The following is a 56,917-nucleotide window of genomic DNA, read 5'->3' on the forward strand; positions in this document are numbered from 1 at the left end:
GGACACTCAGGCGCGTGCCCTCGGGGTCCAGGCCCATCATGAGCCGACTCTGCGCGATGGTCACGTCGTCGAAGCCGGCGTCGTGCACGGCACGGAAGATCCGGTCCGCAGCCGCGCGCGCGGCGATGAACATCAGCAGGCTGCTCGGTAGCTCACGGCTCATCTGACCCCTTGCATAGTCCCATCAACGAACTATAGTAGTTCGATAACGGGACTATCTTAGTGAGCGGGGGACAGCTCATGACCACGACACCCGATGCGAGCGTCGTCGACTTCTGGTTCGACCCGGTGTGCCCCTACTCGTGGACGGCGTCGCGATGGTTGCTGGAGGTCGCCGAGCGTCGCCCGCTGCACGTCCGCCACCACGTGATGAGCCTCTACCTGCTCAACGAGCACCGCAGCGACGTGCCGGCCGACTATCGCGAGCACGTCGAGCGGACCCGCGGGCCGTCCCGGGTCGCGACCGCGGCGGCGACGCAGTTCGGAGAGCAGGTCCTGGGCGGCTTCTACACGGCCTTCGGCGAGATCGTCTTCGACCGGTGGCGGCGCCCCAGCACCGAGGAGTACCACGGGGCGGTGCGCTCCGCGCTGGCCGCGGTCGGTCTCCCGCCCGACCTGGAGGACGCCATGGAGTCGCCGGAGCACGATGACGCCATGCGTCGCAGTCATGACGAGGGCGTCGCGCCGGTCGGAGGCGGGGTCGGCACGCCGATCACCCACATCGATGGCGTGGCGTTCTTCGGGCCGGTCCTCAACGCCATCCCGCGCGGCGAGGACGCGGTCCGCGTCTTCGACGGCGCCCTGCTCCTCGCCGGCTACCCGCAGTTCTTCGAGCTCAAGCGAACCCGCACCCGCCCACCGGTCTTCACCTGAGGAGGACGAGATGACCACGAAGACCATCGCCCGGGCCGATGACGTCTGGGACGCGATCGACGACCAGCGAGCCCGTACTGCCGACCTGCTCGAGCAGCTCACGGCCGACCAGTGGGACCATCCATCACTGTGTGAGGGATGGGCCGTCCGGCACGTCGCCGCCCACCTCACCCTCCAGCAGCAACGCCTGGGAGACTTCGCGACGTTCATCGCGCGCCACCCGCGAATGCTGCGCAGCCTCACCCTGAACGCGACGATCCACGACTCAGCCGTGATCCAGGCGCGCGTGCTCTCGAGCGCGGAGATCGTCGCCCGGATCAGGTCGATGATCGATTCGCGCAAGCACAACGTCGGGGTGACCCCGCTGGAGACGCTCACCGACATCCTCGTGCACAGCCAGGACATGGCCATCCCACTCGGGCTCGACCTCGCGATGCGCCCGGCCTCGGCCACGCTCGCGGCCACCCGCCGCTGGGACACGCGCGACTCGTGGCTCAACAAGGTCTTCCGCCGAATACCGCTCGACGGCTATCGCCTGGCCGCCACCGACACCGACTGGACGCGTGGCGCGGGCCTCGAGGTCGCCGGGCCCATCGCCGCGATCCTGCTGCTGCTCACGGGGCGCAGCGTGGCCCTCGACCGGCTGACCGGCGCGGGCGTCGACGCCCTGCGCCCCGTGGTCTCGAGCTCCTCCTGAACGCGTGCGCCCACGGGAGCCGACCTGACGAGAACGCGGTGGATCGCCGGCAGCTGGTGCCGGCGATCCACCGCGTTCGTGCGCCACGCGGGCGTGACGTCAGTCAGCGATCTGCAGGGCCTTGACCTCGTCACGAGCCGCCACGATCGCGGCGTGCTGGCGGGCGACGACCTCACGGAAGCCGACGCTGAGGTCGGCCTTCTCGGCCTTCTCGTACTCCGAGACCGCGTGGTCCTCACCCGTGACGGCGGCGCCGAGGACGCTGCCCGCGTCGTCACCGGTCAAGGCGTCCTTGAGCGAGATCCAGCCGCGGTGCAAGGCGGCGGCAGCCGACCCGCTCTCGTCGACGTCGTCGCCGTACTCGTGGCCCATCTCGACGATCTCGCGGCGGAAGCCGGCGCGCTGCTCAGCGAGGCGCTGCAGGGTGGTGGCCCACTCGGCGCGGTCGCTGTCACGCAGCTTCTCGGCCGCTGAGGCGAAGCCGTTCTCGCCGTCCTTGAGGGTCTCCACGAGGTCCTTGGCGACCTTGGCGTCGTCCGACATGTGCGCTCCTTCGTTCGGGGTGCTGTACCTCCGGGTCCTACCCGCCGGAGCAGCAGCCCAATCGCCACGTCGCACCCGGCAGGGACGCCGAACGAGTCGCACGAGGGCGCCCGGGCCGGCCGTCGTCAGTCGTCCATCGCCTCGATGCCGAGCTCGGCCAGCTCACCCATCCGCTCGCGGATGTGGCGGACCATCTCTGCCGGAGGGGGCTCCCACCCGATGATCTCCTCGACGACCCGGAGCGGCTCCCTCGTCCGGTAGGAGCGGGTCGGGTTGCCGGGGAAGCGCTTGTCGGTGACGTTGGGGTCGTCCTCGATCGTGCCGAGCGGCTCGACCCGGTAGACGCGTGGGGGACCGTCGCCGCGCGCGAGCTCCGCGGCCAGGGGCGCCCCTTCTCGGGTGGCCGTCACGTAGATGTGCTTGGACTGACGCCCCGAGCCGTAGTTCGACCGCCATCCCGGGGTGAGCAGGTCGCCGGGGCGCACGTCCGCCCTGGTCCCGTGGAAGAACGGGCCCGGGTCGTCGACCACGCGCGGCGTCGGGGCGGGGTCGCGGAGCAGGCTGTCGAGCCGTGTCATGAGCGCAGCAGTTCGACTGCGGCCGTGGGGTGCTCGCGGGTAGCGGCTGAGCACGTCGAGGACGACCGGGTCGGCGCGCTGGGCGGCAGCGGTGACCACGTACTCCGCGACGACGGGGTCATCTCCTCGGGCCAGCTCGGCCGCCCGGGCGGCCTGCGCAGCCGCTCCCAGGATGTGGCGCACCTGCGTCGGCTTCGCCAACGGGTGGAGGTATGCCGCAGCGGCCGCATCACCGGCCGCGGTGGCCGCGTGCCGGGCTGGCTCGGTCGACGCCTCCCTGGCGGCCCGGTGGGCATCGGTTGCCGCGGTCCGCTGGAGGCGGGACCGGGGCGCCCCCTCGACGAAGACCCGGGCAGCGTCGAGCGCTGCTGCCGGGCGGGGGTCCTCGGGGTGCGCCCGCTGGAAGATCACGAGGGCAGGCGCGGCGCACGCGACGGCATACGCGGCGACGGCCCGCAGCTCGTCGATGGTCAACGCGAAGTCACCCGAGCGTGTCTGCATCGCGTCGAGTCTGGCACAACGGCTGGGCCCCGTCCGGGCTCGGCGCGGTCGTCGTCGATGCGACGCGTATCACCGTGGAGCCCGCGCGCCTCTGCTCTGCATGACCCTCTCCACAGTCGGCTCCACCACGCACTACAAGCTCAGCTACGACACCTCTCTGTCGAGCGCTGACGGCCTCCAGCGGGCGCAGGCCCTGATGAACGTGTGCGAGGCGGACTACCGGATCATGTCCGATTGGTTCGGCGGCATCGCGCTGCCGTACTCACTCCCCATCGAGGTCAACATCGTGCCGGGAGGCTACGCCGGCGCCTCATGGGGACCACCCATCTCGCTGCGACCCGGCAACGGGTCGGGGCTCGACGTCGTGCGCTACCTCCTGGTCGCCGAGGTCGTCGAGATGCTCATGCTCGCCCAGAACCGGGGCTGGTTCGCGAGCGACGGCAGCAACGAGGGGTCGGCGGGCGAAGGGCTCTCACGGGTCCTCTCGGCCGAGTTCCTCCGACGGACAAGCCTGGGGTTCAACGAGCCCGGCTTCGACACGGCACGCTTCTGGATCAACAGCGACCGGCTCGACTTCGTCAACACCATCGACGAGCACGACCACGCCCCGGACGAGAAGAGCGGGTGCGCGACGCTCTTCATCAACTACCTGTCGTACCAGCTCGGCTACGACATCAAGCGGGTCATCGCCGCTGCTGCGCCCACGCTCGCGGGCGTCTACCGGAACCTCACCGGTCGCAGCGACGACCCCTTCCCGGCCTTCAAGGCGCAGCTCGACGCGCACTTCCCGCGTACCAATCCTGATGGCTCCGTGCACAGCTGGACCATTCCCGGGCCCAACCCCGACAACCCCTACCCCCTGGACTTCTACGAAGGAGCAGTGCCGATGTCCATTCGCATCTACTGGAGGATGAACCCCGGCCGCAACGTGGTGAACCTCAACTGGGGCGCACTGAGTGCCGACTCCGTTGTCGCCGTGGCCGCGAGCGAGTACGTCACCGGTGGTCAGAAGCTCGCCGACAACAGCGCCCAGCGCTTCGTCGGCGCCGCCTCCATCACGGTCGACAACGTGACGCCGCACGGCCCGCCGTTCGACCCGAACCACGGCGTGACCTTCGTGGTGACCGTCGGGTGGGGCTCGCCGCTCAACATCTGCACCGACGTGTCACTCATCCAGAACCAGCCGCAGCAGGTCATCTACATCGGGTCCCAGACGGAGTCCGGTTCCGAGGCCACGCGCGACCAGGCTCTGCAGGGCGTGTCGTCGGACGGGACGAGCGGCGACCCACGCACCTCGTCGTCGGGACCGGTCACCTGGCACAGCGCCACGGTGTCGACCGACGGCGAGCTGACCAGCCAGTCCTCGACCCGGGCGCCGGCCGTGAGCACCGAGGTCGAAGCGGTCTGATCCCCGCTCCGCCGGACGCCTTCCGTCCGGGATCGGTGCCACCATGCCGGGATGACCACCTCCACAGCGGCCACCACCACCTGGCCGCAGGCACTGGCCTGGCGGATCGAGCGACAGCTGCTCGATCCGACCAGGCCCGTGTCCGCGGCCGACGTCGTGCGCCGGCTCGGAGCCGTGCTGTCGATGGACGAGTCACTCGCCGACCTTGCCGTCAGCACCCGAAGCGCGACCGCGCGCCCGGGTGACCTCGCAGCGGCGCTGGCGGACGGCGCGGTGATCAAGGCGTTCGCGTTCCGCGGGTCGATGCACTACCTCGCACCCGAGGACGGTGGCATCTACCTCGCGCTCCGGGCCGCCGGCCGACAGTGGGAGCTGCGCAGCTGGGTGGAGTACTACCGGCTCACACCGGAGGACTGGCCGGACTTCCGCGCGGCGGTTCGCGACGCGCTGGGTGACGGGCCGTTAACGATCGCGGAGCTCAGCGAGACGCTGACGAGGCACACGGCATACGCGCACCTCAGAGGGGTCTTCGACGACGGCGCGGGAACGCTCGTCAAGCCGCTGACGTGGCAGGGGGACATGAGCTTCGGTCCGCCCCGCGACGGCCAGCACACCTTCCAGCGACTCGACGGCAACCCGCGGTGGGCGGGCATCCCCGACCTCGACGAGGCCGGCCCCCGGGCCATCACCGCCTACCTCCGCAGCTACGGACCCGTGACCCTCGACCACGTCCACTACTGGCTCGGCAGCGGACTGAGCGCCGGCCGCCGGCGCCTCGACCGGTGGATCGCAGACCTCGGCGACCGGCTCGTCGCCGTCGACGTCGCGGGCACGACCGCCTACGTCGTGCGCGAGGACGTCGACTCCCTCACGGCCGCGCAGCCCTCGGAGGCCGTGCGCTTGCTGCCCGGGCACGACCAGTGGGTGATGGGTCCGGGCACCAAGGACGTCCACGTCACCCCTCCGGCGCTTCGGGACGCCATGACCCGCAAGGCCAACCCCGTGGTCGTCGGTGGCGTGGTCAGCGGCACGTGGACGAGGCGGGGCGACGAGCTCACGGTCGCCTGGCGGCACGGGTCACGACGACCCGACCGGGCCATCGAGCTGGAGGTCTCCCGCCTCGCCGACATCCTCGGGGCGGACCTGCACGTCAGTCCGCGGTCCTGACCGGCTTGAGGGTCCCGCGCTCGACCGACGAGACGTGACGGCGGTCCAGCTCGACGGCGAGCACCACGAGCACTCCCCACGCGGTTGCCACCGCTCCGCCCGTCCTTCCGAGGCTCGCGCCCAGGTCGGGATAGACGATCGACTCCACTCCCAGCCACGATGCCGTCAACGCGGCCGTCCACGCCGGCAGGCGGCCGGCTGTCACCGCGGCGAGCGCGACCAGAGCCACCACCGCCAGGGCCAGCGACGCCTGCATCGGGTGGTGCGAGACCTCGTTGGTGATGTCCTCCACCTCGGTCGTGTTGGCCACCAACGGCGCGCCGTAGGCCACCGCGGCCGGCAGCCCGAGCAGCGCGAGCGCCGACAGCGCCGGGTCAGGGCGGCGCCACTGCGGCAGACGGCCGCCCCCGAGCCAGGCGACCGACGTCACCGTCAGTGCCAGACCGACGGCGTTCCACGTCTGCGGCCACGAGCCGCGCCACAGCGCGCCGACGAGCACCGCCGAGGTGACCACTCCGAGCTGCGCCAGCGCCACCGGCTCGCCGGGATGAACTGCCAGCCACACCAAGGGGACTGCGACGAGGACGAGGTAGAGCAGGCCCCACCCGGACTCGAACAGGTAGTCCTCATGGAACCGCCCGTCCTGCAGCACCACGACGAGCAGGTCGGTGATCCCGAACCACAGCACAGCCCAGAACACGGCCGCGACCGCAGCGACCACGCGTGCCGCGATGCGTCGTTCACGAGGCACGGTCTCCGTCGTCGTCATCTCGGGCCCCTCTCCACCAGGCATCGGTGCACCCGGCTGTCACGACCGCAGGGCGCGGTCGAGCGTGCTCTTGATCGCCACGGGCCAGGCGTCTTGCGCCGGCACGTTCACGATCTCGGACGGCGACGACATGGCGAGCACCCGGCGCTGCAGGGCGCGCCACGCTCCATCGACCTTCTTCGCATCGACCGCGGCCGGCCACGAGGGCGGCTGGACGTCGACGAGGTCATAGAGCCGCGTCGACATGGCCGGAAGTCGCGAGTAGGCGGTCCACGACCGTGGGTCGAGACTCTCCCTGTTCGTGGCCGGGTCATTGAAACGATCGAGGCCAGCCCACAGGCCGGACAGTTCCGGGTCGCCGACGTCCTTGGGCGGCAACAGCTTCTCCAGGGCCCCGTCCGGGCCGCGGAAGCCGGGCGGGTCGGGGTTCATCACCACGACGGCGCGCGCGTCGGTCTCGTGCCGGCTCGCCCAAGACAGTGCGATGGGGCCGCCCATGCCGAAACCCATCACGACGACGGGACGCGTCAGCCCGAGCGCCGAGATCACCCCGTCGAGGTCGTCGGCGAGGCTCGCGAACGTCTGTCGTTGCGGGACCTGGTCGCTGCGCCCGATCCCGAGACGGTCGTAGACGCAGACCCGGCTGCTGGCCGCGAGGGTCTGCGGGACCGTGCCCCACGCGTCGTCCATCGTCTGGCCGTAGTCGGCCACCAGGATGACCGAGGGACCGCTGCCCGCGCACCTCGCTTTGAAGTGCCGGCCCGCGACGGTGACGTCACGCTCCGGCTCGAGTGACGTGGTCGCCACCACGCCGGGGGTCGACGTGGTCGTATGCCGCGTGCTGGCCGTCGTCGACGCGGTGCCGACCCCGGACGTGCAGCCCGACACACCGAGCGCGAGCGCGACCATGAGACCGGCGGTTCTTCTGCCCAGGTGTGTGGTCGATGTCTGCATGTCGATCTCCCCAGCGAAGTTGGAGGCGTTGCTGTCTCCACTCCGAGGATGACCGTTCACGGCAGGGATGTCTGTGCTTGCAGCGACACAGCCGGCCCGCACCGGTTCGCTCACGTGTCGACGCCGGATCAGCGCCAGAACTCGGCGAGCGACGCTGCCAGGTCCCGGCCCTGGGCGTAGCCGCCTCGGGCGGCAGGCAGTCGCGTCGACGGGTCCAGGGCGTTGGCGCCGAAGACGTCACCGGCGCCGACGTCCGGGAAGACGGTCTCGACCGTGCTGCCGGCCGCGCGCAGCTCGGCGACCTGGGTGGCCAGGTCCATGCCCCACTGGAGGGGCATGCGCGTCCTGCCTCCGAACGGGGAGAGCACGAGCACCCGTCCGTACCCGGCCGCCAGGTCGGCGTTCTCGCTCCGTCGGTAGCCGCCGTTGAGGTAGCGGTGCTCGCCGATGCCGTAGGGCGACATCGCAGAGGTGCTGGCGGCGACGGCATCGACGAGGTCGATGCCGCTGTTGCGATCGAAGACGACCGGCTGCCCGGTGTGTGCGTCGACAGCCGGGATGAGGACGCGCTGCTCCGGCCAGTGCCGACTGGGGAGCCGGGCCGCGACGATGTCGCGCCAGCGGGTGGTGCCGGCACCGTCGGAACCGTCCCTCTCGAGCGCGGCGGCGCCGAGGCGCCGGCGCATGTCGGACGGGTCCTGGGCCGAGGCGATGATGGCGTCCGACCACTCGAGGTAGCTCGACCCGGAGACCTGCGGATCAGGCGCTCGACGGGCCTCGGCGGCTGCGGCCGGTGGCCTGGGCACCTCGGTGAGGATGGCGGCATACAGCTCGGACGGTGCTGTGCCAGAAGTGATCTGGGCGGCAACGGTCGACCCGGCCGATGTGCCGATGATGAGATCGGCCCGGGTGACGTCGACCCCGGCATCGGCCAGACCGGCGACGAGACCGAGCTCCCAGGCGTTGCCTGCTGCGCCGGCGCCGGCGAGTACGAGGGCCCGCTCGTCTGTGTGGTCCGCATGGCCGACGGACGTGGTCGGGGAGCTGCTACGCGGAGCGGGTGAAGGTGTTGTGGTCATGGGAGTCGCCTTTCGGGAGCTGCCAGTCCGGGCTCCCAGTGGCGACTACGCCAGTCGTGCCGTCGGGGACGGCGGGGGAGCACCCGGTGCGGACGCTGCATGCACGGGTTTCACCTCCTGCCAGTCGCTGACGGTCCGTGAAGGGTAGCAAGCACGCGTCGAGGGCCGCATCGGCTTTGGACGGTTGCCGGCTAGGCGCCGGCCAGCTCGGCGACCATCGGGGCCAGGACCTCGGCGGACCCGGCGCCGAGGACGAAGTAGGAGTAGCCGATCTCCTCGCGGCGCCGCCGGACCTCCTCGGCGGCTGCCGCCGGGTCATCCGGGAGGACGGCCAACGAGTCACTCTCTCGCAGCGCGGCCGGATCGATGTCTCGCGCGGACGCCATGAACGGGGCGATGACGTCGCCGACGACGGGGACGTGGAGGGCGAGCTCGACGTCTCCTGCGGCCTGCACGTCGCGTGCCACCTGGGCGATGTCGGCGCGAGTGTCGGTCGGGAGCGTCGCGACCGTGACGGCGTCGGCGACCTCGACGGCGAGCGCTCGGGCGTTGGGACCCCGGACGGCCATGACGACCGGCGTGTGGACATCGGGGCCGTCCAGCTCCCGGAGCGCAGCCACGGTCTCCCGGACCTGACGCAGTCGTGCTCTCGGCGGTGTGACGGGCAGTCCGAGCTCACGGACCTCGTCCTCGATCCCCGGCCGTCCGGTGCCGATGCCCATCTCGAAACGACCCTCGGTCAGCACCGTCATCGAGTGTGCCTCCCAGGCGGTGGTCCGGGCCGGCCGCAGCGGTGACGCGTAGACCCAGGTGCCGACACGCAGGTCCGTGTGGGCCGCTGCCATCGCGAGGGTCGGGGCGGCTGCAGGCTGCCATCGAGGGACGTCCGGCATGAGCAGGGTCGAGAAGCCGCTGTCGGCGATGCGGCGCACCTGGTCCAGCCAGGTCTGCACGTCGGTCAGCACCGGGGCAACGACCCCGAATCGAAATGGTCTGGTCATGACTGCACTCCGTTCGCAACGGTAGGACGCCGGGCTCGTCCCCTGCAGCGGGCGACGACTCGAGCTCTCATGCCTCCAACGAACGAGGTGACCCGGATACGACGGGCGTGGCTCAGCGGGCCCGCCGTCCGGTGTGGACGTTCACGAGGGGACCTTGCGCGTGAACGTGAAGTGGGTGACGCCGCTGGGGGACGAGACCACCTCCACGTCGAAGCCTTCGTCGATCCCCTCGAGACCGTCCCAGACGCGCACGCCGCGGCCGAGCACGATCGGGACCTGGACGAGATGCATGTGGTCGACGAGACCGGCGGCGAGGAAGTCGCGGACGACGGTGGCGCCGCCGCCGATCCGCACGTCCTGTCCGTCGGCTGCTGCGCGAGCGGTCTCGAGCGCCTCGGCCGGGGTCGCCTCGAGGAAGTGGAACGTCGTGCCACCCTCCATCTCGATCGGGGGCCGCACATGGTGGGTGAGGACGTAGACCGGTGTGTGGAACGGCGGGTTCGGGCCCCACCAGCCCTTCCAGTCCTGGTCGTCGGGCCAGCCGGGCGGCCCGAACTTGTTGGCGCCCATGATCTCGGCGCCGATGCCGGGGTCGTGTTGCTGCGCAAAGGCGTTGTCGACTCCAGCCGTCCCGCTCGCGTCCCAGGACTGCGTCGCCATCATCCACTGGTGCAGTCGCTGGCCGGCATGTCCGAAGGGCGCCTCGGCGGACTGCGGCTCGCCGCTGGCGAAGCCGTCGAGGGAGACGGAGAAGTTGTGGATCCGTGTCAGTGACATCGGCGCCCTCTCGGTGGGTGACGGGGCTGTGTGACGGCCGTGCACGCTCGATGCTAGTTCCCGACGACGTGCCCGGACGGCCGGCGGGTCGAAGACTTCCGACGTCTCCCGTCGGGACCACCGGCGGCTCGTGCGGTCACGCGCAGGAGGGAGGGGAGTGTGTCGTCACCGGCACAGACAGCAGGGTGCATGCGGCCCACAGTGGGAGATCGGACGTTCTCGTGACACTGGAGGTGGACCCCGATGAGCACCACGACGGCACCCCGACACCCCACCGGCGCACCCTGTCCGCCCGCATCGAGCCGCGAGGTGCCCGTGCGACACCAGGCACCGTCGCGACGCCGTCATCGTGGAGCGGCAGCGCTCCTCGTCGCTGCTGCCGTCCTGGCGGTGCCGCACCAGGCTGCGGCGCTCGTGCCCATCCCGCCGTCGCCGGTGAGGTTGCCGATCACGCAGGTCGGGCACCTGGTCCTGTCGCTGGCCGAGGAGTACACGAAGGCGCCCCTCCCCAACCGGCGCCGGCTCCACGACGAGATCGTGCTGCTGGTCAACGCAGGTCTGGCGGCGATCTAGACAGCCGTTGCTGGGCCCCGCCGGGCCGGGCCGACCCGCCGGACGCGTCAGGCCATGACGGACGAGAGCTCGGCGAGGTCCTCGTCGGCCAGCTCCAGGTCGGCGACGGCCATGTTCTCCTCGAGGTGCGCCACCGACGACGTGCCAGGGATGAGGAGCACGTTGTCGGCGCGGGCGAGCAGCCAGGCCAGGCCGACTCGGGCCGCCGGCACTCCGCGACGAGCAGCCACGGCCTTCACCGAGGGCTGGTCGACGACCTTCGGCAGGTGCGGGAAGGCCGAACCGAGCGGGAAGTAGGGCACGTAGGCGATGCCCGCCTCGGTGCAGGCCGAGAGCACGTCGGCATCCTTCTGGTCCACGAGGCTGAACGGGTTCTGCACGCACACGATCTCCGTGATCGTCCGTGCCGCAGCGAGATCCGCGGCAGACACCGTCGACAGGCCGACGCCCGCGATCTTGCCCTCGTCGCGCAGCGCGGCCAGCTCGGCCACCTGGTCCTCGAGCAGCACGTCGTCGGCGCCCGCCATGCCCTCGTCCATCCGGCGCAGGTTCACGGCCGTCAGGTGGTCGAGACCGAGTGAGCGCAGGTTCGACTCGACGTCCTCTCGCAGCTCGGCCGGCGTCTGCGCCGGCAGCCACGCACCGGCCGAGTCACGGCGCGCGCCCACCTTGGACACGATCGCGAGGTCGGCGGCGTAGGGGTGCAGGGCCTCGCGGATGAGCTCGTTGCTGACGTCCGGTCCGTAGAACTGCGCCGTGTCGATGTGGTCCACGCCGAGCTCGACGGCGCGGCGCAACACGCGCAGGGCCTCGTCGCGGTCGCGAGGCGGGCCCATGACGCCGGGACCGGGGAGCTGCATGGCGCCGAAGCCCACGCGTCGTACGGTGCGGTCTGCCAGGGGGAAGGTGTCGGTCACCCCAGCGACGCTAGGTGTTCGAGCGCGCTCCAACGCAAGGCCGCGGGACCGGAACCCTCGACAGACCATCGAGACGCGCCCGAAGCCGCCGCAGGAATCCGTGAATCAGACTGCAAAAACAACGGATTCCGTCGAATTCAGCCGGATCGGAACGAAGTTCGTCAATCTCTGCACGACCGTGCCTGCGGACCAATAACGTGACTTGCCGTACCGCCGAACGCCGATCCTGGCCGACGCCCGGACGACCCCTCACCTCAGGCCGCCCCTCGCCGACCTCCTGCGTCCCGATCGAGGACGTGCATCTCGCCGCGGCTGCTCCGCCTGCCGCGAGCACTCTCGGACCCACCCGCCGGTGGGCCCGCGTGACTCGGGGAGTAGCAACCGGGAGCTTCGCCATGCCCTCTCGTCACCATGTCGACGACGCTGCAGCCCGTCCCCAGCACCGTGCACGGCCCCGCCGGCGCAGCTTCTGGGCCGTCGTGCTCGCAGCCCTGCTGGCGATGACGACGGCGATCCCCATGGCCGTCGCCGGCAGTCCCGGTGGGGGCATCATCGACTCGACGCTGCCCGGCATCGCGCCGACGACGCCGCAGGAGATCGGGGACGGGTCGACCGCCGACCTGCTCTACGCGAACGTCACCGAGGGCCTCTCCCAGGTGACGCCGCCCGAGGCGAACCCGAGCGGCACGGCCGAGCTGACCTACCCCATCGAGCTGCCCAAGGGCCGCGGCATGACGCCTGACGTCAGCCTGTCCTACAGCTCAGAGGGCGGCCCGTCGTGGGCCGGGCTCGGCTGGGACCTCGCCCCGCCCAAGGTCGCGGTCGACACCTCCTTCGGTGCGCCGCGCTTCTGCGACGGCACCGCCAAGAGCCCGCCGTGCGGCAACGTCGAGAGCGAGTCCTACACGCTCGACGGCGACGCCCTCGTGCCCAACGCCGTCAAGGCCGTGCTCGACCCACGGGTGGCCGAGCGCCAGGACTTCACCCGCAAGGTCGAGACCGAGTTCGAGCAGGTCATCCGCCACGGCGACAAGCCGAGCAACTACTGGTGGGAGGTCCGCGACAAGCAGGGCAACATCCGCTACTACGGCGGCACCCCCGACAGCGGCGGCCCGCTCGGCGAGGCCGGGACCCAGGCCGGCATCGACGACCGCACCCGCGACCCCAAGGGCATCCTCACCGACGCCAACGGCAACGGCGTGCGCTGGTTCCTCACGGCCAAGCGCGACATCGGCGTCAACATGTTCCGCTACGTCTACGACACCGTCACCTACAAGCAGGACGACTCCACGCCGACCGGCTGGGTCGCCCTCGCAGCCGGTGCGAGCTGCCCGGGCGGACAGGTCTGCCCGAAGCACGTCTACCTCAGCAAGATCCTCTACACGGCCGCCAGCACGGTGAGCGGCGAGCCCGAGGACCCGGCCTACGAGGTGCGCTTCGTCCGCACTCCCGGTGGCCGCACCGACGCCGTCCTCGACGGCCGCGGCGGCGTGCTCGACCTCGACCAGGACGTCCTGACCAACATCGACGTCGTCTACCGCAAGACCGGCAAGGTCGTCACCCGCTACGACCTCGGTTACGACGCCGACCCGCACTTCGGCAAGACGCGGCTGCGGTCCGTCACGCAGATCGGCTGCAACGGCCTGTCCGCCTGTCCCGCAACGGGACTCAAGCACACCTTCGCCTACTTCGACGACGTCGCCACTGCGGGTAGCGGCTTCGACACCGCCGCCAAGTGGGACACGGGCGCCAACCCGTCGAGCGGGGGCACGGCCGCCTACATCAACCAGAAGCTGAGCGGTCTCGGCTCCTCGATGACCGATGCCGGTGACGGCAAGATCTACGTCGGCTTCAACCTCGCCGACCCGGAGAAGACCGGCTCGGTCGGTGGGTCGTTCGCCATGAACGGCACGACGAACCGCTCGGTCATCGAGTTCATGGACCTCAACGGCGACGCCCTCCCCGACAAGGTCTACCGCGAGGCGATCTCGGGCACCGGCCCGTCCGGTGAGATCCGCTACCAGCTCAACACGAGCCGGCCCACGACCTCGCTCACGGCCGACCTCAGCTTCGGTCCGATGCACACGCTCTCCGGCTTCTCCGACCTCCCCGTCCAGCGCACCATCGGCATCCAGGGCGGCATCGAGGCCTACTTCGGCGTCTACGGCGTCTTCAACGTCGGCGGCCAGTGGAGCTGGGTCGACAGCTACTTCACCGACGCGAACGGCGACGGGCTCGTCGACCTCGTGAGCGGCACCCAGGTCCTCTTCAACCACCTCGTCTGCGCCTCGGGTCCCCGCACCGTCGAGTCGTGCCAGCCCACCTTCAGCGCCTCCGACGCCGACACCCGCGTCCCGCTGACCCCGCAGACCGTGCCCGTCAGCGACCCCGCCTTCGAGGCCATGGTCGACCGCCTCCGTGACGCCGTGCCGCCCATCGACACCGTGCGCCGCTGGGTCGCACCCTTCTCCGGTGACGTGACCCTCACCGCCAAGGCGACGCTCGGCACACCGGTGCCCGACTCCGCCGGTGGCGCCGTCCGCGTCGCCATCCAGAAGGCCGGCACCGAGCTCGGCAGCTCCAGCGTCACCGCCGCGTCGCCGACGTGGCAGCCGGCAGCCCAGACCGTGCACGTCGACAAGGGCCAGGCCCTCTACTTCCGCGCGGGCTCCCGTCCCAAGGGCAACGGCGACAGCGTCACCTGGGACGCGACGATCAGGTATGCCGGGGGCTCGGCTCCCGATGCCAACGGACTCGACCAGCGCACCTACTCCCTGGCCGACGACTTCACCCTGGCCGGGCGACCGGGCCTGTTCACCTCGGTCAGCAACGGCGGCACGGCTCACTTCAGCGCCGCGCTGGACAAGACCGGCGCGACGACCGACGACCTGCGGCCCGAGGTCGCCGTGCGGAGCGGCTCGACGAAGGCCGTCACGACGACGCCCGTCACCGTCACGCCGATCACCGCGGCAGGCGCCACCGACACCCTCCGGGTCAAGACGGTCACCCAGAACGGGGCCCAGTGGTGCGTGGCCGACGCGACGCCGACCGCCTTCGGCTGCTTCGCGACCCAGGCCGCCGCGAACGCCCGGCTCGCCGTCATCGGACAGGCCGAGACCGGCCGCTTCCGCATCACGGCGGACCCGGCCGTAGCGGAACCGGTCAAGGACGCGGACGGCGTCGTCACGGCATACGACTCCGTGCGCACGCGCGTGCTCGTCGACAGCCCGATCGACCTCTCGAAGGTCACGTGGGTGGAGGCGGGGAAGCTCTGCTTCCTCAGCGGTGGCGGCTGCGACGCGTCGAAGACGACCGTCACGCCGCACATGGACCTCGACACCTACCCGCTCACGGGCCTGAGTGGCCCGGCGAGCGCGTGGACCTCGACGCTCGGTCGCACCGTCACCCCCACCCTGACGGGGACCCGTGACGGCGACAACCCCGGAGGCGAGGTCATCGTCACGGCCAAGACGTCCACCGGACTCGTCTACAAGGCGGCCTACTCGGTGCCGTCGGGTGCCGGCACGTTCACCAAGGCCCTGCCCGACCTGGCCCTGACCACCGGCACGCCCTACTGGTTCGACGTCACCATGCGCAGCGCGGGGCTCTCGTCCCACGTCAGCGGCATCAACCTGACGATGAACTGGACCGAGAGCTCCGTCGACACGTCCGAGGACGTCCCGCAGACGGTGAGCTGGGCCGGCCCGCAGGGCTACTTCCCCGTCGCCTACCGCGGGTGGGCAGCGGCGGGCTACACCGCCACCGGGGCCAGGGCCACGACGGCGATCGACGAGGCGGACTTCCGCACGACGACGGCCTCCGGCGACCCCTACGACAACAAGGACGACGCCTGCCAGGCGATGTTCGGCGGCTCGTGCCCGACCGACACGTCCGTCAACGACACCGGCTTCGGCAACTACCCGCCCGGCTCGGGCGCCCCGCCGGAGTTCGACACGACCAAGGCAACCGCCAACATCCCGAAGGCCTTCGCCTACAACGCCGTCGTCGACCCCGACACGCTGGTGCAGCGCTGGCAGGGCCCGAAGGCCAAGATCTACGCCGGCGACGCCGGCCTGACCGGATCGGCACGCTTCGGCGAGGACCTGCCGATCACGGGTGCCGCGAGCAGCGGGGGCACACGTGCCCCGAACCTGCTCGGCGAGACCGGGCCGATCTTCATGCTCATGGCAGGTGTCGGACCGATCGGTGGCAGCTTCGCCGCCGGCTGGAGCCGCAGCCTCGTGGACTTCCTCGACATGAACGGTGACGGCTACCCCGACACCGTGCGGCCCGACTCGGTGACCTACACCAACGCCCGTGGCTCCCAGGAGTGCGGCCCGGCGGCCGCCCGCGTCGCCTGCACCGGCGGCGGCGTCGGCATCGTCGACTCGTCCACCACGCTCGCCGTCTCCGGCGGCTTCGGCGGCGCCCCGATCGGCATCTCCGGCAACAACAAGGGCACGACCAACTCGACGAAGGGAAGCTCCTCGACCAAGGGCAGCAGTGCCTCCGACTCCTCCTACGGCGCCAACATCGGCGGGTCCATCGGGGCGGGCGCGAGCTTCACCAACCCGACCTCGCAGAACACCCACCAGGACGACAAGGCCCTCAAGAAGGTGCCGCGCGACGCGACGATCCCGGTGCAGGAGACCCTGGCCGACCTCAACGGCGACGGCCTGCCCGACCGGGTCACCGTCGACGACGACGAGATCCGGGTGCGCCTCAACCTCGGCCACTCCTTCACGCCCCAGTTCCGCTGGACCGTCAGCTCGTTCAGCTCGACGAACTCCTACAGCGGCTCCGTCGGCGCGAGCTTCGGCTTCAACATCGACAACGGCGGGTTCGCCGGCGGCGTCGCCGCCAACTCCAACGTCGACCTCCCCAACGTCTCGTGGGACGACGTCAACGGCGACGGCCTGCTCGACGCCGTCTACAGCGACAACGGCAACGTCAAGGTCGCCTTCAGCAACGGCACCGGCCTCGTCGACCAGGCCGTCTACGGCACGCACCAGAAGTCGGACTTCAACGTGCTCGGCATCATCAACGTCGCCGGCAAGCCGCAGATCCGCCAGGACAGCTCGGAGAGCATCGGAGGCGGCGCGGACGTCACCGTCGGCATCCCGCTCTGCCTCGTCGCCTGCTACCTCATCCTCAACCCCGGCGGGCACTACGAGAACAGCATGACCTCGACCGACGTCGACCTCACCGACGTCAACGGTGACGGCTACGCCGACTCCGTCTCGCGGGTCAAGGGCTCGTCCGACATCAAGGTCGCCCTCAACACCCAGGGCCGCACCAACCTGCTCAGGACCGTGACGACGCCGCTCGGCGGCACCATCGGCCTGGACTACCACCGCGACGGCAACACCACGAGCCACCCCGACAGCCAGTGGGTGCTCGACGACGTCGCCGTGAAGTCGAGCCGGAGCACCGCCGACGGCATCGCCCAGCGCGACAGCACGATCTCCTACGGCACCACCGCCCAGGACTTCGTTAACCGGACCGACCTCGGCTACGACTCGGTGACCGTCAGCGAGCACTACACCGCCTACGACCACACCGACGTGAACAACCCGACGACCACCGCCAAGGTGCGCACCACGCAGCACAGGTACCTCAACGGCTCGGTCTTCGACTCCGGCCTCGAGTTCGAGACGACCGTCTACGACGGCACGACGAGCGGGCCGGTCATGCAGCGCACCCGCACGACCTGGGCGCTCGGTGACCTGGACCGCACCGCCGCCGGTGGTGGCTACGTCCCGCTCGACCTCGGCGGTGCCACCGTCGAGCAGCTGCTCGCGCTCCGAGCCACGCCACAGGTCTCGAAGGTCGAGCAGGACTGGTACTCGGGCGGATTGCTCCAGCAGACGACGTCCATGACGTACGCGTACGACCGCCTCGGCAACCCCGTGCGGATCGTCGACGGCGGACTCCCCGGCACGACGAGCGACGACACGAACGTCGCCATCGCCTACGCCAACTGCGAGACGAGCACGTCGGACGACATGAACGCCTTCTTCGGGTGCGGCTCGACGCTCAAGTACACGCCGACGGCACGGGCCCCCTTCTGGTCGCCCACCAACTGCCAGACGTGGGACAGCCAGCCTGTCGGCATCACCGTCACGTCACCGACCGGGACCATCCTGCGCTCGCGCACTGGCAACACCGCCTACTGCGACAACAACTCGGTCACCGTCCAGCGCGAGATCCTGACGCCGACCGACGGCGCCACTCCCGCGACGTACGCCGAGACCCGGCTGACCTACGACCAGTGGGGCAGCTACAACCGGATCGTCATGCCGCCCGACGCCAAGGGCAAGCGGTATGCCGTCCGCTACGTCTACGACGCCGACGCGAACCACGCGAACGTCAGCACCGTCACCGACTTCGCCCTGACGGGCTCCGGTGACCCGGCCGGGACCGACCCGGCCGACACGACGAGGCGGTTCATCGAGGACGACGAGGACCCGACCGGCGCCGCCGTCGGCCTCGCCTCCACGGCCGACTTCGACGGACCGACCGGGCGGGTCAAGAGCCGTACCGACGCGAACGGCAACGTCACGTCGTACACCTACGACGCCTACAGCCGGGTGCGCACCATCACCTCACCCGACGGCGGCGTCGCGACCTTCGCCTACCACCCCGACGACCCCGGCTACCCGTACGCGACGGTGACGCACACCGACGAGTTCAACCCGGGCACGACCATCGACACGGCGACGTATGCCGACGGCTCGGGACGCGTCACCGGACGCAAGCGCGACGCCCAGGTCTACGACCCCGTCACCGGGGTCACCGGGTCCGGCTTCGCCGCCGAGGGCGGCTCGGACGTCGACGGCCTCGGCCGCACCGTCCACCAGTGGAAGCCGTTCCTCCAGACGGGCGCGACGCTCGCCGACTACACGGTCGACACGAGCAACCCGACGTACGCCATGGCGACGATCACGGCCTACGACGCCCTCGACCGGACCCTCTCGGAACGGATCTCCAACGGCGCGACGACGCGGACGGCATACGCCCACGCCGTGCTCGCCGGCTACGGCACCGTCAAGACCGTCGACGTCACCGACCCCCTGGGCCGGCACACGAAGACGTGGATGGACGCGCACGACAACGTGGTCCGCGGCGAGGACCGCACGGCTGCCGGGGTCTCCGTCTTCACGAGCTACACCTACGACCGTCTCGGGCAGCTGCTCCGCGTCGACTCGCCCGGTGGCCTCGCGACGACGCACACCTACGACCTGCTCGGCCGCAGGACCTCGACGACGACACCCGACGGCGGGCTCGTCCAGTGGACCTACGACCTCGCCGGCAACAAGACCTCGGAGCAGAGTCCCGTGCTCCGCGAGGAGGGCAACGTCAAGACCGTCTTCGGCTTCGACTTCGGCCTCATGACGTCGATCACCTACCCCGGTGAGAAGCCCGTGACGATGGACTACGGCGGCTACCTCGGTCACCCGACCGCGGGCAACGGCGCCGGCAAGATGGTCCACGTCGACGACAAGGCGCGCGTGCAGGACTTCGCCTACGACGTCAACGGGCGACTCGCTCGCGACGTGACGACGATGACCGGGCCGCACCCGAACAAGGGCCCGTTCACCACGAGCTACGACAACGACTGGCTCGGCCGGCTCGCGACCGTGTCGCTGCCCGACGGCGAGGTCGTGCGCAACGACTACGACACGGGTGGACGGCTCAAGCGGGTCGTCGGCACGAACGACTGCACCGAGCTGGGCCTGCTGACGACATCCGTCGACGCCACTGCGACGACCATCACCGTCACCGAGTACCAGCACGGCGACCCGGCCTCCAGCTGGAACCCGACGCTGCCGTTCACGATCCGTCTCGACGGCGAGCAGCTCAACGTCACCGCCCGCACGCCGGGCACGGTGGCCGGCACGTTCGACTACACCGTCGAGCGCGGCGTCAACGGAACCGTCCTGGTCCCGACCGCGGCGCCACACGCCTCGGGCGCGACCGTGCGCGTCGACGTCGCCGTGCCGTGCGTGCACAGCTACCTCGACAACCAGCGCTACGACGTCTACGGCGCGACCTCCCAGCGCAAGACCGGGGACGGCGTCGTCGACACCACGTACCGCGACGTCGACACCCGGCGCCTCACCGGCCGCTCGGCGATGTCGCCCGACGGAACACGGCTGCTCATGAACCTGCGCTACGCCTACGACCTCGTGGGCAACGTGACGTCCGTCCGGAACCAGCTGCCGCCCGACGTCCCGTCACTCTTCGGCGGTCCGACGACGCAGAGCTACACCTACGACGGCCGCTACCGGCTCACGTCGGCCACCGGCACGTGGGACTACGCGCCCAAGACGACACGCAACTACACGTGGTCGGCGACCCTCGACGACGCGACGAGCAAGGTGACCCGGATGGCCCAGCGCGACTGGACCGTCGACACCGGGTGCACGAAGAAGTGCACCGAGGCCACCGTCCTCGCCAACACGTTCGACCGGAGCGCGTACACCTACGACGCGGCCAAGCCGAACCAGGCGACGAAGGTCGTCGACACGCTCAACAAGAAGACCGAGACGTACACGTACGACTCGGACGGCGAGCAGACGACCGTCACGAACCCCGACATGATCCGCAACGTCACGTGGGACTGGGCGGGCAAGCTGACCGAGATCGTCGACCACAACCCGAACAACACCGGGCGCAAGCAGACCGACTACGTCTACGACTACGCCGGCCAGCTCGCCATCGAGATCAAGGAGCAGGGCGTCACCTACTACGTGAACCCGTGGGTGACGGTGCGCAACGGCACGATGCTCAAGAACATCTGGGCCGGCAACGACCGTCTTGCCGTCAACATGACGACGACCGGCGACTCGTTCGCGCAGAAGGTCTACTTCATGCACAAGGACCTCCAGGGCAGCACGAACATCGTCACCGACCGGGTCGGCAAGGTCTTCCAGCACCAGGAGTACTTCCCGACCGGACAGGTGTGGATCAAGGAGGACAGCACGATCTTCCGCACCCCGTGGCAGTACGCCGGTGGCTACGTCGACGAGGACCACAACATCATCAACTTCGGTGACCGCTGGTACTCCACGACGCAGGCACGCTTCCTGACGGTGGACCCGATCCTCACGGACGACGCCACGGCCCTGGTGGAGAACCCGACGCTGACGACGGCCTACACCTACGGCCAGTCCGACCCGATCGGCCACGTCGACCGCGACGGCCGCGTGCCCAACAAGGCCAACGCCGACGCCGTCTCCGTCCTGCGCACCATCGCCTCGCTCAAGCCCGACGGCGACCCGATCACGCAGGCCCAGTCCAGCAAGCTGCTCGGCTTCTTCGCCAAGAACACCGACACGTTCCGGGGTCGGGCGACGTTGAGCCTGCTCAAGGGCTACAACACGGCACAGGAGCGCAAGGCGAAGTACTTCAGCCGCCTCGACTCCCGGCCGGTGCTCGAGTTCGAGATCGAGGACGGCAAGCTCAAGGCGGTCAAGCTCGGCTTCGGCGTGGGCAAGCGGCTCAAGTTCGACGTGCCGGACAAGGGCGCCGGCGCGACACCGCAGTCGGCCGGCTCCGTGGCCTCGAACCAGACGGGTGGCTCGGCCGCGGCGAGCGGTGGGGACGCCAACGGCCCCGGTGGCAGCGGCAAGTCGACGACGGCGACCACGACGACGGCTGTCGACAGCGGGTCCGCCTCGGGCTCCGGCCAGCCGCCGAGCCAGGGCGGCACGAAGCCGGCGACCTCGGCAGGGGCGCAGCCCAAGGGGTCCGAGGGCCAGTAGCGGGACCGCCCGGACCGGGTTGAGGTGGGCGCGCCGCAGATTCCGCGGCGCGTCTACCTCAACCCGGTGGTCGAGCGGACCAGCGTCACTGGAGGACGACGAGGAGGACGCCGCCGACCGCCACGAGGGCCCCGAGCACCACGGGCACGAGCCCGGCGCGGGCACCTTCCCGCCGGGCGCGCAGCCCGTAGACCACGGCACCGGCGCAGGGGAGGAAGAGGATGAGCAGGGCCGGGATCCCGGCGACGAGGTCCGCCCAGAGCGGCGGCGTCGCCCCCGCGCTCGGGTCGTAGCCCGTCAGCGCGTAGATGCCCTGCGCTGCCGCGAACGCGACGAAGAAGAACACCGGGACGAGGGCGATGGAGATCCAGGCTCGGGCCAGGGGCGTCTGGTCGCGAGGACCCCCACCGGTCGAGTTGCTGCTGGACGGGCTCGTGGGACCTGAGGTGTTGACCATGGCTGAACCGCCTCCTACACCTCCAGCATCCCGCGTGGGGCTGGAGACCGAGAGGGCCGAAGGTCCCGTCGGTAGCCGTGCCGGTCGCCGTGCCGTCGGTCTCAGCGCAGGTTGTAGAACTCGCGGTGGACGTTGGCCGGCTTCACCCGGGCGCGCACGAGGTCCCGCTGGAGCGTGCTGACCATGCGCTCGGGTCCACAGAGGAACACGGAGAGCCGACGAGGCTCGACGCCGACGACCTCCAGCACGTGGCCGGCGGTCAGCCGTGGGTCGGTCTCGGTGTCGACGAGGTGCAGGTGCAGCTCGTCGTGGTGCTCCGCGAGGTGCGCGACCTCGTCGGCGAGCGGCGCAGGCCCCCGCGCCGTGTAGAAGAAGTCGACGCGATGCGGCAGCTCGCCGGGCCTGGCGGAGCGGAGCCAGCTCAGCATCGGCGCGACACCGATGCCGCCCGCGATCCAGACCTGGTGCTCGGTGCCGCGCGTGAAGTCGAAGTGCCCTTGCGGGCTGCTGATGACGGCCGGCATACCGGGAGCGACCAGCTCGCCGATGCTCGACGTGAAGTCGCCGAGCGCACGCACGGTGATGCGGACCTCGCGCTCCTGGGGTCCGCTCGCGATGGTGAAGGGGTGACGGTGCCAGCCGTCGCGGGCCTCGAGGTTGACCAGGGCGAACTGGCCGGGTCGGAAGGCGAAGCGGTCCCCGAGTGGTCGCAGCCAGATCTCGAAGGCCGCGTCGTCGATCGGGGCCACCGACGACACCTCGTAGTCATGGGTCTGGGCGAGATGCCGGGCCAGCAGCTCGCGGTAGAGGTAGAATGCGAGCCCGACACCGCCGACGGCCACGTAGGACCAGCGCAGCAGCGACGAGCCGAACAGGGTCGCGTCCATCAGGCCGTGCACGAAGCCGAACCCGAGGAAGACCCCGGTCAAGCGGTGGAAACCGCGCCAGAGGCCGTAGCTGCCGACCCACCGCCCGACGAGGCGGACGGGGGCGGTCTCCATGACGCGCTCCACCGGCGGGCGCAGCGGGTGCGGGGTGATGGAGCGCCAGCGCGGGGCGATGGCCCACACGGTCAGCGTCGCGAGGCCCACGATGCCGATCGTGCCGAGGGTCGGGCCGAGCCGGGTCGGGTTCGGGTTGCCGGTGGTCGCGACGTGGACCCCGATGAGGATCGTCCCGGCGATGGCGACCCGCCGGTGCCACACGGCTGCCTTGTCGACGCCGTCGAAGAACTGCTCCACCCAGCGCAGCGTGCTGATGAGGACGAGCCCGACCGACAGGAGGAGGACGCCCTCGGCCCCGATGAGCTGGCCGACGAACTGGCCGACGTCACCGCGGGGCCGGGTGAGCAGCCAGAGGAGGGCGAAGGAGACGACGAGGGCCGCGATCGTCAGCGGACCGACGAGTCGGGTGATGAGGTGCGACCCGCGGTAGGGCCGGCGGTGTCGCACCTGAGTGGCGATGGCCATGCCTCACACGTACCCTCCCGGCCCCGGAGACCGGCATACGCTCCCGGGTTGATGTATCCCGCCCGCGGATTCTCCACGTCGGACACCTCAACAGCGAGCGGCGGACCCGGCGTCGTCGTCGGCCCCGCGCACCCACGCGACCACGGCAGTGGCACGTCGTCCAAGACTTCACCGGCTCGTCCGCCAGATCTTCCATGCCGTTCACGCAATCCGGAGGGTTCTCCCAGAAACCGTGGAAAGTGTTGGGGCGTCTGGCAACTCACCCGGACTCACCCTCCGAATGCACGAGAGGCATCTCCGTGAACACTCGCACCACCCTCATCAAGTCGGGGCTCGTCGGCACCCTCGCCGCGGCCGCCGCCTTCGCCCTCGGTGGCTCCTCCGCCGACGCGCACGGCGGCCTGCCGGTCGTCAACGTGCCGCACGCCAACCCGCGGTCCGGCATCCAGGGCAACGTGCTCACGCCGTCGGCGACCGAGACGTCGGTCGCCTGGGGCAACCTGCCGCTGACCAACCCCGAGACCGCCAACGGCGTCACCCACTACGGCTACAACACGCTCGACGGTGCGCCCCTGACCCAGACGAAGGACGAGGCGCACAAGACGGAGCCCGACAAGAACGTCTACCTCGTCCTCGGGGGCAAGCACTACCTCTACCAGGGGCACGAGATCGGCCCACGCGGCTACGTCACGCGCGTCAACCTCGACGAGACGGACCCCCTCAAGCGGGTCACGCTCATCTCCGACACCGACACGGCGGGCAACGCCTACCCCACGATCGACGGCATCACGTGGGACCCGTTCACCCAGCAGCTGCTCCTCACGGCCGAGTCGAGCTCGCCCAAGGGCGGCGTCTTCGGCGTCGGCCTCGACGAGAACGGTGACCCCGTCGACGGCGGCCGGGCGACGCGGCTCGACGCGCTCGGCTCGGGCGGCTTCGAGGGCATCCAGAACGACGCCGACGGCAACGTCTGGATCGTCGAGGACATCGGCGGCAAGGGCGCGAGCGGCGGCAAGGTGCCCAACTCCTTCGTCTACCGCTTCGTCCCGACCGACAGGACCGACCTGACGAAGGGCGGAAGGCTGCAGGCCCTGCAGATCCAGCGCGCCGACGGCACGCCCGCGACGACGTCCCAGCTTCAGGCGAACCCGTCGGACCCGTTCATCAGCCAGCTGCACGCATACGGCTCGTCCTTCGCGACCCGGTGGGTCACGATCCACACCGGCACGACCGAGGCGTTCGATGCCACAGCCGCCGCCAAGGCCGCCGATGCGACCCCGCTCAAGCGCCCCGAGAACGGCGTGTTCCGCCCCGGCACCGGCTTCAAGGAGTTCTACTTCACCGAGACGGGCGACACGAGCACGTCGAGCACGCTGCCCGGCGCGTACGGCGGCGTCTTCCGCATCTCGCAGAAGAGTGCCGGCGCCGACACCGGCCGCATCTCGATCGCCGCCGTCGGCGACCAGGAGCACACCGGCTTCGACAACATCTCCTTCGCCACGAAGGACGACCTGCTCGTCGTCGAGGATGCCGGCGACGGCCTGCACACGCAGCGCAACGCGCTCGACTCGGGCTACGTCTTCAGCCTCGGTGAGAGCCGCGAGGAGGAGGGGTCGTATGCCGCGGGCCGCGGTCGCGCTCCCCGTCCCGTGCGCTTCCTCGCCGAGGGGCGCGACGCGTCGGCCACGTTCGACGCGATGGGCGGACCGGCCTACAACGACGGCGACAACGAGATCACCGGCATCCACGTCTCCGACGGTGACCCCACGGTGGGAGGCGTCCTCGGTGCCAAGCTGCCGCAGCCCACGACGTCACCCGCGTGGCGGACCTTCTGGACCCAGCAGCACGGCGACAACACGACGTGGGAGATCAGCTGGAACGGCTGACCTGACAGCCCCGCGACCACCCGGTTGAGGTGTCGCGCCCGCGAGAACCGCGGCGCGCCCACCTCAACCGGGTGCTGCTGCATCACCACCGCCACTGCACCGTCGAAAGGCCACGTCTGGCCCCCTGCGACCAGTCGAGAGGCCACGGATGGCCCCCGGCGACCAGTCGAGGCCACGGATGGCCGGGCCTCCCCGACTGCCGTCGCCGCCGTCGAGGACGCCACCCAGCGCCTCGACGACGGTCGCACGTATGCCGTCGACATCGTCGTCGAGCCCCACCTCGTCGTGCGCGGCACCACGGCATCACCCGCCGACCGGCAGGCCTGCGCGACGCGGCCGGACGGCATACGCCAGCGGTGACCCGGAGGTCGGTGGGCGGGACTACGGTCGGCCCATGCCCGAGAAGCTGACCCGCCGAGCCGCGTCCGATGCCCTGCCGACGTGGCGGTTCCTGCTCCAGCGAATGCACCTCACGGTGCGCGCGAGCGACGCGGCGACCGCATACGCGTTCGTCGCGCGCGTGGGCGAGGTGACGGCGGCGCTCGGTCGTGGACCCGACCTCGACGTGCGGGGCGACGTCATCCACCTCGCCGTGTCGACCGGGCCCGCCGACGGCGTGACGGCCGACGACATCGCCGTCGGGCGTGCCGTCGACACCCTCGTCGCCGAGATGGGCCTGCGGTCCGAGCCCGGCACCTTGACCGTGGTCGAGATCGCCATCGACGCCATGGACATCGACGCAGTCCGGCCCTTCTGGGACGCCGTGCTCGGCTGGGACGTCATCGCCCGCAACGACGTGCAGGACCCGCTCCGGTTGGGCCCGGCCGTCTGGTTCCAGCAGATGGACGAGCCTCGGCTGCAACGGAACCGGATCCACCTCGACGTCACCGTCGCGCACGACGAGGCCGCCGGCCGCATCGAGCGCGCTCTGGCTGCAGGTGGGCACCTCGTGTCCGATGCCGAGGCGCCCGCCTTCTGGATCCTCGCCGATCCCGAGGGAAACGAGGCGTGCGTCTGCACGTGGCAGGGGCGCGACCCCCAGCCCGACGACGGATCTGCCTGAGGCGTAGGGGATCAGACGGCGAGGGTCTCGACGACCAGCCGGGCGAAGAGTGCGGGGTCGTCGACCCACGGGAAGTGGGCCGCCCCGGGCTGGACGACCGACCGCCCGTCGGGGAAGAGCCCCGCGAGCTGGTCGCCGAGCTCGGGTCCCGGCATGAGGTCGAGCTCGCCCACGACGACGCGCACCGGGGCCGTCATCTCGCCCAGGACGCGGCGCGTCTGCTCCGGATCGGGTCGCTCGGCCCAGAAGCCCCGGGTTCCTTCACGGTTGCGCTGCTGGTCGTCCGACGCGGCGTGCAGCCGAGCCGCGTCGGTCCACGCGCCGTAGAGGAAGGGCGACATGGCCTGACGGGTCGCCGGTGTGCCGTCATCCGCGTCGAGCGCGACCTTGGCCTCCGCGAACCAGGGCTCCCCGGCGCGCAGCGCGGCTCGCGACTCCCACTCCTCGTCGGTGACGTCGAGACCGACCGTGGCCGTGCCGGGGGTGACGAGCACGAGGCGGCGGATCCGCTCGGGGTGCCGCGCGGCATACAACAGGCTGACGGAGCCGCCGGCCGAGTGGCCGAGGAGGTCGACGGCGTCGAGTCCCAGGTGTGCGCGGAGTGCCTCGAGGTCGTCGACGAGCCGCACGGCTGCATATGCCGTCGGGTCTGCCGGCGCCGGCGACGCACCGGTGCCGCGTGGGTCGGGGATCACGAGCGCTCGGTGGGCGGCGCGTGCGAGGCCACCGAGGTCGCCGAGATAGGCAGGGTCGCGGGCCGGGCCTCCCGGCCAGACGACGAGCGGCTCGCCGGACCCCTCGACTCGGTAGGCGAGCTCGGTCCCGTCGTACGTCGTGTAGGTCGGCATGGGTCCAACCTGCCAGTCGGGACGGCGGCCGCGCCTGCCGTTTCCCGTCGGCTCAGCCGGCGGGCGGGGCCAGCGCGTCGGCCGCAGCGAGCACGACGAGGTCGGCGAGGTCGTCCGGGTGCGTGAAGAGGTTGTTGTGGGAGCCGCCGAGGAGTGACGTTCGCACGCTCGGGGCGCGGCTCGCGGACCCGGCCAGCTGGTCGAGCCACGTGACGGGAACGAAGGCGTCGTGGACGCCGGCGGTCACCGTCACGGGCACGGGCAGGTGCGCGATCCGCTCCTCGGGCGCGTCGTGCAGCCCCGACTGGATCATCGCGACGATGCCGGCGCGGCCTCGGTAGACCTCCACCGGGTCGATCTGGTCGAGGCGGTCGTCGCGGTAGGCGAACGGGGTCGCCCGGGCCAGTCGGTGCAGACGGCGCTGCTCGGGGGCGAAGGTCGTCCCGGCGAGCACGAGCGAGAAGTCTCGGCGGCGGACGCTGAGGGCCAGGGCGGCGGTCAGCGCGGCCTGCCCGCCGGTCGAGTGGCCGAGCACCACGAGTGGGTGGCCGGCGGTCTCGGCCTCGATCCAGCGGGCCGCCGTCAGGCCCGCGGCATGGATGGACGGGCTCGTCGGTCGCGGGAGGTTCGAGCCGAACCCGGGCAGGTCGAGGACGGTGCAGGCCAGGCCACGGGCGGCGACGGCCCGTGCCGTGGGGATCGTGTAGAACGGCAGGCCGAGACCGGGGAGGATGACGACCAGCGGGGTGCTCCGTGGTCGGTCGCCGCCGAGGGCCAGCGACCGCACGACCCGCCCGTGGAGGCTCGTGAACTGCACGCGCACGTCCGGCCCGACGTCTCGGCCGGGCACGTCGCGCGCCCTCACGACGACGCCTGTCGAGGCTTCCGGGCGCCCGTGCTGGCCCGCACGACGAGCTCGGGCGCGATGACGATGCGCCCGGGAGTGGTGGCTGTCGCCCCGTGGTCGAGGCGGTCCACGAGGGAGCGCACGGCCTCGGCGCCGAGACGGTCGGCGTCCTGACGCACCGTCGTCAGCGCGACGTGCGGGTAGCCGGCCTCGGTGATGTCGTCGAAGCCGACGACCGACACGTCGCGGGGGACCTGGGTCCCCGCCTGCCGGACGACGTCGATGAACCCGATGGCGCACCGGTCGTTGAAGGCCGCGACCGCGGTGGGCCGGTCACGGGGGTCCAGGTCGAGGAACGCGCTCGCTGCAGCGGCACCTTCGAGCTCGCTGGGGCCTCCGGGGAGGACGACCTCCGCGAGCGCGGGGGAGTGCCGCATCGCCGAACGGTAGCCGCGACGTCGCTCGGTCGCCCCTGCCGTGCGACCGCCGTCGAGCAGGGCGATGCGGGTGTGGCCCAGAGCGCGAAGGTGCTCGACCGCGAGGCGCAGGCCGGCGGCGTCATCGGTGCGTACGACGCCGACCTCCTCGCCCGGGGCGGGGCGCAGGACGCTCACGACCGGAACCCGCGTGGCGAGGTGGGCGAGCTGCGTCGTGGTCTGGCTGCTGCCGAGCAGGATGATGCCCTCGCACCGCTCCGCCAGCAGCGTCTCGACGGCAGCCTCCTCCGACCGCGAGGGCGTGACTCCGCTGAGCACGAGCTCGTAGGCCGCGTCGTCGGCCTGCGTGTAGAGGCTCTCCAGGAGGTCGCCGTGGAAGGCGTGCCCGACGCGGAAGGTCACGCCCAGCGTCCGGGTCCGGCTCCTGCCGAGGCGGCTGGCGCGGGTGTCCGGGCGGTAGTCGAGCTCTCGTGCGGCGGCGAGGACGCGCTCACGGGTCGCCTCGGACGCCCCGGCGACGCCGCGGAAGACGATGGACACGAGGGCGCGCGAGACGCCCGCCCGTGCGGCGACGTGCTCCATCGTGACCCTCTCGCGTCCCACGCAGCGACTCTAGAGCGCTCCACAAGGTCGGCCAAGCTCTTGACGCGCGTGGCGGCGAGCGGCTTCACTGGTCGAGTACTAGAGCGCTCTAGTACCTACCTGCGAAGGAGCAGCCATGACGCGCACCGACCCCGTCCGCTTCGGTCTGATCGGAGCCGGCCGCATCGGGACCCACCACGCCACCACCCTGGCGCGACGCCTCGGCGAGGCCGAGCTCGTCGCCGTCGCCGACGTCCAGGCGCCCGCCGCCGGACGTCTCGGCGGCTCGCTCGGGGTCGACTGGCTGACCGACCCGCAGGCACTCATCGACGACCCCCGGGTCGAGGCCGTCGCCATCACGTGCGCGAGCACCGCCCACGCGGACCTCGTCGTCGCGGCGGCCGAGGCCGGCAAGGCCGTCTTCGTGGAGAAGCCGATGGCGATGACCCTCGCCGACGCGGACCGCGCGATCGCCGCGAGCCGGGCTGCCGGCACACCCCTGCAGGTCGGCTTCAACCGGCGCTTCGCGCGCGACTTCGCCACGGCCCACGAGCTGGTCGCCTCCGGTGGCATCGGCGCGCCCCAGCTGCTGCGCTCTCTGACCCGCGACCCGGGGCTGGCCGACCCGGCCGGCGTGCCGCCGTGGACGATCTTCACCCAGACGCTGATCCACGACTTCGACACCCTCAACTGGTTCAACGCCGGTGCGACGGCCGTCGAGGTCTCCGTCATGGCCGATGCCCTCGTCGCCCCCGACTTCAAGGACGCCGGGCTGCTCGACACCGCCGTCGTCACCATCCGCTACGACAACGGGGCCATCGCCGTCGCCGAGGCGAGCTTCTCGGCGGCCTACGGCTACGACGTGCGCGGCGAGGTCTTCGGCTCCGCCGGCATGGTCACCGCGGGCAGCCCGGCCCACCTCCACACGGCGCACTGGAACGCCGCCGGTGTCTCGAGTCCGACTGCCCGTGCCGACACCGACCTCTTCACGGACGCGTATGCCGCGGAGCTCGCGGCCTTCTGCGCGGCCGTCCGCGGGGGAGGGAAGACGCAGGTCGGTGGCGAGGACGCCCGTGCCGCGCTGCGGATCGCGCTCGCCTGCATCGAGGCCGTCGAGGCCGACACCACCGTGGCCGTGCGCGACACCGACCGGGCGGGTGTCTGATGGCAGCGTCGGCGACGAGCCCCTTCACGCTCGCGGTCAGTGCCGAGATGGTCTTCCTCGACCTGCCCTTCGTCGAGCGCGTGCGCCGCATCCACGCGCTCGGCTTCCAGGTCGAGATCTGGGACTGGACGCGCCACGACATCGACGCGCTCGAGGCGCTGCGCTCGGAGGGCGTCGTCTACTCGTCGATGACGGGCTATGTCCGTGGACGCCTCTCCGATGCCGAGGGGGCGGACGAGCTGCTCGCGACGGCCGCCGAGTCGGTGCCGGTTGCCCAGCGCCTCGGGATCCCACGCCTCAACCTGCACGGCACCGGCCTCGACGACCGGGGCCTGCCCGTGCGGCCCGAGCCGGTGACGACCGGGCCGATGTGGCTCACCGCGCAGCGCACGCTGGGCCGCATCGCCGGGCTGGGCGAGCGCGAGGAGGTCATGTTCGTCCTCGAGAACCTCAACACCGCGGTCGACCACCCCGGCGTGCCCTTCGCGACCGCCGCCGACTGCCTGGCGCTCGTCGAGGCCGTCGACAGTCCGCACCTGAAGCTGATGCTCGACCTCTACCACGCCCAGATCGGCGAGGGGAACCTCATCGAGCTGTGCCGCCGGGCCCTGCCGCACATCGGGGAGATCCAGGTCGCCGACGTGCCCGGGCGCCGTGAGCCGGGCACCGGCGAGATCGCCTACCCCGCGATCGCCCGAGCGCTCGCCGGGATGGGCTACGTCGGTCCCGTCGGTCTCGAGGGGTTCGCGTCCGACGACGACGAGCTCGCGCTCGAGCGTTTCCGCGACGCCTTCACCGCCTGACCGGGGATCGACGCCCGGTTCGAGGTGATCCCGACACCGACGTGGGCACCGTCATCACCTCGAGCCGCGGGAGGTGACCCAGTCGGGGAGGATGCCGCTCGCGAGGGCAGCGGCCCGCAGCGGCGCGGCGAGCTCGGCGACGCGTCGCGTGCCGTCGAGGCCGAGGTGCCGCCAGCCCTCGAGGGCCATCCGGTCGGTCTCTCGCTCGACGTCCTTGCGGAAGGCGAGCCCGGCGTCGGTGAGGGCGGTGCCGTCCATGAGACCGCGCTCGGTCAGCCGGGCCGTCGCGGCGGCCCACTCGTCGTCCGACCAGCCCCGGCTCGACCGCATGAAGCCGGTGTTGCCGGCGAAGAGGCCGCCGGCGACGATGGACTCGACGGGGTCGAGTCCGGCTCGGAGCAGCGCCGCCACGTGCCCGTCGCCGCGGTGCTCGCGGATGAGGGTCGCGGCGTGCCACAGGGCGAGACGTGGCTCCTCGGGCCACGCGAGCCCGGCGTGGGCGGCATACAGCGGGCGACCGGGCACGGTCAGGCCGGCACAGACGGCGCGGGCGAGCTCGAGGAGCTCGGCGACGTCCGTGCCGCCGACGACGCGGTCGAGCACGACCGCCATCCCGTCGCGCCGCGCCTGCTGGACCTGCTCGGGGTCGGCGACCGCCCACGAGCTCGGCAGTGCCTTCGCCGGCAGCCACGGCGCGAAGACGTAGAACGTCGCCGTCGGCACCTCCGGTCCGACCGGACCGAAGGCAGCCGCACGGGCGGCGAAGTAGCTGAGGCGAGGGTGGAGCCCGAGCGCGACGTAGGCATCGCGCACGTCGTCGGCGAAGTAGCCGAGCACGTGGACCGTCTCGAGAGCGCCCCAGGCCTGCCGGGAGGCTCGGATCAGGTCGAGGTCGTCGTCGATGCTCATGTCCAGCACCCTAGGCGCCGACGGTCCGACCTCAGCGGACGACGAGGGCCAGCGCGGAGACGACGGTCGCGGCGAGCACCGCCTGGTCGAATCGCGTCTGGCTCAGGCGGCGTGCCGTGTGCAGCCCGATCCAGGTCCCGACGAGCACGAGCGGAGCGAGCAGCGCTGTGCGCCAGAGCGTCTCGGCACCGAAGAGGCCCAGGCCGACGCTGAAGGGCACCTTGCACAGGTTGACGCCGAAGAAGAACAGCGCGCTCGTGCCGAGGAAGCGACGCTTCTCGACGCCCTGCGCGACGAGGTAGAGCGTCATGACCGGGCCGGCGGCGTTGGCCGTCATCGTCGCGAAGCCGGCGGCGGCTCCCGTGCCGATCGCGGTGGCCCTCGACGAGCCCACGCGGGTCGTGTCGGGGGAGCGCCAGGTCAGGACGAGCTGCATCGCCGCGAGGACGAGCAGCAGCGCGCCGATGGCTCGGCGCAGCGTCGTGTCGTCGACCCAGGCCAGGAAGAGCGCGCCGAGCGCCAGGCCCGGCAGCACGGCGGGGATGAGCCGCTTGAGCATCCCGAGGTCGGCATCGCGGCGGTAGTGCCACACCGCGACCACGTCGCCGACGAGCAGCAGCAGCAGGATCGCGGCCGTCGACTCCTTGGTGGGCAGGACGAGGGCGAAGATCGCGATGGCGATGCTCCCGACGCCGCCGATGGCGGTCTTGGCGAAGCCGACGAGCAGCGCGGCGACGCCGAGCAGCACCAGCGTCGTGAGCGTCATGACAGGGCAGCGTAGGCCGATGCCGGCGAGCGTGTCCGGCCGTCCACGACGACGGCTGACGGTCAGACGCCGAGGGACTCCCCGAGCTTCCCGAGCAGCCGGGCCAGCGTCGCGCGCTCGCCGGCGCTGAGCGGCTCGAGCAGCCGCGCCTCGTTGGCGAAGTGCTCGGGGGCTGCACGGTCGATGAGCTCGCGGCCCTTCTCGGTCAGCACGACGATGCGGCTGCGGCGGTCTCCGTCGGAGACGCGGCGCTCGACGAGCCCTGCGCCCTCGAGCCGGTCGAGCCGCTTGGTCACGGCGCCGGACGTCACCATCGTCTGGTCCATGAGCTCGGTGGGCGTCAGCTCGTAGGGCTCACCCGTGCGCCGCAGGGTCGCGAGCACGTCGAAGTCGCCCTCGCCGAGGCCGTGCGCGTTGTAGACCTTGACCAGCTCGGTCGTCAGGGCCAGGGCGACGCGGTGCAGCCGGCCGATGACGAGCACGGGGCTCACGTCGAGCTCGGGCCGCACGGAGGCCCACTGGTCGACGACGTGCTGGGCATGGTCCTCGTGGCGGGGCATGCCTGGAATATATCTTCTCCGGAAGGTATTTTATCTTCCATGGAAGATAATCGAGCGCGCTGGGCGGACGTCGCGATGACGGCGCTCCCTGCCGCCATCTGGGGATCGACGTATGCCGTGACGCAGCAGTGGCTGCCACCTGGCCGCCCGCTCTTCGCCGCCACCGTGCGGGCCCTGCCGGTCGGCCTGCTCATGCTCCTGTGGCTCCGCCGCCTGCCGAAGGGTGACTGGTGGTGGCGCTCGCTCGTGCTCGGCTCACTCAACATCGGCCTCTTCTACGCACTGCTCTTCCTCGCGGCCTACCGCCTGCCGAGCGGTCTCGGCGCCACGCTGGTCGCCACGGCGCCGATGGTGACGATGGCCGTCGCCTGGCTGCTCCTGCGCCAGCGCCCCGCGCGAGTCTCCTTGGCAGCCGGCGGTGTCGGCCTCGTCGGGGTCGCCCTGCTCGTGCTTCAGAACGGGCTCGACAAACCCCTCGACCCTCTGGGGCTCGCCGCCGGGTTCCTCGCCGTCGTGCTCTCGTCGTTCGGCTTCGTGCTGACGCGAAAGTGGACGCCCACCGACGACGTGGTGACCATGACCGCGTGGCAGCTCGTCGCCGGAGGGCTCGTGCTCCTGCCGATCGGGCTCGTCATCGAGGGAGCGCCGCCGGCGCTCGACCTGCGCGCCGTCGGTGCCCTCGCCTACCTCGGGCTGCTGGGCAGCGGTGTCGCCTACGTGCTGTGGTTCCGCGGACTGTCGATCCTGGGTCCGACGTCGGCCTCGATCATCGGCCTCGTCAACCCGGTCGTCGGCGTGCTGCTCGGCGTCGTGCTCCTCGGTGAGCACTTCGGTCCCGTCCACCTCGTCGCCATGCTCCTCGTCGTCGGCAGCGTGCTGGTGGCACAGGAGCCCGTGCGCGACGGTCTGGCCCGCCGCTCGAGCCGAGCCCGCGGGTTGCGCTCCGGACAGGTGCGCGGAGCACCGCACCCGTCAGGAGCTCGTAGGTAGATTGCAGCGTGCCCTACTCGGTCGTGACCTCGTTCGGCTGGTACTGGTCGGGCAACGACTCGTGGCACGACTACATGCACTTCGACACGGGCTACCCGTCCCAGCCGCGCAGCGGGTTCCGCGTCACCGACGGCGCGGCCGGTCACGGCAGGTGATGACCGCCGCCCGAGCGCGAGCCCGCCCGCGTGCGGGAGCGCGCGTCACGGCATACGACCACCTCTTCCCACCGGGGCCCTCCCGGGTAAGGCTGTGGCATGGCCACTGACAGCAACCACACGTTCGACGTCATCGTCCTCGGTCTCGGGCCGGGCGGGGAGCACGTCGCCGGCAGCCTCGCCGAGCGCGGCCTGCGCGTCCTCGGGGTCGACCGCCGGCTCGTCGGCGGCGAGTGCCCCTACTGGGGCTGCATCCCGTCGAAGATGATGATCCGCGCGGCCGACGCCCTCGCCGAAGCGCGACGCGTCGACGGGCTGGCGGGCTCCGTCGGCGAGGTCACGCCCGACTGGTCGGTCGTCGCCACGCGCATCCGCGAGGAGGCCACCGACGGCTGGGACGACAAGGTCGCGGTCGACCGCCTGACGGGCAAGGGTGCGACCTTCGTGCGCGGCACCGGGCGCATCGCGGGGCCGGGGCGGGTCGACGTCGACGGCACCGCCTACACGGCGACCAGGGGCATCGTCGTCAACACCGGGACGACCGCCGCAGTGCCGCCGGTCGAGGGCCTGCACGACACGCCGTACTGGACCAACCACGAGATCATCGAGACCACCGAGCTGCCCGCCTCGCTCATCGGGCTCGGCGGCGGCGCCATCGGCTGCGAGCTGAGCCAGGTCATGGCCCGCTTCGGTGTCGACGTGACGATCGTCGAGGCCGCCGACCGCATCCTCGCGCTCGAGGAGCCCGAGGCGTCGGCCGCGCTGCAGCAGGCGCTCGAGGCCGATGGCATCACCGTGCGGCACGGCCTCGGCGCCGACAAGGTCACCCACGACGGCTCGGCCTTCACGGTCACCCTGGCCGACGGTTCCACCCTGACGGCGGAGAAGCTGCTCGTCGCGACGGGTCGGCGGGCCGACCCCGCCGCCGTCGGGCTCGACACGGTCGGCGTCGCGAAGGACGCGCGCACCGCGCCCGTCGACGACCGCTGCCACGTCACCGACGGCGTGTGGGCCGTCGGCGACATCACCGGCAAGGGTGCCTTCACGCACGTCTCGATGTACCAGGCCGGCGTCGTGATCCGTGACGTCCTCGGCGACGACGGCCCGCCGGCGGAGTATGCCGCCCTCCCGCGCGTCACGTTCACCGATCCCGAGGTGGGTGCCGTCGGGATGACCGAGGCGCAGGCGCGCGAGCAGCTGACCAACGTCCAAGTCGGGCTCACGCCGCTCGGCGAGACGACCCGTGGCTGGATCGCCAGGGCCGACGGCCTCATCAAGGTCGTGGCCGACGCCGACCGCGGCGTCCTCGTCGGCGCCACGACGATGGGCCCGGCCGGGGGAGAGGTGCTCGGAGCGCTCGCCGTGGCCGTCCACGGCGAGGTCCCGATCGACCGGCTCCGCTCGATGATCTACGCCTACCCGACGCTCCACCGCGGCATCGAGGACGCGCTCGGGCGACTCGCCTGAGTCCGGCCGTGCCGACCGACGACCACTGGTCGGTCGCATCGCCGGTCCGTGGCGCGTCGTGCGGCGTGTCGCCCGGTGTCGTCGACCAACGGTCGTCCGTCGGCCGGCGCCGGGGTGACGGGCGGGTGACGATCCGACAGCGCGCAGGCGACGAGCGTCCGGGGTCGCATGGACGCCCCGAGCCGGACGATACGGTGAGCGTATGGCACAGCGACTGCTCGCCCTCGACCTCGACGGCACGACCCTCAACCACATGGGCGAGCTCTCCGACCGCGTCCGCGACGCCGTGCAGGCCCTGCCCGACGACGTCGCCGTCGTCATCGCGACCGGCCGCTCGATCATCGCGACGACGCCGATCCTCGAGGCGCTCGGGCTGCGCGAGGGCTACGCGATCTGCTCCAACGGCGCCCTGACGCTCCAGCTCGATCCGCATGCGGCAGAGGGCTACTCGATCATCGACATGGTGACCTTCGACCCGCGCGCGGTGCTGGAGAAGATGCGCGTCGCCCTCCCCGACGCGCTCATCGCCGTCGAGGAGCCCGGCGTCGGTTTCAAGGTGAGCAAGCACTTCCCCGACGGCGAGCTCATGGGCCAGTCCCGCGAGGTCGAGTGGGACGAGCTCATCGCCCACCCCGTCACCCGTGTCACGCTCCGACAGCCCGAGGCGACGGCCGAGGAGTTCATGGAGCTCGTCGAGCGTGCCGGTCTCCACGGGGTGTCGTATGCCGTCGGCTGGTCCGCGTGGCTCGACATCAACCCCGAGGGCGTGTCCAAGGCAAGTGCCCTCGAGCTCGTCCGTCGCCAGCTGCGCGTCGAGCCGATCCACACCATCGCCTGCGGCGACCAGCGCAACGACCTCGAGATGCTGCACTGGGCCGCCTGGGGCGTCGCCATGGGCAACGCTCCCGACCAGGTCAAGGCCGTCGCCGACGAGGTCGCCGGCCACGTCGACGACGACGGCCTCGCCCCCGTCCTCGAAGCTGTCGCGCAGGCCGCCCGTGACGGTGTCCCCTTCCGCGAGGGCGTCGAGTCGACCGCGACGGTCCGGCTCGAGCTCGAGCTCTAGCCCGAACGGCAGGTCGTCCCGCGTGCCCATCGTCTTCGTCCACGGCGTCGCCGTCCGCGACGAGGACGCGGGGCTGGCCCGCGCGAGCAAGGCCATCGGCGAGGTGCCGTGGCCCGCGATCGAGGCGAAGCTGCGCGAGCACGTGGCACCCGCGATCTCGGACGACCCCGGCGGTGTGCCGGTCATGCGGATCTACTGGGGTGACCTCGGCGCCCACTTCGCGTTCGGTGGGCGGTCGCTCGTCTCGCGTCCCCTCGACCCGTCGGCTGCCGCCGAGGAGGCGCTCGCGGTCGCTGCCGACGCCGCGCTCGAGCCGCGCAGGGTCCGCGGGCTGCGCGGGGCCGCGACGTCGCTGCGCCGGCCGTTCGAGGACTTCGTGCCCGTCTTCCTCGGCGACGTCATGACCTACATCTCGACCCGGGGCACGGCGCAGGCTCCGGGGCCGATCATCGAGCGCGTGCTCGCCGGCCTCGACACCGCGGCCTTCGCCGCCGAGAGCCGGGGCGAGCCGCTCGTCGTGCTCACCCACAGCATGGGTGGGCAGATCGTCTACGACCTCGTCACGCACTTCCTGCCCCGGATGCCCGAGCACCGCGGCGTCCGGATCGACTACTGGTGCGCGGCTGCGTCGCAGGTCGGACTCTTCGAGGAGCTCGGGCTCTTCCTCGAGAGCGCGCCGGGCCGCGGTCCGGAGCCCACGGCATACCCTCCCTCCGAGCACCTCGGCGGCTGGTGGAACGTCTGGGACCACGCCGACCTGCTGAGCTTCCGCGCCGAGGGCGTCGTCGACGGGGTCGACGACTCGGCGTTCTTCGCGGCGGGCAGCCTCGCGACCGACCACTACCGCTACCTGGCGAACGCCGGCTTCTACCGGGCTCTCGCCGGTCGTGTCGAGAACTGGCTGGCCCGTTCGACGGAGGAGTGAGGCGGGACCACGGATCCCGCACCGACAGAGGAGACCACAGTGCGCTTCATGATCATCGTCCCGGCCAGCGGCGAGACCGAGCAGGGACTGAGTGGCAGCGAGCAGCAGTTCGCCGACATGCAGGCCTACAACGAGGAGATGCTCAAGGCCGGTGTCTTCGTCGACGGCCAGGGGCTGCACCCCTCGGCCAAGGGTGCGCGCGTCACGTACGAGGAGGGCGACTGGGTCGTCACCGACGGGCCGTTCGCCGAGGCCAAGGAGCTCATCGCCGGCTTCTCGATCATCGAGGTCAGCTCGCGCGAGGAGGCGATCGAATGGGTGAAGAAGTGGCCCACCTCCTGCGTCCCCGACCCGGGGCAGGCCCTCGAGCTGCGCCAGGTCTACTCGCCCGAGGACTTCGCCGACGTGCTCACGCCCGAGATGCTGGAGCGCGAGGAGCAGATGCGCGCCGAGGCCGCTCGCAACGCGGCTCAGGGCTGACGGCGATCCCGACGCGCGTTGTGACCCGCAACACACCGAGCAGACGCCAACCGCGTCGGCTGCAACCGCAGAGGTTGGCGATTGCTCGGTGTGTTGCCGGGGGCGGGCGTGCCAGAGTGTCGGGGTGTCATCCATCGCCGACCCCGGCCACACGACCGACGACGTCCGGCGCACCCTCGAGGCCGTCTGGCGCATCGAGGCCGCCAAGGTGACGGCCGTCGTCGCCCGCGTCGTGGGCGACGTCGGCCTCGCCGAGGACCTCGCGCAGGACGCGTTCGTGCAGGCGCTCGAGCAGTGGCCCCGCGACGGCATACCGCACAAGCCCGGCGCGTGGCTCACGTCGACCGCGCGCCGACGCGCCATCGACCGCATCCGCCGCGACGTCAACCTCGCGAGCAAGCTGCAGCAGGTGGGACATCTGGAGGAGCTGAGGGTGGCCGAGCTCGCAGAGGGCGACTTCGACGCGGCCCTCGAGGACATCGACGACGACGTGCTCGGGCTGATCTTCGCCGCCTGCCACCCGGTCCTCACCGCCCAAGCGCGGATCTCGTTGACGCTGAGGATGATCGGGGGACTCACGACGCGGGAGATCGCCCGGGCCTTCCTCACCACCGAGCCGACGGTCGCCCAGCGCATCTCGCGCGCCAAGCGGACCCTGAGCCAGGACGGCGTCACCATCGAGATCCCGTCCGGAGCCGAGCTGGCCCCGCGCCTGGCATCGGTGCTCGAGGTCGTCTACCTCATCTTCAACGAGGGGTATGCCGCGACGTCCGGCCGCGACTGGGTGCGCGGCGACCTCATGGAGGAGGCGATCCGGCTCGGGCGCGTCCTGTCCGCGCTGGCGCCCTCGGAGCCGGAGGTCCACGGGCTGCTCGCGCTCATGGAGATCCAGGCCTCGCGCACCCGGGCGCGCATCGGACGGGACGGCGAGCCGGTGCTGCTCCTCGACCAGGACCGCACGCGCTGGGACTGGGCGCTCATCCGGCACGCCCTCGCCGCTCTCGACCGCGCCGTGTCCCTCGTGGACCCGGCGCAGGGACAGACCGGGCCCTACGTGCTGCAGGCGGCGATCGCCGCCTGTCATGCCCGAGCCCGCACGGCCGACGCGACTGACTGGGCCCGCATCGTCGTGCTCTACTCGCAGCTCGGCGCGATCCGGCCGTCGCCGGTCATCGACCTCAACCGGGCGGTCGCGCTCTCCTACGCCGAGGGCCCGGCTGCAGCGCTCGCCGTCGTCGACGGGCTCGTCGCCGCAGGCGCGCTCACCGACTACCACCTGCTGCCGAGCGTCCGCGGGGACCTGCTCGCCCGGCTCGGCCGCGACGACGAGGCGCGCGCCGAGTTCGCCCGGGCCGCCGAGATGACGCAGAACGACGCCGAGAAGGCGTTGCTCCTGCGCCGCGCGTCCGGCGAGGACTGACGCTTCCACCGACACGTCGGATGTATCAGGACTACCGTCGAATCACCCTGCACTGACAACGGCTGTCGATCGGGTGGAGGTCTGCCATGGCCGCGGTGCACCAGAGCTGCGTCGGCTACGGCGCCGAGCCCTTCGCGTCCCTCGTCGCCGACTATCCGGGCGAGGAGGTCTACCCGTCCGCGGACTTCCGCACGGAGTGGGGGCCGATCTTCCACCGCGGGCGGCTCGACGGCAGCGCCCGCGTGCTCGTCCTCGGTCAGGATCCTGCGACGCACGAGGCGATCTCGCGCCGCATCCTCGTCGGTGAGGCCGGCCAGCGCGTGCAGGGGCTGCTCGCCAAGGTCGGTGTCGACACGGCATACGTCATGGTCAACGTCTACCTCTACAGCGTCTTCGGGCAGGCCGCCGGCACCCGGCACGCCAAGGACGAGCAGATCGCCGCCTACCGGCACCGTTGGCTCGACGCGCTGCTCGTCGGCACCGGCGTCACCGCGGTGGTCGCGCTCGGCGACCTCGCTGCCACGGCCTACCGGCTGTGGGCCCCCACCAGGCCGGACACGGCGGCGTCTCTTCACCTCGCCGCGATCCGGCACCCCACGTACCCAGAGGGATCCGCGCGCGCGTCCGGCAAGCCGCTCGCCGAGACGACCGCCGCGCTGCTCGCGAACTGGAACGAGCACCTCGCCGACCTCGCTGCGCACGTGACACCCGAGGGCCCGACCGACCTGACGCCGTATGCCGCCACGTGGGGTCCCACGGACCTCGCGCCGATCCCGGAGGTCGACCTCCCACCCGGCGCGCCGGCCTGGTGGCGCGACGTCGACGCGTGGGCCACGCGCTCCGGAGCCGACCCGCAGACGAAGCGCGCGACGATCAGCGTCGTCGTCCCGAAGGGAGCCCGTTCATGGCCGGCACTGTGAAGCGCACCGCCCCGGGGCCGTTCGCCGAGGCGTACGCCCGCGGCATCACGGAGGAGCTGCCCGAGCCGACGCGCCGCTCGCGCGCGCTGCCCCCGGCGCCCTTCGCGCTGCACGGCGCCGTCATCACGCCCGACGGTGCGTGGTCGAGTGGCTACGTCACGGTCGCCAACGGCCTCGTCGACCGCGTGTCGAAGCAGAAGCCGACCGACGTCGCGGTGCTCGAGACCGACGGCGTCATCCTGCCGGGACTCCTTGACCTGCACGGACACCCGGAGTTCAACGTCTTCGCGGCATGGGAGCCGCCCAAGCTCTACGACAACCGCTACGCGTGGCGCCGGTCCAAGCCCTACCAGGCGCTCGTCCGCGACCCTCAGAACATCCTCCTGACGCAGGTCCCGCCCAAGACACAGACCCGCTACGCCGAGGTGCGCGCCCTCGTCGGCGGCGTCACCGGCATCCAGGGCGCGTCCGGTGCGAGCAGCGCGTCGTCGGAGCCGCTCGTGCGCAACATCGACCAGTGGGCCTTCGGCGCACACCGCGCGAGGTCGATGATCGACCTGCCGTCCGGGTCGTTCGGGCTGCCGAGCTTCGAGGCCGTCATGAAGCGGATCGCCGCCGGCGACGTCAACGCGTTCTACCTCCACCTGTCCGAGGGGCGCCGCGGAGATGCGGTGAGCGCCAAGGAGTTCCAGCACTTCCTCGACCTCGGAGGCGCGACTCCGGCGACGAACATCATCCACGGAAGCGCCCTCACCGTCGACGACCTCCACACGGTGGCGGGACTCGGCTGCCGCCTCGTCTGGTCGCCGCAGTCGAACCTCCGGCTCTACGGCGAGACGACACTGGCCGGCGAGGCGATGGCGGCCGGGATGCCCGTCGCCCTCGGTGCCGACTGGCTGCCGTCCGGGTCGACGAGCCTGCTCGCCGAGATGAAGGTCGCACGTCGCGAGCTCGCCCGACAGGGCCACCCGATCGAGGCGGCAGACCTCGTCGCGATGGTGACGACGGTCGCGGCGCAGCTGGCCGGGCTCGACGAGCACCTCGGCTCGATCGCCGTCGGCCGGCCCGCCGACCTCGTCGTGCTCGAGCGGCACCACTCCGACCCCTACGAGAACGTCTGCCTCGCCGACCCCTCGTGGGTGGACCTCGTCTGCATCGGCGGCGACGTGACCTACGCCCGGGCCGACTGGTTCGGGACGCTCTCCGGGGCCGCGACCGGGACGACGATCGAGGACCTCACGGCGTGGGGCAAGCCGATGCGACTCGACACCGGCTTCCAGGGCGGCACCGACGTGCCGTCCCTCACGGCCGTCCGCACGGCGCTCACCGGTGCCTACCCGGCCGTGGGCCCGATCTTCGCCTGACGGCACCCCTGACCCCCGACGGACCGGGAGGTCCGGGAGCGGAAGGTCAGGCCACACGGCGTCCGTCCGCGACGGCCCTGCACTTCCGGGGAGCCTCCGGAGCCGGCGGGGCACGCCCGAACATGATCCGAACACGACCCGGACCAGGGCTTGACCCGGGTGCGCGAACGTAGGGGTCATGAACACCGACATGCGCCGGACGACCGGCCTCACGCGCTCCTCCACCGCCCTCGGTGCGGCCCTGCTCGTCCTCGGCAGCCTGACCCTCGGTGCCTGCTCGAAGACCGACGCGCCCGGCACCGCCGCCAGTGCCATCGGCGCCGGGCCTCAGCAGGTCGGGGCCGCCACCGACGGCGACACCATCGACCTCGTCTCGGCCGCCGTCCAGACCCCGGCGGCCGACGACACGGCCCAGGGCGCCGACACGGGCGACCGCAAGGGCCTGCGCGGCCGGATGCTCCGGGCCCTGCACGGCACGTGGGTCACCGAGAGCAAGGCCGGCCCGGTCACCCACCAGGCCGTCCGCGGCGACGTCACCGCCGTCTCGGGCAGCTCGATCACCGTCAAGGCCAAGGACGGCTTCTCGCTGACCTTCGCCGTCTCCGGCGACACGAGGATCCGGGTCCGCGCGAACGGCAAGGGCGCCGACTCGACCATCGGCGCGGTCAAGGTCGGCGCGAAGGCGCTCGTGTCCGGCGTCGGCGCGACGAACCCGACGGCCCGTGTCGTCGTCTTCAAGGTCATGACGTCCCAGCCCGGCGGCTCACCCTCCCCGAGCGCCACGAGCTGAGGCGCGGCACCCCGACGGAGACGGGCCGGACGGGTGCGGCAGACGAGGGAGGCGCCCCGCACCCGGCGGGACGCCTCCCTCATGACGTCCCACACGGCATACGACCGGGTATGCCGTGTGGCCGGCCCGTGCCCGTCGTCAGCCGTGCGGCAGCGACGAGGGCTCGTCCTCGGGCTCGTGCGCCTGCTCGTCCTCGGTCCGCTTGTTGCTCAGGATGCTCGTCACGGTCACGACGGCGAGGATGCCGAGGATGACGCCGAGCGAGAGGAGCGTCGGGATCTCCGGGACGCCCGGCCACACGCCGTGCGCCCAGTGCAGGACGAGCTTGACGCCGATGAAGGCGAGGATGAGCGACAGGCCGTGACCGAGGTGCACCAGCTTGGCCAGGGCCCCCTCGAGCACGAAGTAGAGCGCGCGCAGGCCGAGCAGGGCGAACGCGTTGGTCGCGAAGACGAGGTACGGGTCGCCGGTGATGCCGTAGACCGCGGGCACCGAGTCGATGGCGAAGACGATGTCGGTGCCGAGGATCGCGATGGCGACCAGCGCGAGCGGTGTGAGCGCCCGGCGACCGTCACGTCGGACCGTGAGGTTCGTGCCGGCATACGCGTCGGTGACGGGGTAGAAGCGGCGGATCAGCTTGACGCTGCGCAGCTCGTCCACATCGATGCTGTGGTCGGCGTCGGACAGCGCGTCCCGGCCGACCTTGACGGCCGTCGCGAGCAGGATCGCGCCGAAGAGCAGGAAGGTCCAGGCGAAGCTCGCGATCATCTGCGCGCCGAGGGCGATGAAGATGCCACGGAGCACGAGGGCGCCGCCGACGCCGATGAGGAGCACCCGCTGGCGCAGCTCGCGGGGCACCGCGAACGCCGAGAGCAGGATGATGAAGACGAAGAGGTTGTCGACCGACAGCGACTTCTCGACGAGGTAGCCGGTGTAGTACTCGACCCCCTGCTGGGAGCCGTACTGCCACCAGAGCCAGCCGCCGAACACGACGGGGATCGCGATGTAGAAGGCCGACCAGCCGATCGCCTCGCGCATGCTCGGGTCGTGCGGGCGACGGGTGATGAGGAAGTCGACGACGAAGAGCGCGGCGACGCCGGCGACGGTCGCGATCCACAGCGTGGGCGAGCCGATCGACTCGGAGGTCGCGGCGGTGGGCGGCGCTGCGGCCGCGGACAGGGCAGTGAGCATGGGTCTCCTCAGAACGCGATGTCTGAGGTCTCCTTCACCGACTGCCGCCGGCCACGAACCGGGGTGGTCGTCGGACCACCGTACTGACCGGAGCGTGCGAGGAAGTACTCCCCTCGCGGCTGAGTCTAGGTGCGCTCCGGTCAGTGCCCAAATGCCCTGTCCAGGGTGCGGTGGTCAGACCTCGCGGGTGGCGCGCATCGCCAGCCCAGCGACCTCGTCGCTCCCGGCCCGGCGCGCACCGGCCGCCCAGTCGCTCTCGTCGGCGGCATACACCGTGCCGTAGGCCGGCTGGCCGGGCTGGGTGCGCCAGCCTTCGGCGAGCGGGCCGAGGTCGAGGGTGTCGTAGCCGAGCGCGTCGAGCGCCACGCGCACCGTGTGCTTGGCGTCCGCGTCGTCGCCCGCGATGGCGAGGGCGCTGCGCTCGTCGGAGCCGGCGGGCTCGGCGGGACGGGCGAGGTCGCGCAGGTGCTGGAAGAAGATGTTGTTGAAGCCCTTGACGACGTGCGACTGCGGCAGGTGGGCCTGCAGCAGCTCGGAGCTCGTCGTGGAGCCGTCGTCGAGGGACTCGACCTGGCCGTCGCGCTGCGGGCAGTAGTTCATCGTGTCGATGACGACCTTGCCCGCGAGCTCGTCGACGGGGATGTCGCGGTAGGCCTTGAGCGGGATCGTCACGACGACGAGGTCGCCGGCGGCCGCCGCCTCCGCAGCCGTCGCGGCCCGGGCGTGCGGGCCGAGCTCGCTGACGAGGTCCGCGAGAGTCTCCGGCCCCCTGCTGTTGCTGAGCACGACGTCGTGGCCGGCCGCGATCGCGAGCCGGGCGACGGTGCTGCCGATGTTGCCGCTTCCGATGAATCCCCAGGTGGTCATGGCGTGGTCAACCGCCCCGGGGTGGTCGACATTCCACGGGCCTGACGGTCAGACCGATCCGGTATGCCGTCTGCTGCCTCCGCCGCCCGTCTGCCGTCACGAGGGGGCGGGGTGGGGGAGGCGCAGGGTGAAGCGGGCGCCGCCCTCGGATGCGTGTCCGGCCTCGACGGTGCCGCCGAGCAGCTGGGCCAGGCGGCCGACGATGGCCAGGCCGAGGCCGGTGCCGACGGGTCGGAGGCCGCGGTAGCGCTCGTGCAGGACGGAGGGTTCGAACGCGACGGGGAGGTCGTCGTCGGTCAGGCCCGGTCCACCGTCGCGCACCTCGACGACGTCGGCGCCTGCCTCTCGGCGCACCTCGACGACGATGGGCCGCCCGGACGGCGTGACCCGTAGGGCGTTCTCGAGCAGCCCGTCGACGAGCTGGCGCACGCGGGCGGGATCGGTGACCGTCCAGGCGTCGGCGACGGCCGGCGCGTAGGTGAAGGGGACCCCGACGGCCGCGCACCGCCTGGACCAGACGGACTCGACGTCGCGGCCGAGCGCGACGAGGTCGGTGCGCTCCAGGGCGACGCTCGGGCGGTCGGCGCCGAGCCTGGCGAGGTCGAGCAGGTCGCCGACGAGGCGCTCGAGTCGTTTGGCCTCGGTGAGGACGACGCCACCGACGCGGGCCGTCTCGTCGGGCGGCACGACCCCGCTCGCGAGCGACTCGGCGTAGCCGCTGATCCCGGTGAGCGGTGTGCGCAGGTCGTGCGACACCGACAGGAGGAAGTCGCGCTGACGCCCCTCCGACCGGGAGAGCGAACCGGTCAGGGCGTTGAGCGCGCTCGCCACCTCGGCGACCTCGTGGGGACCCTCGACGGGGACGTGCACGTCGCGCCGACCGGCCGCGAGCGCGTGGGCCGCGTCGGCCGTGCGCCGCAGCGGACGCGACAGGCGCCGGGCCACGGCGATGCTGACGGCTGCGGCCACGGCCGCCGCGATGAGGAGGGCCAGCAGCACGCGCCGGACGAGGCGGTCGGAGTCGGCCGTGGCGTCCGACCGGCGCTGGACCAGCACGATGCCGCCCGCGTCGGTGGGTCGACCCTCGATGAGCACGAGCGTGCCGGCGAGGTCGTCGCGCGCCGAGACGGTGCGCCCGGCGAGCAGGGCCCGCTGGCGTGCCGGGGTCAGGGCGTCCCGGGCCAGGGGGCTCGTCGACGTCACGGCGCCACCGCGGCCGATGCTCGCCGACTCGATGCCCAACGCGCCCAGCGTGCGCACGGCCCGGTTCTGCGCGACTCGCGCCGCAGCACCGGAGTCGGCGCGCTCGGCCGCGGCGTCGGCGATCCGGGCGAGCGTGGTCCGCGCCGCGTCGTCGACCGACGTGCGGGTCAGGCCGACGGCGAGCAGGCCCGCGAGGAGCGCGGTCAGCACCGCGATGCCGACGGCCAGCAGGACGATCCGCCGCGACAGCGAGCCGCGCGCCGTCGTCACGATCGGGGTCCGGGGTCGCTCGCGCCCTCGAGCGCGCCGTCGCCTGTGTCAGTGGGAGCACCCGCCGGGCGGTCGCGCGGAGCCCGCTCGGCGGCATACCCGACGGAGCGCACGGTGCGGATGGGACTGGCGTCGCCGAGCTTGGCACGGACCTGCGCCACGTGGACGTCGACGGTGCGCGCCCCGGCGGTGGCGGCATACCCCCAGACGTCGCTGAGCAGCTGCTCGCGGGTGAAGACCACCCCCGGCCGACGCAGTAGATGGCTCAACAGGTCGAACTCCGTTGCCGTCAGGGCGATCTCGCGGCCGGCGATCCGGACCTCGTGGCTCGTCAGGTCGAGCGTGAGCTCGCCCGCACGCAGCACCTCGGCGGTGGTCGTCTCCCCGCGCGTGCGCCTCAGCACGCCCCCGAGTCGCGCCACGAGCTCGCGGGGTGAGAAGGGCTTGGTGACGTAGTCGTCCGCGCCGAGCTCGAGCCCCACGATGCGATCGACCTCGTCCTCGCGCGCCGTCACGAACAGCACCGGTGTCCAGTCGCCGCGACCGCGCAGCCGCCGGCACACCTCGATGCCGTCGAGCACGGGCAGCCCGATGTCGAGCACGATGGCGCTCGGCCGCAGGTCGCGTGCCGCCTCGAGCGCGCTCGCGCCGTCGCCCACCACCTCGACGCCGTAGCCGGCGGCACGCAGGTTGAGCCGCAGCACGTCGGCGATGGCCGGCTCGTCCTCGACGACGAGCACGAGGCCGCGACCGGGCACCGGGCGTCGGTCGGCGCTGGCGCCGGGCTCAGGGGACACGCTCGCAGCGTAGTGAGCGCGGGCCGCACCCGCGTCACGCTCGTGTTCGGGTCGTGTCAGGGCCTGTCCCACCCCGCTCAGTCGACGGGGACGAAGCGCTCACTCGACGGGGTCCGGGCGCGGCGGCGGCGGGCCACGAGCCAGGCGACCACGGCGGCGGCGACGACGACCACGACGAGGACGCCCCACCACGACCCGGCCTCGGCCGCGAGCCACGCCTGCACGACCGCGAGGCCGATCGTCGCGTAGAGCACGGCCCAGATGACCGACCCGACGACGGCTGCGGGCAGGTACCAGCGCAGCGGCATGCGGACCACCCCGGCCGTGAGGTGGATCGCGGTCTGGATGCCGACGGTGAGGTAGGACAGCGTCACCGCGAAGGGTCCGAAGCGGTGGATCAGGCGCTCGGCGCGCGCCGTCAGGTCGCCGTGCGCGCCGCGGTAACGGCGCCAACCGGCGACCGCGCCGCGGCCCACCCAGTACGTGCCGTTGGACCGCACCATGGCGCTCGCGAAGAGCGCGAGGAACGCCTGCCAGAAGGGCAGGGCGGCCAACGTGTCGAGCATGCCCCAAGCCTAGGCGGGCGGGGCGGAGGCCCCGCCCGGGGCCGGCCGAGACCGAGGACCGGCTCAGCGCGGGCCGAAGTCCACCTCGGCTGCCGGTGTCACGTCACCCGTGCGGCCCGGGGCGTCGGACCAGCTCCAGTACGTGTTGGTGTGGGCGATGACCTGCTCGGGGCTGACGGGGACGCCCCACTGGCGCAGGTCCTCGGTCGTGTGGGCGTCTTCGACGAGCGTCGCGTCGTAGCCGCGGACGAGCGCGCCGTGCAGGGTCGAGCGGATGCACGCGTCGGTCTGGGCGCCGGTCACGACGAGCCGTCCCACCTGACGCTCGGCGAGGAGCGACTCGAGGTCGGTGTCCTCGAACGAGTCGCCGTAGCGCTTGTGGACGACCGGCTCGGACTCGTGCCGGACCAGCTCGGGAACGTACTGCCACCCGTCCGAGTCCCGGGGCATCTGGTCGTCGGAGTGCTGCACCCAGACGACGGGCACGTCCTCGGCCCTGGCGCGCTCGACAAGGGTGTTGATGCGGCCGATGACGCCGTCGCGGTCCCACGCGTGCTCGACGACCTGGTTCTGGACGTCGATGACGAGCAGGGCCGTGTTGGGCCGTTCTTCGAGAGTGGTCATGGTCTCGCGCGCCTCCCGGTCTCCGTTGTCCCTTTCCTCGACGCTACGCCGACGCACCGACAGCCGGGGCGTTCACGTCGTGAGGGAAGGTGCGACGGAAGGTGTGACGGAAGGTGCGACGAGCAGGCAGAACGGATGGCCGGCCGGGTCGGCGAGCACGACGAGCGGCTCGCCCTCGTCGCCGGTGCCGTCGAGGAGCACCTTCGCGCCGAGCGCGATCGCCCGCTCGCGGTGTCGTTCGAGCTCGCCGGTCGACGCCACGGCATAGTCCACGTGCAGCTGCATCGGCACGTCGTGCGAGGGCCACGTCGAGCGGGGGAGTGGCCCGTCGACCTGCTGGAACGCGAGCCGCCGCACCCCGTCCGCATCGAGCAGCACGAGCCAGTCGGCGTCGTCCCGACCCTCGGCGGGCGGCTCGTCGCCCGGTCGGTAGCGCAGCCCGAGCAGCTCGCGATAGAACTCCGCGAGCCCGCGGGCGTCCTCCGTGTCGAGCGCGGTGTGCATGAGTCGCGGGTATGCCGTCTGCTCCGTCACAGGCCCTCCTCGGCCGGTCGTGCCCCCGGTGGACGTACCCGGTGGGACCGCCCCACCCCGCAACACACCGAGCAGATGCCAACTCCGGCGGCTGCAACCGGGTGGGTTGCGATCTGCTCGGTGTGTTGCGGGGTCAAGCGCGGGTGGGATGCTGGGCTCGCCATGAGCGACCTGACGCGCCCGACCCACCCCTCCCGCGAGCTGACGATCACGTCGGCGGCCAACCCGCGCCTCAAGGGCCTGCTCGCCCTGCGCCGGCGCCGCACCCGCGAGGAGACCGGCCAGACGCTCGTCGAGGGCTACGAGGAGATCGGTCTCGCCCTGTCCGCCGGCGTGCGACCCAGCACGGTCTACGTCTGCGAGGCGCTCTTCAGCCCCTCCGGCCGGGCCGGGTCCCAGGACATCGGCCACCAGACCGACCTGCTCACCCGCCTGCGCGACGACCGCGTCGAGGTCGTGCACCTGAGCCGCAGCGCCTTCGAGAAGGTCAGCTACCGCGAGGGCCCCGACGGGCTCATCGCCGTCGTCGACCGCGTCGGTGTCACCCTCGCCGACCTGCGCGTCGACGGACCCGACCACCTCACCCTGCTCAGCCAGGGCGTCGAGAAGCCGGGCAACCTCGGCGCCATGCTCCGCACCGCCGACGCGGCCGGGGTCGACGCCGTCGTCGCAGCGGACCCGGTCACCGACTGGGGCAACCCCAACGTCGTGCGCGCGAGCAAGGGCACCGTCTTCGCCGTCCCTGCCGCGAGCGCCACGACGGCCGAGGCTCTCGAGTGGCTCGCGGCGAACGACATCCGCCTCGTCGTCACGACCCCCGAGACCGACCTGCTGCACACCGATGTCGACTACACCGGCCGCGTCGCCATCGCCGTCGGCAGCGAGAAGCACGGCGCCGACCGCGCCCTCCTCGACGCCGCGACCCACCGCGTCCGCATCCCCATGTTCGGCCTGGCCAACAGCCTCAACGTCTCCGCGTCGGCCGCGATCGTGCTCTACGAGGCGGTCCGCCAGCGCGACGCCCGCTGAACGTCGGCCTCACGTCGGCCTCACGCCAGCCTCACGCCAGCGGCCCGTCAGCCGCCTCGGCGAGCGCGCGACACGGCATACGAGATGACGCTCAGGTTTCGTTCAGGTGACGCCCCGGACGAGCCCCGCAGCGAAGGGGGAGGGCTGGTCAAGAGCACCCCTTCGCGTGTGTCACGATGTTCTGTATGCGAGTTGACCACGTCTCTTATGCGGCAGAGGCCGGTGGCCTCAAGGCCACGGCCGCTCGGCTGTCCGAGCTCATCGGCGTCGCGCCGGTCGATGGCGGGGTGCACCCCCGGTTCGGCACGCGCAACGTCATCTTCCCCCTGGCCAAGGACCACTACCTCGAGGTCGTCGAGGTGCTGGACCACCCGGCCTCCGACAAGGCGCCCTTCGGCCAGGCCGTTCGCGCCGCCTCCGAGGCCGGCGGCGGCTGGCTCGGCTGGGTCGTCGCCGTCGACGACATCGCCAAGGTCGAGCAGCGCCTCGGCCGCGAGTCGGTCCCGGGCAACCGGCACCGCCCCGACGGCACCGAGCTCAAGTGGCGCCAGCTCGGCATCAAGGGCCTCATGGCGGACCCGCAGGTCCCCTACTTCATCGAGTGGGACGACATGACGGTGCACCCCTCCGCGGGCGCCGACACGTCGGTCTCGATCGACAACCTCCAGATCGCCGGTGACCCCAAGCGCGTGCGCGAGTGGCTCGGCCCGGAGGACACCTTCGACAAGGGCGGCATCGACTTCACGTTCGTCGCGCCCCACGGCACGCCTGGCCTGCTGTCGGTCACCTTCGACACCCCCAGGGGCAAGGTCACCATCTGACCGGCTCCAACTCGCACGCCTGACGGCGGCCACCCCTCGGGGTGGCCGCCGTTCGTCGTCCCGGGGACCTCTCCGACTGCGTATGCCGGGTGGCACCGCCTGCCCGTCCTGCGCGGTCTGCGGGAGGGCTCGGGTTAGGGTGCCGAGATGCTTCAGGACCCGGTGCGGGGGCGTGACCGTCGACGTGGAGCGGCGGCGCTCGACCTCGAGTCGCTGCCGCGCGAGGTCCGGTCCGCGGTGGAGGCGATGGTCGCCGGAGGCGAGGTCACGCTGCGCCGCGCGGGCCGTGACGTCGGGGTGCTGGCCTTCCGCCCGAGCGTGCTCGAGGGGCTGGTCGTGTCCGGGCCGCCGGGTGCCGGGTCCCGGCCCGAGGCCCCCGAGGATCGTCACGGGCGCGTGCCCGACGGAGTCACCGTGGTGGCGACCGTGACGAAGATGTCCGACGCCGCGCGCCGCCGCCTCTCCGACGAGCTGGGACCCGACTACATCGTTCTCGACCTCATGAGGGCGCCCTCGACCGCCGACGTGGTCCTGACGCACCCGGTGAGTCCGCAGGCCCTCGGCTCGCTCCGTGCCGAGTTCCCGAGCGCCCGGGTCATCGTGACCGAGATCGACGACGACGAGCTCGGCGTCACCCAGCTGGGACCCGTGAGCCGGCTGCTCGCTGCCGGCGCGTCGGCCTACCTGCCGCCCCGGCCGTTGAGCGAGGTCGCGTCGAGCGTTCATGCCTACCTCACCGGCTCGGGCGCGCCGCAGCTCACATCGGCTGCCGACGCTTCGGCGCCGGTCGCCGCCCTGCCGTGGTCAGCCGAGAGGACCGCGCCACCCGGTTGAGGTATCCGGCCCGTGGAGTCGTGGGGCCGAACACCTCAACCCGTCGGCGCCGATACCAGTGGGTCTCCCTCAGGACTCGACGCAGAACTCGTTGCCCTCGGGGTCGGCCATGACCACCAGGTCTCCGTCGCTGCCGACGACGGTCGCGCCCAGGGCGACGAGCCGCTCGACCTCGGCCTCGACCGTGTCCATGGTCCTCAGGTCGAAGTGCTGCCGGTTCTTCGCCGTCTTCGGCTCGGGGACGCGCTGGAACCACAGCGTGGGTCCTCCCCATCCGGCCGGCTCGACCCACGCGCGCTCCGCAGTGCTGTCCTCGTCGACGTTCGACCCGAGCGCCGCCGCCCAGAAGGCCGCGAGCCGCATCGTGTCCGCCGCGTCGAACGTCACCGACTTCACGAAAGCCACCATGGTCCGAACCTAACCGTCACGGCGCGGCCTCGCGGGATCAGCGGCCCCAGCGCTTGAGGCGCAGTGAGTTGCTGACGACGAGCACCGACGACAGGGCCATCGTCGCGCCGGCGATCATCGGGTTGAGCAGGCCGAAGGCGGCGAGCGGGATCGCCGCCGTGTTGTAGCCGAACGCCCAGGCGAGGTTCTGCTTGATGATCCGCAGCGTCTCGCGGGACAGGCCGATGGCGTCGCCGACCGCGTCGAGGTCGGGGCGCACGAGGACGATGTCGGCGGAGTCCATCGCGACGTCGGTGCCGGTCCCCATCGCCAGGCCGAGGTCGGCCTGGGCGAGCGCGGCCGCGTCGTTGACCCCGTCGCCGACCATGGCGACGACCCGGCCGGACTTCTGCAGCTCGGTGACGACCGCGTGCTTCTCGGCGGGCAGCACGTCGGCGCGCACGTGGGACGGGTCGATGCCGACCTGCTCGGCGACGCTGCGGGCGTTGGAGGCGCTGTCGCCGGTCAGCAGGTAGGGCGTGAGACCCAGCGCCCGCAGCCGGGCGATCGCAGCCTTGGACGACTCGCGCACGGTGTCCTCGACGGTGAGCGCCGCCTGCGCGACGCCGTCCCAGCCGACGAAGACCGTGGTGCCGGCGCTGGCCCGGGCGTGCTCGAGCAGCGCGGGGTCGACGCTCTCGAAGAGCACGGCCTTGCCGACCGTGACCTCGGTGTCCTTGATCCGGGCGGTGGCCCCCTCTCCGGGGTTGGCCTCGAAGTCGCGGATGCGCGGCAGCTCCAGCCGGGCCAGTCGGGCGCCGCCGACGACGGCCTGGGCGATGGGGTGCTCGCTGCCCTGCTCGACGGCCGCTGCCGCCGTGAGCGCCGCCTTCTTCGACAGCTTGCCGCGCACGGCGATGCTGCGCAGCCGCAGCTCGCCCGTGGTGACCGTGCCCGTCTTGTCGAGCACGACGGTGTCGACGCGGCGGGTGTCCTCGAGCACCTGCGGGCCCTTGATGAGGGTGCCGAGCTGGGCGCCTCGCCCGGTGCCGACGAGCAGCGCCGTCGGCGTCGCCAGACCGAGCGCGCAGGGGCAGGCGATGATGAGGACCGTGACGGCGACCGCCAGCGCCGTGCCGAAGTCGTGCCCCGTCGCGAGCCATGCCGCCAGGGTCATGAGCGCGAGCACGAGGACCACCGGCACGAAGACGGCCGAGACCCGGTCGGCGAGCCGCTGGACGTCCGCCTTGCCGGTCTGGGCGGCCTCGACGAGCCGCTGGATGCCGGCGAGCATCGTGTCGGCGCCGACCCTGCGGGCCTCGACGACGAGGCGCCCGGTGGTGTTGATCGAGCCGCCCGTGACGTCGTCGCCGGGGGAGACGTCGACCGGGGTGGACTCGCCGGTGACGAGGCTCGCGTCGACGGCGCTCGACCCGTCTCGCACCGTGCCGTCGGTCGCGACCTTCTCTCCCGGCCTCACGACGAACTGGTCGCCGACGACGAGCTGGTCCACCGGAATGCGGAGCTCGCTCGTGATCCGCGACTGCGGGTCGATGCGCAGGACCGACACGTCCTTGGCGCCGAGGTCGAGCAGGGAGCGCAGTGCGTCCTTGCCCGAGTCCTTGGCGCGCGCCTCGAGGAAGCGGCCGACGAGCAGGAAGGTCGTGACGACGGCGGCGACCTCGAAGTAGAGGTGCATGCCGCCCTGCACGAGCTCGACCACCGAGTAGCCCCACGCCGCGAGCACCCCAAGCGAGACGAGGGTGTCCATCGTCGAGGCGAGGTGGCGGGCGTTGACGGCGGCCGCGCGGTGGAAGGGCCACGCGCACCAGAACACGACGGGTGTCGCGAGGAGCAGCTCGAGCCAGGGGCCGGCCCCGAACGTCGGCAGCACCATGGCGATCAGCAGGACCGGGACGGTCAGGGCGATCGCGACGACGAGCCGGGGCTTGAGCACGTCCTGGGCGGGCGTGCGGTCCGGGTGGTCCTGACCGGGGACGGTGGGCGCGGTCGTGGTCTGGGGTGCGCGGGCGGCATCGCGGACCTTCTGCCGGGCCAGCTCCTGGGCCCGCAGCTTGTCGAGGAGGGCGCCGGCGGCGGGGCGCACACCGTCGATGACGGTGGCGCCGTAGCCGGTCTTGTGCACCTCGGCGACGATCTGGTCGATCGTGACGGGGGCCGTGAAGGAGACGAGCGCCTTCTCGGTGGCGAGGTTGACCGTCGCGGACTCGACGCCGGCGACCTTCGCCAGCTTGCGCTCGATGCGGGCCGAGCAGGAGGCGCAGGTCATGCCGGTGATGGCGAGGCGGACCTCGTCGGGGTCCCGCTTCGCCGTGGCCACCGGCGCCTGCCCCTCGCTCATCGGAGGCTGTAGCCCGCCTCGGCGACGGCGTCGGCGACGACGGCCGGGTCGAGGGGGGCCTCGCTCGTGATGGTGACGGGTGAGTCCTCGCCGGGGTGCAGGTCGACCGCGACCGCGAGGACGCCGGGCAGGGTGGACAGCTCGCTGCTGACGGCGGCGGTGCAGTGGCCGCAGGTCATGCCGGCGACGGTGATCTCGGTCTGGGTGGTCTGGCTCATCGGGTGCCTCCTCTGGTGGGGGGTGGTCAGGGGTCGGTGCCGGTCGGTACCGGCTCGGTGTCGTCGATCAGCTGCGCACGAGGCGGGCGATCGCGTCGGCGGCTTCGCGGACCTTCTCGGTCGCGGCCTCGTCGGACTCGCGGGCGGCGTCGACGACGCAGTGCGCCACGTGGTCCTCGAGCAGGCCGAGGCTCACGGCTTGCAGGGCCTTGGTGATGGCGCTGACCTGGGTCAGGATGTCGATGCAGTAGGTGTCGGTGTCGACCATCTTCTGCACACCGCGCACCTGCCCCTCGATGCGGCGCAGCCGCTTCAGGTAGTCGTCCTTGCTGCCGGAGTATCCAGCCATGGGCACCTCCTCGTCTCCCCAACACCATACCCCTGTGGGGTATTTCCCCCGGTCATGAACCGCCGAGCAGCTGCTGTGCGAGCCGCTTCGGCGCCTTGGCCAGCCAGGCATCGGTGACGACCTCGCGGAGCTCGTCGACCGTGAGCCTCCCGAGGTCGCGCTCGAGCAGGAGGACGGCGTTGTAGCCGTTCCAGTGCGGCGTCGTGAACCACGGCGAGTCCGGGTTCGAGACCATGGACTCCTTGTCCTCGGCCGTGCACGAGAAGGCCAGCACGTCGTCGTACGGCTCGCCCGTCTCCGGGTCGAACGCGTCCTTGCGTGGGTCCCGGGCGAAGGCGAACGTCTTGCCGCGGACCTTGAAGACCGGCCGGCCGCCGGTCTCGGGTTCGCGCGTCACCTCGGGCAGCCCGAGGGCGGCCTCGTCGATGTCACGGAGCGTGGCGGCGCGCGAGCGGGACATGCCTTCACACGCTACCGGCGAGTGCCCACTTCTCGACCGGAACCTCGCCGCGGACTCCGTGCGCGAAGTGGCCGGGAGTCGGCGGGAGTGGGCGTTCGACGGGACGGGCGTATGCCGTCAGGCGAGGTGGTCGTCGACGAGCCGGCTCGCGAGGGCGGTGTAGGTCTGCGGCGTCAGTGCCACGAACCGGGCCTCGACGTCGGCCGGCAGGCCCAGTCCGCGGACGAACTCGCGCAGGTCGTCGCCGTTGATCCGGCGCCCCCGGGTCAGCTCCTTGAGTCGCTCGTAGGGCTCCTCCATGCCCGGAACCCCCTGTGCGCCAAGGGCCCTCATGGCCGACTGGATCGGCTCGCCGAGCACCTCCCAGTTCGCCTCGAGGTCGGCGGCCATGCGCTCCGGCACGGCGTCGAGACCGGCGAGGCCGCGGGCGACGTTGTCGAGCGCGAGGATCGAGTGGCCGAAGGCCGTGCCGATGTTGCGCTGCATGCTCGAGTCGGTGAGGTCGCGCTGGAGCCGGCTCTGCACGAGGGTGCCGCCCAGCACGTCGAGCAGCGCGTTGCTCACCTCGAGGTTGGCCTCGGCGTTCTCGAAGCGGATCGGGTTGACCTTGTGCGGCATCGTCGACGACCCGACGGTGCCCTGGCCGCGGACCTGCGCGAAGTAGCCCATCGAGATGTAGGTCCACACGTCGGTGCAGAGGTTGTGCAGGATCCGGTTGAAGCGCGCGACGTCGGCGTAGAGCTCGGCCTGCCAGTCGTGGCTCTCGATCTGCGTCGTCAGCGGGTTCCACGTGAGGCCGAGGCCCTCGACGAACGCGCGCGACACAGCCGGCCAGTCCACGTCGGGCAGGGCCAGCGCGTGGGCGCCGAACGTGCCCGTGGCGCCGTTGAACTTGCCGAGGTACTCCTGGCCCTCGATGCGCCGCAGCTGCCGCCCGAGGCGGTGCGCGAGGACGGCGAGCTCCTTGCCCATCGTCGTCGGCGTGGCGGGCTGGCCGTGGGTGTGCGCGAGCAGCGGCACGTCCTTGAGCTCGCGCGCCATGTCGGACACCTGGGCGACGAGGGCCCTCGCCCTGGGCAGCCAGACCTGTTCGACGGCGCCCTTGACCATGAGGGCGTAGGAGAGGTTGTTGATGTCCTCGCTCGTGCAGCCGAAGTGGATCAGCTCGGCGAGCCCCTTGTCCTCGTCGGCCGGGGCGATCGCCGTGAGGCGCTTCTTGAGGAAGTACTCGACGGCCTTGACGTCGTGGACCGTCACGCGCTCGATCTCACCGAGCTCGGCGACCTCGTCGGTGCCGAAGTCGTCGACGACCGCACGCAGCGCGGCGATCTCGTCGTCGCTGAGCTGCCGCACGCCGGGCACGACGCCGTGGCTCGTCTGGTGGATGAGCCACTCGATCTCGACGTGCACCCGCTGCCGGTTGAGCGCCGCC

The 56,917-nt window shown here is 71.8% G+C and carries 53 protein-coding genes and 1 pseudogene (2 of these 54 only partly in view); 24 read left to right on the forward strand and 30 right to left on the reverse strand.

Going from position 1 to position 56,917, the window contains the following annotated elements; translation table 11 throughout:
* On the reverse strand, window positions 1-163 hold the beginning of the coding sequence (locus ABD831_RS11085; protein ID WP_344945905.1) for a MarR family winged helix-turn-helix transcriptional regulator. 272 nt of this gene lie to the left of the window's left edge; 163 of the gene's 435 nt are visible here — the first part of the coding sequence; its start codon is at window positions 161-163; its stop codon lies off the left edge, out of view.
* Between the two features lie 77 nt (window positions 164-240).
* Between ABD831_RS11085 and ABD831_RS11090 the strand changes: the two genes are divergently transcribed.
* Together ABD831_RS11090 and ABD831_RS11095 are read left to right on the forward strand one after the other, a co-directional pair.
* Window positions 241-873 (forward strand): mycothiol-dependent nitroreductase Rv2466c family protein, encoded by a 633-nt coding sequence (locus ABD831_RS11090; protein WP_344945908.1) that lies wholly within the window; start codon window positions 241-243, stop codon window positions 871-873.
* A 10-nt stretch (window positions 874-883) separates the two neighbouring features.
* Window positions 884-1,570, forward strand: a complete 687-nt coding sequence (locus ABD831_RS11095; protein ID WP_344945912.1) for a maleylpyruvate isomerase family mycothiol-dependent enzyme — start codon at window positions 884-886, stop codon at window positions 1,568-1,570.
* Between the two features lie 99 nt (window positions 1,571-1,669).
* Here the strand turns inward: ABD831_RS11095 and ABD831_RS11100 are convergent, their stop codons facing one another.
* Entirely contained in the window at window positions 1,670-2,113 is a 444-nt protein-coding gene (locus tag ABD831_RS11100; RefSeq protein WP_344945915.1) for a ferritin-like domain-containing protein, read from the reverse strand.
* A gap of 125 nt (window positions 2,114-2,238) precedes the next feature.
* Entirely contained in the window at window positions 2,239-3,192 is a 954-nt protein-coding gene (gene arr / locus ABD831_RS11105) for an NAD(+)--rifampin ADP-ribosyltransferase (protein WP_344945918.1), read from the reverse strand.
* Between the two features lie 100 nt (window positions 3,193-3,292).
* Here arr and ABD831_RS11110 point away from each other — a divergent pair, with 100 nt between their 5' ends.
* On the forward strand, window positions 3,293-4,600 hold the full coding sequence (locus ABD831_RS11110) for a hypothetical protein (protein WP_344945921.1): 1,308 nt from the start codon (window positions 3,293-3,295) through the stop codon (window positions 4,598-4,600).
* Between the two features lie 51 nt (window positions 4,601-4,651).
* Window positions 4,652-5,767 (forward strand): DNA glycosylase AlkZ-like family protein, encoded by a 1,116-nt coding sequence (locus ABD831_RS11115; RefSeq protein WP_344945924.1) that lies wholly within the window; start codon window positions 4,652-4,654, stop codon window positions 5,765-5,767.
* Here the strand turns inward: ABD831_RS11115 and ABD831_RS11120 are convergent.
* From ABD831_RS11120 to ABD831_RS11140, 5 genes are all read right to left on the reverse strand, one after another.
* A complete protein-coding gene (locus ABD831_RS11120; RefSeq protein ID WP_344945927.1) occupies window positions 5,751-6,536 on the reverse strand; it encodes a hypothetical protein in 786 nt (261 codons plus the stop codon). The two genes, ABD831_RS11115 and ABD831_RS11120, sit on opposite strands and share 17 nt — an antisense overlap.
* Before the next feature lie 39 nt (window positions 6,537-6,575).
* Entirely contained in the window at window positions 6,576-7,490 is a 915-nt protein-coding gene (locus tag ABD831_RS11125; RefSeq protein ID WP_344945930.1) for an alpha/beta hydrolase, read from the reverse strand.
* A 128-nt stretch (window positions 7,491-7,618) separates the two neighbouring features.
* Window positions 7,619-8,569: a patatin-like phospholipase family protein gene (locus ABD831_RS11130; protein ID WP_344945933.1), complete on the reverse strand. Its 951-nt coding sequence runs from the start codon at window positions 8,567-8,569 to the stop codon at window positions 7,619-7,621.
* A gap of 191 nt (window positions 8,570-8,760) precedes the next feature.
* The gene (locus ABD831_RS11135; RefSeq protein ID WP_344945936.1) at window positions 8,761-9,570 is read right to left on the reverse strand and encodes an LLM class flavin-dependent oxidoreductase; all 810 of its coding nucleotides are present in this window, start codon (window positions 9,568-9,570) and stop codon (window positions 8,761-8,763) included.
* 141 nt (window positions 9,571-9,711) lie between these two features.
* On the reverse strand, window positions 9,712-10,347 hold the full coding sequence (locus ABD831_RS11140; protein ID WP_344945939.1) for a dihydrofolate reductase family protein: 636 nt from the start codon (window positions 10,345-10,347) through the stop codon (window positions 9,712-9,714).
* A 243-nt stretch (window positions 10,348-10,590) separates the two neighbouring features.
* On the opposite strand from ABD831_RS11140, the gene ABD831_RS11145 reads away from it, so the two are divergent.
* Window positions 10,591-10,920, forward strand: a complete 330-nt coding sequence (locus tag ABD831_RS11145) for a hypothetical protein (RefSeq protein WP_344945942.1) — start codon at window positions 10,591-10,593, stop codon at window positions 10,918-10,920.
* Window positions 10,921-10,967: 47 nt separating this feature from the next.
* On the opposite strand, the gene ABD831_RS11150 is transcribed toward ABD831_RS11145, so the two are convergent.
* Entirely contained in the window at window positions 10,968-11,837 is an 870-nt protein-coding gene (locus tag ABD831_RS11150; RefSeq protein WP_344945945.1) for an oxidoreductase, read from the reverse strand.
* A gap of 395 nt (window positions 11,838-12,232) precedes the next feature.
* Here ABD831_RS11150 and ABD831_RS11155 point away from each other — a divergent pair, with 395 nt between their 5' ends.
* Window positions 12,233-21,604 carry a SpvB/TcaC N-terminal domain-containing protein gene (locus tag ABD831_RS11155; RefSeq protein WP_344945948.1) on the forward strand — a complete coding sequence of 3,124 codons (9,372 nt, stop codon included), beginning with the start codon at window positions 12,233-12,235 and terminating at the stop codon, window positions 21,602-21,604.
* An 85-nt stretch (window positions 21,605-21,689) separates the two neighbouring features.
* Here ABD831_RS11155 and ABD831_RS11160 read toward each other — a convergent pair whose 3' ends face one another.
* Together ABD831_RS11160 and ABD831_RS11165 are read right to left on the reverse strand one after the other, a co-directional pair.
* On the reverse strand, window positions 21,690-22,061 hold the full coding sequence (locus tag ABD831_RS11160) for a hypothetical protein (protein WP_344945951.1): 372 nt from the start codon (window positions 22,059-22,061) through the stop codon (window positions 21,690-21,692).
* A gap of 101 nt (window positions 22,062-22,162) precedes the next feature.
* On the reverse strand, window positions 22,163-23,530 hold the full coding sequence (locus ABD831_RS11165) for a ferredoxin reductase family protein (protein WP_344945954.1): 1,368 nt from the start codon (window positions 23,528-23,530) through the stop codon (window positions 22,163-22,165).
* A gap of 299 nt (window positions 23,531-23,829) precedes the next feature.
* Here ABD831_RS11165 and ABD831_RS11170 point away from each other — a divergent pair, with 299 nt between their 5' ends.
* Genes ABD831_RS11170 through ABD831_RS11180 form a run of 3 tightly spaced genes read left to right on the forward strand, consistent with a single transcriptional unit; the run spans window position 23,830 to window position 26,479 of the window.
* Window positions 23,830-25,416: an alkaline phosphatase PhoX gene (locus tag ABD831_RS11170; RefSeq protein WP_344945959.1), complete on the forward strand. Its 1,587-nt coding sequence runs from the start codon at window positions 23,830-23,832 to the stop codon at window positions 25,414-25,416.
* Window positions 25,417-25,440: 24 nt separating this feature from the next.
* On the forward strand, window positions 25,441-25,776 hold the full coding sequence (locus ABD831_RS11175; RefSeq protein ID WP_344945962.1) for a hypothetical protein: 336 nt from the start codon (window positions 25,441-25,443) through the stop codon (window positions 25,774-25,776).
* Between the two features lie 34 nt (window positions 25,777-25,810).
* On the forward strand, window positions 25,811-26,479 hold the full coding sequence (locus ABD831_RS11180; protein WP_344945965.1) for a VOC family protein: 669 nt from the start codon (window positions 25,811-25,813) through the stop codon (window positions 26,477-26,479).
* Window positions 26,480-26,490: 11 nt separating this feature from the next.
* Here the strand turns inward: ABD831_RS11180 and ABD831_RS11185 are convergent, their stop codons facing one another.
* From ABD831_RS11185 to ABD831_RS11195, 3 genes are read right to left on the reverse strand one after another with little or no spacing between them, the layout of a single operon-like run.
* Entirely contained in the window at window positions 26,491-27,327 is an 837-nt protein-coding gene (locus ABD831_RS11185) for an alpha/beta fold hydrolase (RefSeq protein ID WP_344945968.1), read from the reverse strand.
* A 52-nt stretch (window positions 27,328-27,379) separates the two neighbouring features.
* On the reverse strand, window positions 27,380-28,192 hold the full coding sequence (locus tag ABD831_RS11190) for an alpha/beta fold hydrolase (protein WP_344945974.1): 813 nt from the start codon (window positions 28,190-28,192) through the stop codon (window positions 27,380-27,382).
* Window positions 28,189-29,214 (reverse strand): LacI family DNA-binding transcriptional regulator, encoded by a 1,026-nt coding sequence (locus tag ABD831_RS11195; protein ID WP_344945977.1) that lies wholly within the window; start codon window positions 29,212-29,214, stop codon window positions 28,189-28,191. Before ABD831_RS11195 ends, ABD831_RS11190 begins: the two co-directional genes overlap by 4 nt.
* A gap of 115 nt (window positions 29,215-29,329) precedes the next feature.
* On the opposite strand from ABD831_RS11195, the gene ABD831_RS11200 reads away from it, so the two are divergent.
* Both ABD831_RS11200 and ABD831_RS11205 read left to right on the forward strand, forming a co-directional pair.
* Window positions 29,330-30,358, forward strand: a complete 1,029-nt coding sequence (locus ABD831_RS11200; protein WP_344945980.1) for a Gfo/Idh/MocA family oxidoreductase — start codon at window positions 29,330-29,332, stop codon at window positions 30,356-30,358.
* A complete protein-coding gene (locus ABD831_RS11205) occupies window positions 30,358-31,161 on the forward strand; it encodes a TIM barrel protein (RefSeq protein ID WP_344945984.1) in 804 nt (267 codons plus the stop codon). Before ABD831_RS11200 ends, ABD831_RS11205 begins: the two co-directional genes overlap by 1 nt.
* Window positions 31,162-31,215: 54 nt before the next feature.
* Here ABD831_RS11205 and ABD831_RS11210 read toward each other — a convergent pair whose 3' ends face one another.
* The 3 genes from ABD831_RS11210 to ABD831_RS11220 all read right to left on the reverse strand — a co-directional run bounded on the left by ABD831_RS11210 (window position 31,216) and on the right by ABD831_RS11220 (window position 33,396).
* Entirely contained in the window at window positions 31,216-32,070 is an 855-nt protein-coding gene (locus tag ABD831_RS11210; protein WP_344945988.1) for an SCO6745 family protein, read from the reverse strand.
* A 31-nt stretch (window positions 32,071-32,101) separates the two neighbouring features.
* Window positions 32,102-32,836: a sulfite exporter TauE/SafE family protein gene (locus ABD831_RS11215; RefSeq protein ID WP_344945991.1), complete on the reverse strand. Its 735-nt coding sequence runs from the start codon at window positions 32,834-32,836 to the stop codon at window positions 32,102-32,104.
* 62 nt (window positions 32,837-32,898) lie between these two features.
* Window positions 32,899-33,396 carry a MarR family winged helix-turn-helix transcriptional regulator gene (locus ABD831_RS11220; RefSeq protein ID WP_344945994.1) on the reverse strand — a complete coding sequence of 166 codons (498 nt, stop codon included), beginning with the start codon at window positions 33,394-33,396 and terminating at the stop codon, window positions 32,899-32,901.
* A 39-nt stretch (window positions 33,397-33,435) separates the two neighbouring features.
* Between ABD831_RS11220 and ABD831_RS11225 the strand changes: the two genes are divergently transcribed.
* From ABD831_RS11225 to ABD831_RS11270, 10 genes are all read left to right on the forward strand, one after another.
* Complete coding sequence (locus ABD831_RS11225) at window positions 33,436-34,386, forward strand: DMT family transporter (protein WP_344945997.1); 951 nt, start codon at window positions 33,436-33,438, stop codon at window positions 34,384-34,386.
* Between the two features lie 8 nt (window positions 34,387-34,394).
* Window positions 34,395-34,541, forward strand: a complete 147-nt coding sequence (locus ABD831_RS11230) for a hypothetical protein (RefSeq protein WP_344946000.1) — start codon at window positions 34,395-34,397, stop codon at window positions 34,539-34,541.
* A 99-nt stretch (window positions 34,542-34,640) separates the two neighbouring features.
* Window positions 34,641-36,008, forward strand: coding sequence for a dihydrolipoyl dehydrogenase family protein (locus tag ABD831_RS11235; RefSeq protein WP_344946003.1), 1,368 nt, complete (start codon window positions 34,641-34,643; stop codon window positions 36,006-36,008).
* Between the two features lie 202 nt (window positions 36,009-36,210).
* Window positions 36,211-37,074, forward strand: a complete 864-nt coding sequence (locus ABD831_RS11240; RefSeq protein WP_344946006.1) for an HAD family hydrolase — start codon at window positions 36,211-36,213, stop codon at window positions 37,072-37,074.
* 22 nt (window positions 37,075-37,096) lie between these two features.
* Window positions 37,097-37,999, forward strand: a complete 903-nt coding sequence (locus ABD831_RS11245) for a hypothetical protein (RefSeq protein WP_344946009.1) — start codon at window positions 37,097-37,099, stop codon at window positions 37,997-37,999.
* 48 nt (window positions 38,000-38,047) lie between these two features.
* Window positions 38,048-38,479, forward strand: coding sequence for a YciI family protein (locus ABD831_RS11250; protein WP_142179382.1), 432 nt, complete (start codon window positions 38,048-38,050; stop codon window positions 38,477-38,479).
* Between the two features lie 124 nt (window positions 38,480-38,603).
* Entirely contained in the window at window positions 38,604-39,899 is a 1,296-nt protein-coding gene (locus ABD831_RS11255) for an RNA polymerase sigma factor (protein ID WP_344946012.1), read from the forward strand.
* 86 nt (window positions 39,900-39,985) lie between these two features.
* Complete coding sequence (locus ABD831_RS11260) at window positions 39,986-40,819, forward strand: uracil-DNA glycosylase family protein (protein WP_344946015.1); 834 nt, start codon at window positions 39,986-39,988, stop codon at window positions 40,817-40,819.
* On the forward strand, window positions 40,804-42,183 hold the full coding sequence (locus tag ABD831_RS11265) for an amidohydrolase family protein (protein ID WP_344946018.1): 1,380 nt from the start codon (window positions 40,804-40,806) through the stop codon (window positions 42,181-42,183). The genes ABD831_RS11260 and ABD831_RS11265 overlap by 16 nt, the downstream gene beginning before the upstream one ends.
* 178 nt (window positions 42,184-42,361) lie before the next feature.
* A complete protein-coding gene (locus ABD831_RS11270) occupies window positions 42,362-42,973 on the forward strand; it encodes a hypothetical protein (RefSeq protein ID WP_344946021.1) in 612 nt (203 codons plus the stop codon).
* A gap of 138 nt (window positions 42,974-43,111) precedes the next feature.
* Here the strand turns inward: ABD831_RS11270 and ABD831_RS11275 are convergent, their stop codons facing one another.
* The 7 genes and pseudogenes from ABD831_RS11275 to ABD831_RS11305 all read right to left on the reverse strand — a co-directional run bounded on the left by ABD831_RS11275 (window position 43,112) and on the right by ABD831_RS11305 (window position 49,025).
* On the reverse strand, window positions 43,112-44,164 hold the full coding sequence (locus ABD831_RS11275; protein WP_344946024.1) for a TerC family protein: 1,053 nt from the start codon (window positions 44,162-44,164) through the stop codon (window positions 43,112-43,114).
* Between the two features lie 174 nt (window positions 44,165-44,338).
* Window positions 44,339-45,046 (reverse strand): annotated as a pseudogene (locus tag ABD831_RS11280) (NADPH-dependent F420 reductase); the annotation flags it as partial.
* Between the two features lie 81 nt (window positions 45,047-45,127).
* Window positions 45,128-46,504: a HAMP domain-containing sensor histidine kinase gene (locus ABD831_RS11285; protein ID WP_344946027.1), complete on the reverse strand. Its 1,377-nt coding sequence runs from the start codon at window positions 46,502-46,504 to the stop codon at window positions 45,128-45,130.
* The gene (locus tag ABD831_RS11290) at window positions 46,501-47,301 is read right to left on the reverse strand and encodes a response regulator transcription factor (RefSeq protein ID WP_344946030.1); all 801 of its coding nucleotides are present in this window, start codon (window positions 47,299-47,301) and stop codon (window positions 46,501-46,503) included. Before ABD831_RS11290 ends, ABD831_RS11285 begins: the two co-directional genes overlap by 4 nt.
* A 77-nt stretch (window positions 47,302-47,378) precedes the next feature.
* Entirely contained in the window at window positions 47,379-47,867 is a 489-nt protein-coding gene (locus ABD831_RS11295) for a DedA family protein (RefSeq protein ID WP_344946033.1), read from the reverse strand.
* A 63-nt stretch (window positions 47,868-47,930) separates the two neighbouring features.
* Entirely contained in the window at window positions 47,931-48,491 is a 561-nt protein-coding gene (locus tag ABD831_RS11300; RefSeq protein WP_344946036.1) for a cysteine hydrolase family protein, read from the reverse strand.
* A 72-nt stretch (window positions 48,492-48,563) separates the two neighbouring features.
* Complete coding sequence (locus tag ABD831_RS11305) at window positions 48,564-49,025, reverse strand: VOC family protein (RefSeq protein ID WP_425582813.1); 462 nt, start codon at window positions 49,023-49,025, stop codon at window positions 48,564-48,566.
* Between the two features lie 162 nt (window positions 49,026-49,187).
* On the opposite strand from ABD831_RS11305, the gene ABD831_RS11310 reads away from it, so the two are divergent.
* The 3 genes from ABD831_RS11310 to ABD831_RS11320 all read left to right on the forward strand — a co-directional run bounded on the left by ABD831_RS11310 (window position 49,188) and on the right by ABD831_RS11320 (window position 51,709).
* Window positions 49,188-50,054, forward strand: a complete 867-nt coding sequence (locus ABD831_RS11310) for an RNA methyltransferase (protein ID WP_344946039.1) — start codon at window positions 49,188-49,190, stop codon at window positions 50,052-50,054.
* 185 nt (window positions 50,055-50,239) lie between these two features.
* Window positions 50,240-50,875, forward strand: coding sequence for a VOC family protein (locus ABD831_RS11315; protein WP_142179372.1), 636 nt, complete (start codon window positions 50,240-50,242; stop codon window positions 50,873-50,875).
* A gap of 147 nt (window positions 50,876-51,022) precedes the next feature.
* Window positions 51,023-51,709 (forward strand): response regulator, encoded by a 687-nt coding sequence (locus ABD831_RS11320; RefSeq protein WP_344946043.1) that lies wholly within the window; start codon window positions 51,023-51,025, stop codon window positions 51,707-51,709.
* A gap of 69 nt (window positions 51,710-51,778) precedes the next feature.
* On the opposite strand, the gene ABD831_RS11325 is transcribed toward ABD831_RS11320, so the two are convergent.
* The 6 genes from ABD831_RS11325 to purB form a co-directional block, all read right to left on the reverse strand.
* Complete coding sequence (locus ABD831_RS11325; RefSeq protein ID WP_344946047.1) at window positions 51,779-52,117, reverse strand: VOC family protein; 339 nt, start codon at window positions 52,115-52,117, stop codon at window positions 51,779-51,781.
* Window positions 52,118-52,154: 37 nt separating this feature from the next.
* Window positions 52,155-54,458 (reverse strand): heavy metal translocating P-type ATPase, encoded by a 2,304-nt coding sequence (locus ABD831_RS11330; protein WP_344946052.1) that lies wholly within the window; start codon window positions 54,456-54,458, stop codon window positions 52,155-52,157.
* The gene (locus ABD831_RS11335) at window positions 54,455-54,676 is read right to left on the reverse strand and encodes a heavy-metal-associated domain-containing protein (RefSeq protein WP_344946056.1); all 222 of its coding nucleotides are present in this window, start codon (window positions 54,674-54,676) and stop codon (window positions 54,455-54,457) included. The genes ABD831_RS11330 and ABD831_RS11335 overlap by 4 nt, the downstream gene beginning before the upstream one ends.
* A 67-nt stretch (window positions 54,677-54,743) precedes the next feature.
* The gene (locus tag ABD831_RS11340; protein ID WP_142179365.1) at window positions 54,744-55,025 is read right to left on the reverse strand and encodes a metal-sensing transcriptional repressor; all 282 of its coding nucleotides are present in this window, start codon (window positions 55,023-55,025) and stop codon (window positions 54,744-54,746) included.
* Window positions 55,026-55,077: 52 nt separating this feature from the next.
* Entirely contained in the window at window positions 55,078-55,485 is a 408-nt protein-coding gene (locus tag ABD831_RS11345) for an MmcQ/YjbR family DNA-binding protein (RefSeq protein ID WP_344946066.1), read from the reverse strand.
* A 117-nt stretch (window positions 55,486-55,602) separates the two neighbouring features.
* Window positions 55,603-56,917: the 3' portion of an adenylosuccinate lyase gene (gene purB, locus ABD831_RS11350; protein WP_344946069.1), read on the reverse strand. Its footprint extends 98 nt past the window's final position; 1,315 of the gene's 1,413 nt are visible here — the last part of the coding sequence; its start codon lies beyond the right edge, outside the window; its stop codon occupies window positions 55,603-55,605.

Source organism: Terrabacter ginsenosidimutans, assembly GCF_039539425.1.
Taxonomy (GTDB): Bacteria; Actinomycetota; Actinomycetes; order Actinomycetales; family Dermatophilaceae; genus Terrabacter; species Terrabacter ginsenosidimutans.

Coding starts and splice junctions, on each gene's coding strand:
- ABD831_RS11090 (WP_344945908.1), top strand. CDS start 241: ATGACCACGACACCCGATGCGAGCGTCGTCGACTTCTGGTTCGACCCG.
- ABD831_RS11095 (WP_344945912.1), top strand. CDS start 884: ATGACCACGAAGACCATCGCCCGGGCCGATGACGTCTGGGACGCGATC.
- ABD831_RS11100 (WP_344945915.1), bottom strand. CDS start 2,113: ATGTCGGACGACGCCAAGGTCGCCAAGGACCTCGTGGAGACCCTCAAG.
- arr (WP_344945918.1), bottom strand. CDS start 3,192: ATGCAGACACGCTCGGGTGACTTCGCGTTGACCATCGACGAGCTGCGG.
- ABD831_RS11110 (WP_344945921.1), top strand. CDS start 3,293: ATGACCCTCTCCACAGTCGGCTCCACCACGCACTACAAGCTCAGCTAC.
- ABD831_RS11115 (WP_344945924.1), top strand. CDS start 4,652: ATGACCACCTCCACAGCGGCCACCACCACCTGGCCGCAGGCACTGGCC.
- ABD831_RS11120 (WP_344945927.1), bottom strand. CDS start 6,536: ATGACGACGACGGAGACCGTGCCTCGTGAACGACGCATCGCGGCACGC.
- ABD831_RS11125 (WP_344945930.1), bottom strand. CDS start 7,490: ATGCAGACATCGACCACACACCTGGGCAGAAGAACCGCCGGTCTCATG.
- ABD831_RS11130 (WP_344945933.1), bottom strand. CDS start 8,569: ATGACCACAACACCTTCACCCGCTCCGCGTAGCAGCTCCCCGACCACG.
- ABD831_RS11135 (WP_344945936.1), bottom strand. CDS start 9,570: ATGACCAGACCATTTCGATTCGGGGTCGTTGCCCCGGTGCTGACCGAC.
- ABD831_RS11140 (WP_344945939.1), bottom strand. CDS start 10,347: ATGTCACTGACACGGATCCACAACTTCTCCGTCTCCCTCGACGGCTTC.
- ABD831_RS11145 (WP_344945942.1), top strand. CDS start 10,591: ATGAGCACCACGACGGCACCCCGACACCCCACCGGCGCACCCTGTCCG.
- ABD831_RS11155 (WP_344945948.1), top strand. CDS start 12,233: ATGCCCTCTCGTCACCATGTCGACGACGCTGCAGCCCGTCCCCAGCAC.
- ABD831_RS11160 (WP_344945951.1), bottom strand. CDS start 22,061: ATGGTCAACACCTCAGGTCCCACGAGCCCGTCCAGCAGCAACTCGACC.
- ABD831_RS11165 (WP_344945954.1), bottom strand. CDS start 23,530: ATGGCCATCGCCACTCAGGTGCGACACCGCCGGCCCTACCGCGGGTCG.
- ABD831_RS11180 (WP_344945965.1), top strand. CDS start 25,811: ATGCCCGAGAAGCTGACCCGCCGAGCCGCGTCCGATGCCCTGCCGACG.
- ABD831_RS11185 (WP_344945968.1), bottom strand. CDS start 27,327: ATGCCGACCTACACGACGTACGACGGGACCGAGCTCGCCTACCGAGTC.
- ABD831_RS11200 (WP_344945980.1), top strand. CDS start 29,330: ATGACGCGCACCGACCCCGTCCGCTTCGGTCTGATCGGAGCCGGCCGC.
- ABD831_RS11205 (WP_344945984.1), top strand. CDS start 30,358: ATGGCAGCGTCGGCGACGAGCCCCTTCACGCTCGCGGTCAGTGCCGAG.
- ABD831_RS11210 (WP_344945988.1), bottom strand. CDS start 32,070: ATGAGCATCGACGACGACCTCGACCTGATCCGAGCCTCCCGGCAGGCC.
- ABD831_RS11215 (WP_344945991.1), bottom strand. CDS start 32,836: ATGACGCTCACGACGCTGGTGCTGCTCGGCGTCGCCGCGCTGCTCGTC.
- ABD831_RS11220 (WP_344945994.1), bottom strand. CDS start 33,396: ATGCCCCGCCACGAGGACCATGCCCAGCACGTCGTCGACCAGTGGGCC.
- ABD831_RS11225 (WP_344945997.1), top strand. CDS start 33,436: ATGGAAGATAATCGAGCGCGCTGGGCGGACGTCGCGATGACGGCGCTC.
- ABD831_RS11235 (WP_344946003.1), top strand. CDS start 34,641: ATGGCCACTGACAGCAACCACACGTTCGACGTCATCGTCCTCGGTCTC.
- ABD831_RS11240 (WP_344946006.1), top strand. CDS start 36,211: ATGGCACAGCGACTGCTCGCCCTCGACCTCGACGGCACGACCCTCAAC.
- ABD831_RS11250 (WP_142179382.1), top strand. CDS start 38,048: ATGATCATCGTCCCGGCCAGCGGCGAGACCGAGCAGGGACTGAGTGGC.
- ABD831_RS11260 (WP_344946015.1), top strand. CDS start 39,986: ATGGCCGCGGTGCACCAGAGCTGCGTCGGCTACGGCGCCGAGCCCTTC.
- ABD831_RS11265 (WP_344946018.1), top strand. CDS start 40,804: ATGGCCGGCACTGTGAAGCGCACCGCCCCGGGGCCGTTCGCCGAGGCG.
- ABD831_RS11270 (WP_344946021.1), top strand. CDS start 42,362: ATGAACACCGACATGCGCCGGACGACCGGCCTCACGCGCTCCTCCACC.
- ABD831_RS11275 (WP_344946024.1), bottom strand. CDS start 44,164: ATGCTCACTGCCCTGTCCGCGGCCGCAGCGCCGCCCACCGCCGCGACC.
- ABD831_RS11295 (WP_344946033.1), bottom strand. CDS start 47,867: ATGCTCGACACGTTGGCCGCCCTGCCCTTCTGGCAGGCGTTCCTCGCG.
- ABD831_RS11300 (WP_344946036.1), bottom strand. CDS start 48,491: ATGACCACTCTCGAAGAACGGCCCAACACGGCCCTGCTCGTCATCGAC.
- ABD831_RS11310 (WP_344946039.1), top strand. CDS start 49,188: ATGAGCGACCTGACGCGCCCGACCCACCCCTCCCGCGAGCTGACGATC.
- ABD831_RS11315 (WP_142179372.1), top strand. CDS start 50,240: ATGCGAGTTGACCACGTCTCTTATGCGGCAGAGGCCGGTGGCCTCAAG.
- ABD831_RS11320 (WP_344946043.1), top strand. CDS start 51,023: ATGCTTCAGGACCCGGTGCGGGGGCGTGACCGTCGACGTGGAGCGGCG.
- ABD831_RS11325 (WP_344946047.1), bottom strand. CDS start 52,117: ATGGTGGCTTTCGTGAAGTCGGTGACGTTCGACGCGGCGGACACGATG.
- ABD831_RS11330 (WP_344946052.1), bottom strand. CDS start 54,458: ATGAGCGAGGGGCAGGCGCCGGTGGCCACGGCGAAGCGGGACCCCGAC.
- ABD831_RS11335 (WP_344946056.1), bottom strand. CDS start 54,676: ATGAGCCAGACCACCCAGACCGAGATCACCGTCGCCGGCATGACCTGC.
- ABD831_RS11340 (WP_142179365.1), bottom strand. CDS start 55,025: ATGGCTGGATACTCCGGCAGCAAGGACGACTACCTGAAGCGGCTGCGC.
- ABD831_RS11345 (WP_344946066.1), bottom strand. CDS start 55,485: ATGTCCCGCTCGCGCGCCGCCACGCTCCGTGACATCGACGAGGCCGCC.